This is a genomic window from Mycolicibacterium brisbanense (assembly GCF_001570425.1).
Lineage (GTDB): Bacteria > Actinomycetota > Actinomycetes > Mycobacteriales > Mycobacteriaceae > Mycobacterium > Mycobacterium brisbanense.
In genome coordinates this window covers 1-44,579 of the sequence record NZ_BCSX01000065.1, presented here as the reverse complement: position 1 = coordinate 44,579, position 44,579 = coordinate 1, and the positions used below count along the sequence as shown (strand labels likewise).

Sequence of the window (44,579 nt, the reverse complement as noted above, 5' to 3'; positions counted from 1 at the left end):
TTCCACATCTCGCTCAACGCCACCACCTGGATCGGCCGCATCGGCATGGTCGTACTCCCCGGCATCGTCTACTACATCGCCTACCGCTGGGCGGTATCCCTGCAACGCAGCGACCGCGCCGTCCTCGAACACGGCATCGAGACCGGCATCATCAAACGACTCCCCCACGGCGCCTACGTCGAACTGCACCAACCCCTGGGCCCCGTCGACGACCACGGCCACCCCATCCCCCTGGAATACCAGGGCGCCGCCCTGCCCAAGCGGATGAACAAACTCGGCTCCGGCGGCGCCCCCGGCACCGGCAGCTTCCTCTACGCCGACCCCGCCGTCGAACACGAAGCCCTCACCGAAGCCGCACACGCGTCTGAACAGAAGGCGCTCACGGCCCTCAAGGAGGCGCAGGACCGCATCCACGAAGACGGGGAGACCAACGGTCACCACTGACCGTCCCCATCCGGCTTCACACGCAATCGCCGCAATCTCCCCTCGGGAGGTTGCGGCGATTGCGTTTTCCCGGCGTGACCACGTGGTGCCAAGGCGTTTGAGCGTCTGAACCCCCCGGGGGGGTGGGCAGCACTCCCCTACCCCACCGCAACCGCCCCGGCAGTGCACGCGACCGCTACAGCGATCACGGGGCCGCGGGGTTCGGTGTGGCTGGCCAGCACCGCGCGGTCGACCGCGTTCGTGATGCCGCCGACGATGAACCCGGCGACCATATCGGCGGTGGCCTCCCCGGCTGCACCGGTGTCGAGGAGGAGCTGGCGCAGGTCGTCGATCAGGACGTTGCCCGAGGCTGCTTGGCGGCTGGCTGGTGCCCAGCCGTAGAACAGGGCGTCGTGCAGGGCCAGCTCGTCGAGGTAGGCGTTGACCACCGCGGTCGTCCATGACGCCAGCACATCCTGCAGACCAGGTGCATCCGCCCCCGAGCACGCCGTTTGGGCCTTGTCGCGGATCGCGGTGGTGAAGCGTTGTTCGACCGCGCCGATCAGGTCGTCCTTGGAGGCGAAGTGGTGATAGACCCTGCACACTCGCCACAGTCACGCCACAGCAAAGGTAGAGAGGCGGGCAAGCCGGATGTCGTGCGGCCGGGAAAGGGCCGGGTGAAACGAAGCTAGGCGGGGACGAGATCGTCGAGCTGACGCAGCGCGACGATGGGCAGGCCCACCATGCCGAGGGTGATCAAACCGGCGACGCCATAACAGATCCAGGCGCCGAGATCGCTCTCGGTGGCCATCAGATACGTCGCGATGCCGATGGCCGCCGTGGCAGCGCCGATCGCGGCGGCGATCGCCAATGTGTAACGCAACCACACCTGCTCGACGGCGGCCGCAGCTACGTCGTCGCCGCCGTAGCGACTCACCAGCAGCGGCGGCTGCGAGGTACGCCCCGGGGTCACCACCCGGCGCCCGGGCGTGTCCTGTGGCGGCCGGACAGCAGCGCGTGCGGGCTGGGGCTGTTGCCGATTGCCGGCCTGGGCCCTGGCGCGCAGCAGCAACGGCACGGCGCCGACGATGACCAGCGCCGATATGCCGATGACGGTGTAGAGCAGCCACGGCGTGCCTGCGGAGTCCGAACCTTGCGCATGGCTGCGGCCCAGGTCGACCAGCGCGACGATGGCGGCGACACCGGCCCCCAGCGCCGCGAGCCAGGCAGCCACGCAGGCACCCAGAAGGATGCGGTCGGTGCTGTCGAGGTCGTCGAGAGGTCCGGTCATCAGCAGGCCGTCTGCGCGGAGTTGTTGGCGTTGGAACTCAACACGGTTCCGTCGCTGGTGGTGATCGAGCAGTTCAGCCGGCTCACCAGGAACAGGCTGGAGGCCTCGACCGAGCCGACGTCGGAGTTGGAGATCGGCGTCATCGTGAAGGTCCACGGGATGTAGACGTTGCGCAGGGTGCGGCGGTTACCGTTCCCGTCCACGTAGGTGATGGTGATGATGTCTCCTGGTGCCTTGGTGCCGGTCACCGAATAGGTGACCTGTCGCGGCCCGGCGTGCGTCGTGGTCGGCGGCGCAGGCGCAGCGCTGCTGGTCGCAGGCGGGGGCGGGGCCTCCGGGCTCGGCTCAGGGGCCGGAGCGGGCGGCGGTGGCGGTGGCGCGGTGACCGTCACGGTTTCGGGCGGGGGCGGAGGCGGCGGCACTTCCGACGTCGGTGAGGGCGGCGGAGGAGGCGGCGGGGTCGTCGTGGTGATCTCGTCCTGCACGGGCGGTTTGGACACCGTGGTGCTGGTCGAGGGAGTCGCCAGGTTCGACGTGTGGTCGTCGCGGGTCACCAATACCGCGACCGAGGCCACCAGGGCAATGGCGGCGACGATCGCGGTGATGCCGACGACCCACGGCCACCGTGGCGGCGGACGGTCGTCCGCAAGCTCGGAGGCCGGGTCATAGTTGTCGTAGTCGTAGAGCGCGAGATCGGCGGGAACGTACGGCCCGCTGGTGAATTGCTCGGATTCCGGCGCGGAGTAGGCCTGCGAATAGGCCTCGGTCACTGACTCGCCGGTAGCCGGCCCGGCGTCGCCGGCGGCCTCTGCCGGCTCCTCGGGGGCGGCATGCTTCCCGGGTTGCTCATCCGGCACATCCGAGCCGGCGGCAACCGGCTCGGTGGGATTCGGCCCGCTCATCTACGCATATCCTTCTCGACTGCTTCACCACGCCCGCCGATGGCCGTAACGGTTCCGGCTGACGGTGCCCCGGCAAGATTACCCAACCGGGTGGCGGCAGTCAGAAAGGCAATGCCGATGACCGCAGAAGTTATCGCCCTCTTGTGACCTTGACCGGGTGTTACTGCCGCGGTGCGGTCAGTGCTTTTCCGGGCCCCAGTAGAACTCGAAGACCAGGCCGGCGGCCGTCGTCAGAACGAAGCAGACACCCGCGAAGATGAGCCACGGCAGCCACAGTGCGGCACCGACAGCCGCCGTCGAGAAGGACAGCGCGATCATGATGGGCCACCAGCTGTGCGGGGCGTAGAAGCCGAGTTCGCCTGCGCCGTCGCTGATCTCGGCATCCTCGTAGTCCTCGGGACGGGTGTCGAGGCGACGGGCCACGAACCGGAAGAAGGTTCCCGTGATCAGGGTCAGGCCGGTGGTCAGCACCAGGGCGGTGGTACCCGCCCACTCGACGCCACCGGTGGCGAACATCGCGGTGAGCACGCCGTACACCACGGCCGACAGCGCGAAGAAAGCGGTGAGGATCTCAAACAACCGAGCTTCAATATGCATGAGTCGTATCCCTACTTGCTCGCCTGCGGAACCTGCTCGCCGCGCCGGCTGTCGAACGGGTGGGTTGTGGTTGCCAGAGGGGCCTGATGGATCGCCTGCAGCGCTTCGGCGTTCGTCTTACCGGCGATGCGCGCATCCATGTAGGTCTTGAAGTCGTTGGGCTCCACCACGCGCACCTCGAAGTTCATCATCGAGTGGTAGGTGCCGCACATCTCGGTGCAGCGACCCACAAACGCGCCCGTCTGGTCGATCTTGCTGACCTGGAAGACGTAGTCCGAGTGGTTGGCCTCGGGGTTGGGCATCACGTCGCGCTTGAACAGGAACTCGGGAACCCAGAAGCCGTGGATGACGTCGGCGGAGTTGAGGATGAACTCGATGCGCTTGCCGACCGGCAGCACCAGCACCGGGATCTCGCTGGACGAACCCAGGGTCTCGACCTTGTCGAAGTTCAGATACGTGCGGTCCTCGGGGTTCAAGCCGCGCACCGCGCCGACCCGCTCCTCGCCGTGCTCGTCCTTGCCCTCCGGCTTGGACGTCATGGCGGCCTTGCGCGCCGGGTCCGCACCGTCGAAGTTGAACGTGCCGTCGGAGTAGGCGATCTTCTGGTAGCCGAACTTCCAGTTCCACTGGAAGGCGGTCACGTCGATGACCACCTCAGGGTTGGGGTCTTTGTGCAGCATGCGTTCCTGCACCACCACGGTGAAGTAGAACAGCACCGAGATGATCAGGAACGGGATGACCGTCAGGACCAGCTCCAGCGGCATGTTGTAGCCGAACTGGCGCGGAAGTTCCTTGTCGCCCTTCTTCTTCCGGTGGAAGGCGCTGGCCCAGAAGATCAGTGCCCACACGATGGCGCCAACGACGAACGATGCGATGACTGACCCGAGCCAGAGATCCCGGTTCAGTTTGCCTTCTGGCGTGATGCCGTTCGGCCAGCCCAGGCCCAGCACGTCCTGCCAACTGCAACCGCTCAGCAGTAGCGCCGTGCCACCCAGGACCATTGACAACGCCACCACCCGGAGCCCGCGAGGTGTCACGTTGGCGCCTCCTAGAAGTCGGTAAAACTAGACCGCGATCGGTCATCAACTCAGCGAATACTACGCAGCGTAGACCACGCCTGTACGCCGGAGCGAAGCGACCGCCGAATGTGTCGCCGGGCCGGGGCGGATGTCTTCGGGTGCTGCTCTGCGAAGCCTCCGCGATTAGGCATACTGGCCCGGTGTGCGGACTGCTGGCGCTGGTAACTGACCCTTCACTGGCCAAGCCGGGTGAGGCCGCCCCCGACGCCGGATCCCGGCTGGTCGACGCGGTGGCCGAGGCTGCCCACCTGATGCGTCATCGCGGCCCCGACGAGCCGGGAACGTGGTCGGACGCCGGCCCTGACGGGTCTGGCCCTGCGGTGGTGCTGGGCTTCAACCGGTTGTCGATCATCGACATCGCCCACAGCCACCAACCGCTGCGCTGGGGTCCCCCGGAGTCGCCCGACCGCTACGTGCTGGTGTTCAACGGCGAGATCTACAACTATCTCGAGCTCCGTGCGGAGCTCCGGGACACGCACGGTGCGGTATTTCACACCGACGGGGACGGCGAGGCCATCGTCGCGGCCTACCACTACTGGGGCACCGAGGCGCTGCACCGGCTGCGCGGCATGTTCGCCTTCGCATTGTGGGACACCCAGGAGCGGGAGATGTTCTGCGCCCGCGACCCGTTCGGCATCAAGCCGCTGTTCATGGCGACCGGCCCGGGCGGCACGGTCGTGGGCAGCGAGAAGAAGTGCCTGCTGGACTTGGCTCCCGCACTGGACCTCGACCTCGGGATCGACGAACGCGCCGTGCAGCACTACACCGTGCTGCAGTACGTGCCTGAACCCGAAACCCTCAACCGCGGTATCCGACGGCTCGAATCGGGCAGCTACGCGCGGATTCGGCCCGGCTCGCGGCCCGACGTGACCCGCTATTTCGAGCCGAAGTTTTCCGCCGTGCCGGTCATCGCCGGCGAGGAGCAGGCCCGCTACGACGAGATCACCGCGGCGCTGGAGGACTCGGTCGCCAAGCACATGCGGGCCGACGTGACAGTGGGCGCGTTCCTGTCGGGCGGCATCGACTCGACGGCCATCGCCGCGCTGGCGATGCGGCACAACCCGCGGCTGATCACGTTCACCACAGGTTTCGAGCGCGAAGGATTCTCGGAGGTCGACGTGGCCGTCGCATCCGCGGAAGCCATCGGCGCGCGTCACATCACCAAGGTGGTCAGCCAGGCCGAATTCGTCGAGGCACTGCCCGAGATCGTCTGGTATCTCGACGAACCGGTGGCCGACCCCGCCTTGGTGCCGCTGTTCTTCATCGCCCGCGAGGCCCGCAAGCACGTCAAGGTGGTGCTCTCCGGCGAGGGCGCCGACGAGTTGTTCGGCGGATACACGATTTACCGCGAGCCGCTGTCGCTCAGGCCGTTCGACTATCTCCCCCGCCCGGTCCGCAAGTCGCTGGGCAAGGCATCCAAGCCACTGCCGGAGGGCATGCGCGGCAAGAGCCTGCTGCACCGCGGCTCGCTGACCCTCGAAGAGCGCTACTACGGCAACGCCCGCAGCTTCTCCGACGACCAGCTGCGCGCCGTGTTACCCGGATTCCGCCCGGACTGGACCCACACCGACGTGACGAACGCGATCTATGCCCAGTCCGACAACTGGGATCCGGTGGCCCGCATGCAGCACATCGATCTGTTCACCTGGCTGCGCGGCGACATCCTGGTCAAGGCCGACAAGATGACCATGGCCAACTCGCTGGAGCTGCGCGTGCCGTTCCTCGACCCCGAAGTGTTCGCGGTGGCGTCGCGGCTGCCCGTCGACCAGAAGATCACCCGGTCGACCACCAAGTACGCGCTGCGCCGGGCGCTGGAGCCGATCATCCCCGCCCACGTGCTGCACCGCCCCAAGCTGGGTTTCCCGGTGCCGATCCGGCACTGGCTGCGGGCCGGCGAGCTGCTGGACTGGGCTTATGCGACAGTCGCCGCGTCGCAGGCCGGTGAGCTGATCGACCTGTCGGCGGTGCGCGTCATGCTCGACGAGCACCGCAGCGGGGTCAGCGATCACAGCCGCCGGTTGTGGACCGTGCTGATCTTCATGCTGTGGCACGCCATCTTCGTCGAGCACAGCGTGACGCCACAGATCAAGGAGCCGCACTACCCGGTCCAGCTGTAGCCGGCTCCATCCGGGCGGGTGCCCCCGGCGCTACGCGCCGAGGGCCGCACCGATCTCGGCGCCGGCGTCGGCGCCGTAGGCATCGGACAACCGCTGCACGGCCTCGTCGCGGTCCCACTCCCATTCCTGGGGTCCGGTGGCCTCGAGGACCAGCACGGCGACCAGCGAGGCCAGCTGAGCGGAGCGCTCCAGGCTCAGCCCGGCGCTGCGGCCCGTCAGGAAACCGGCCCGGAATGCGTCACCGATGCCGGTCGGGTCGGCCTGATGCTTCTCGGGCACGACGTCGACGTGCACGAACGTGCCGTCGGAGCTGACCAGGTCGACACCCTTGGCGCCGAGCGTGGTGACGCGCATGCCGATCTGGCCCATCACCTGGGCTTCACTCCAGCCGGACTTCTGCAGCAGCAGGTCCCACTCGTAGTCGTTGGTGAACAGGTAGGTGGCGCCGTTGATGAGCTTGCGGATCTCGTCGCCGGACAGCCGGGCCAGCTGCTGCGACGGGTCGGCGGCGAAGGCGAGCCCGAGCTTGCGGCACTCCTCGGTGTGCAGGAACATCGCGTCGGGGTCGTTGGCGCCGACGATGACGAGCTCGGGAGTGCCGACCCGCGACACCAGGTCGGCCAGCGAGATGTTGCGGGCCTCCGACATCGCGCCCGGGTAGAACGACGCGATCTGGGCCATGTCCTCGTCGGTGGTGCACACGAAGCGTGCGGTGTAGGCGCTCTCGGAGATCAGCACGCTGTCGCAGTCGACGTTGGCCGCTTCCAGCCAGGCCCGGTAGTCACCGAAATCCTGCCCGGCCGCACCGACCAGGGCCACGTCACCGCCGAGGGTGCCGATGGCGAAGGCCATGTTGCCCGCGACTCCCCCGCGATGCACCACCAAATCGTCGACCAGAAAGCTCAGCGACACCTTCTGCAGATGGTCTGCCAGCAGCTGTTCGGAGAATTTGCCGGGGAACCGCATCAGATGGTCGGTCGCAATGGAGCCGGTAACTGCGATGGTCACGAAGCGTCATCCTTAATTTCGTTAAGTCGTCTAGATAAGGCTACGCGCGCGCCCCCAGCACCGTCGTCGTACACGGTCGGGCCCCGTGGGGTGCGCTAACCTGCCTGTAGCTGTACGCCAGATCACCGTCGAGCGGTGATCCACAAAACATACCTGCGGGGAGCCCCATTTAATGACTGGTCCCTACCAGTACCCCGAATCCGTTCCGCCAGAGCCATATCCGGAGGACGCGTCGTCGGTCTACCCCGGGACGCTCCTGCCGCCGGTGCACTACCCGAGACGGCGGCGCTGGCCACGGATTCTCGCCGCCTTGCTCACACTGGCGGTGTTCGCCGCGGTCATCGCCGTGGTGATCGTGACCCGTAAGCCTGCGCAGCAGCCGGGCGTGGTGTCCGACGAGCAGGCCAAAGCGGCGATCCAGGAGTATCTGAACGCGCTGACCGACGGTGACGACGAAACCATCGCGCGGCACACGCTGTGCGGCCTCTACGACGCGGTCAAGGACCGCAAGGCCGATCTCGCGGTGGCCACGCTGGCCAGCGATGCGTTCCGCAAGCAGTTCGGCCGCGCCGACGTCACCAGCATCGACAAGATCGTGCCGTGGTCGGGCACCCAGGCCCAGGTGCTTTTCAGCATGAAAGTCACGCCGGCGCGGGGCCAGCAGGCACCCCGGGAGGACGCACAGGGTGTCGCGCAGCTGCTGGTCGCCAAGGACGCCAAAGACGGCGGGCACGACGAGGTACTCGTGTGCTCTTACGTGTTACGCACCGGTGGCCAGTACTGACGAGCAGTACTGGCCAGAGGCGGCGTCAGAACGAGATCAGTTGAAGGAATCGCCGCAGGCGCAGGAGCCGGTGGCGTTCGGGTTGTCGATCGTGAAGCCCTGCTTCTCGATGGTGTCGACGAAGTCGATGGTGGCGCCCTGGACATACGGTGCGCTCATCCGGTCGACGGTCAGCTTCACGCCGCCGAACTCGGAGGTCAGGTCACCGTCGAGGGTCCGGTCGTCGAAGAAAAGGTTGTAGCGCAGGCCCGCGCAGCCGCCCGGCTGGACCGCGATCCGCAGCGCCAGGTCGTCGCGACCCTCCTGGTCCAGCAGCGCCTTCGCCTTGGCGGCCGCGGCGTCGGACAGGATCACGCCGTGGGTCTGAACGGCCGATTCGTCCTGAACAGTCATTGCTCTCCCTAAGCATCCGTGGGCATCGCCTGATGCCGAAGTCTATGAGTCAACGGTACCTCCTTATAGCGCTATTCCCGACTCCTCACCGCGTCCGGGGCATGTGGCCGGGCGCCGGCCGGCGGGCAGTAACCTGACTTGCGTGAATCTGCTGGGCCGTAAGAAGCGTGAAGACGGCGAGAACGACGAGGCCAAGGGCGGCGCTGCTGAGGCCGGCGCCCAGGCGTCCGACACGACGGTCGGTGGCGGCACGGCGCCCAAAGGCCGGCCGACCCCCAAGCGCAGCGAGGCCGCCAAGAAGCGCGGGCCCGTCGCGCCCGCTCCGCAGACCGCTGCCGAGGCACGGCGCCGGCGGAAAGAGCTGCGTGGCCCGAAGCTCACCGGCGAGGAACGCAAGGCCGAAAAGCTGACGCGGCGCGCCGAGATGGCCGAGCGGCGGGAAAAGATGATGGCCGGCGACGACGCCTACCTGCTGCCCCGCGACAAGGGTCCGGTGCGGCGCTACGTCCGCAACATCGTGGACGCGCGGCGCAATCTGCTGGGCCTGTTCATGCCCGCGGCGCTGGTGATGATCATGTTCATGATGGCGTTGCCGAGCCTGCAGTTCCAGCAGATCATGTCCTACACGATGCTCGGCCTGGTGGTGGTCATGGCCATCGACGGTGTCTTGGTGGGCCGCAAGGTCAACCGGATGGTCGACGAGAAGTTCCCGGGCAACACCGAAAGCGGTTGGAAGCTCGGCTTCTACGCGGCCAGCCGGGCGTCGCAGATCCGTCGGATGCGGGCACCGCGTCCCGCGGTCAATCGCGGCGACAAGGTTTCTTGATGTCCGTCCAACCGGCCTGACGTCGGGTGCGCACCCTGGTGCTCGGCGGGATCCGGTCGGGCAAATCGCACTGGGCCGAGGCGGCGGTCGAGGCTGTCGCCGACGGCCCGGTGCGCTATCTGGCCACCGGCCCCGCGGCCGACACCGATCCGGCCTGGTCGGCGCGCGTCGCGGCGCACCGCAGCCGCCGCCCGGCGCACTGGAAAACCGTGGAGTGCGGCGCCGACCCTGACGACGTGGCCCGCCGCCTGGGCGCGCAACCGGGTGTCGCGACGCTGCTCGACGACGTCGGAAGCTGGCTGACCGCGACGATGGATTGCCGCGGCGCATGGTCGGGCACTCCGATCGATACCGATGTTGACAAGCTGATGGACGCCGTCGCCGCGTTCACCGCTCCCCTCGTTCTGGTCAGCCCCGAGGTCGGGCTGACCGTGGTGCCCGCCACCGAGGCCGGCCGCCGGTTCGCCGACGCGCTCGGCACGGTCAATCAGCGCCTGGCGGCGGTGTGCGACCGGGTGGTACTCGTCGTGGCCGGTCAGCCGGTCACAGTGAAGGAGCCGTCGTGACCGAACCCGATCCGATGTTCGCAGGCCTCACCGCGCCGGACGCGGCGGTGGCCGCAGATGCGCGGGCCCGGCAGAACCGCCTCACCAAACCTCCCGGATCGCTGGGCCGGTTGGAGGATCTGTCGGTGTGGGTCGCGTCGTGTCAGGGGGTGTGCCCGCCGCGGCAGTTCGTGCGGCCGCGCGTGGTGGTGTTCGCAGGTGATCACGGGGTGACCGCGGCAGGGGTCTCGGCGTTCCCGGCGGCGGTGACCGGCCAGATGATCGCCAACTTCGATGCCGGTGGCGCAGCCATCAACGTGCTGTCCGAGGTGGCGGGCGCGACGGTGCGAGTGGCCGACATCGCCGTCGACTGCGACGAGCCGCTCTCCCCCGCGATCGGTGCCCACAAGGTGCGCCGCGGGTCGGGCAACATCGCGACCGAGGACGCGCTCACGGCCGCCGAGGCAGCCGCAGCGCTCGCCGCCGGCGCCCGGATCGCCGACGAGGAGGTCGATTCGGGTGCCGATCTGCTCATCGCGGGCGACATGGGGATCGGAAACACCACCCCCGCAACAACTTTGATCGCGGCCGTGACGGGCACCGAGCCGGTGGCGGCGGTCGGTCGGGGCACCGGCATCGACGACGAAGGCTGGATGCGCAAGACCGCCGCAGTCCGCGACGCGCTGTACCGCGCCCGCAACGTGACCGGGGATCCCCTCGGTCTGCTACGGGTGTGCGGCGGCGCCGACCTGGCGGCGATGGCCGGTTTCTGCGCCCAGGCAGCGGTGCGGCGCACGCCGGTGCTGCTCGACGGCGTGGTGGTGACGGCCGCGGCGCTGCTGGCCGACCGGCTCGCCCCCGGCGCGCGGGCATGGTGGCAGGCCGGTCATCGGTCCACCGAACCGGCGCACGCCCTCGCCCTGGCCCACCTCGAGCTTGAGCCGATCGTCGATCTGCGCATGCGCCTCGGCGAAGGCACCGGAGCGGTCGTGGCGTTGCCGGTGGTGCGGGCCGCGGTGGCCGCATTGGCGTCGATGGCCACGTTCGACGAAGCGGGCATATCCGAAGAATCGTCGTGATCGGTTCTGTCGCTTCGGCTTTCGCGTTCGGCACGGTTCTGCCGGTGCGTTCGCGGTCCGGTTTGGGGCGCGGCTCGCTGACCGCACTGCCACTGGTGGGCCTGGCGCTGGGCGGGCTGGCCGCGGCGGTGGTGTGGGCCGGTACGCAGGCATTCGGCGCCGGACCGCTCGCAGGGGTGCTCGCGGTTGCTGCGCTGATCCTGGCCACCCGCGGGTTGCACATCGACGGGCTGGCCGACACCACCGACGGCCTGGGCTGTTATGGCCCGCCGGAACGCGCGCTGGCGGTGATGCGCGACGGCACGGCGGGCCCCTTCGGCGTCGCGGCGGTGGTGCTCACGATCGCCGTACAAGCCCTCACGTTCGCGCAGTTGAGCGCGGTGGCGGTGGTGATCGCGGTGACCACTGGGCGGGTGGCCGCGGTGACGGCCTGCCGGCGAGGCGTACCCGCCGCACCGGGCAGCTCGTTGGGAGCCGCGGTGGCGGGCAGCCAGCCGGTCGCCGTCGTCGTCGCGTGGGCGCTGGCGCTGGCCGCGTCGGCCGTCTGGGCCGGCCCGCGCCCGTGGCAGGGACCCGTGACCGTGCTCGTCGCCCTTTCGGTGTGCGCACTGCTGGTCGCCCACTGCGTGCGCCGGTTCGGTGGCGTCACCGGCGACGTGCTGGGCGCCGCAGTGGAGCTGACGACGACGCTCGTCGCCCTCGGCCTGGCGGTGCGCTAGTTCAGGCGCGCCATCCAGCCGTGCGTGTCGGCGAAGGTGCCGCGCTGGATGCCCGTCAGCGTGTCGCGCAGCGCCATGGTGATCTCACCGGGCTGTCCGTCGGCGATGGTGAACTCGCCCTCGCGATGCTTGACGTGCGACACCGGCGTGATCACCGCGGCGGTACCGCAGGCGAACACCTCGGTGATCTCGCCCGCAGCGGCCTTCTTCTGCCATTCTTCGACGTCGATCTTGCGTTCTTCGACGGCGAACCCGGCGTCGGTTGCCAACTGCAGCAACGATTCCCGCGTGATACCCGGCAGCAGCGAGCCCGACAGCTCCGGGGTGACCAGGCGCGCCGAACCGCCGCTGCCGAAGACGAAGAACAGGTTCATCCCGCCCATCTCTTCGACGTAGCGCCGTTCGATGGCGTCCAGCCACACCACCTGGTCGCAGCCGTTGTCGGCGGCCTGAGCCTGTGCCAGCAGCGAGGCCGCGTAGTTGCCGCCGAACTTGGCCGCGCCGGTGCCGCCCGGAGAGGCCCGCACGTACTCGTGCGACAGCCACACGCTGACCGGCTTGATGCCGCCCTTGAAGTACGCGCCGGCCGGCGAGCCGATGGCCAGGTAGCGGTACTCGTTGGCGGGCCGCACCCCCAGGCCGGGCTCGGTCGCGATGATGAACGGCCGCAGGTACAGCGACTCCTCACCACCCGCGGCGGGCACCCAGGCCTCGTCGACCGCGATCAGCTGGCGCAGCGACTCGATGAACAGTTCTTCGGGCAGTTCCGGGATGGCCAATCGCCGTGCCGAGGCCTGCAGCCGGGCCGCGTTGGCCTCGGGCCGGAACGACACGATGGAACCGTCGGCCCAGCGGTAGGCCTTCAGGCCTTCGAAGATCTCCTGCGCGTAGTGCAGCACGATGGCCGACGGGTCCAGCTCGATGGGGCCGTACGGGACCACCCGCGCGTTGTGCCAGCCGTCGGCCACGGTGTAGTCGATGGACACCATGTGATCGGTGTGGAACTTGCCGAATCCCGGGTTGGCCAGAATGGATTCGCGTACCGCATCGGTCGCTGGGTCCGCGTTGACCGAAACCGTGAACTCTGCAAGACCGCTTGTCATAAAGCGATTGTATCGCCGGTGGCTAGCGAGTATTCGCCGCCACGAACGGTGGCTTCACAACCTCGCACTCGACCGCCCGGCCACGCACGTCCACGGCGACGTGCTGACCGTCCGCGATGTCGTGGGCGGTATCGAGCAGGGCCAGCGCGATACCGACCTTCAACGTCGGTGAGAAAGTTCCCGACGTGGTGACACCGACCGGGGTCTCGCCGTCCAGCACGGTCATATCGGCCCGCAGCACACCGCGCCCCAGCGCTTTGAGTCCGCGCAGCACTCGGCGCGGCCCGGCCTGTTTCTCGGCCAGCAGGGCTTCGCGTCCCCAGAACGCGTCCTTCTTCCAGCCGATCGCCCAGCCACAGCGGGCCTGCAGCGGCGAGATCTCCGGTGACAGCTCGTGGCCGTGCAGGGGGTAGCCCATCTCGGTGCGCAGCGTGTCACGGGCACCGAGGCCTGCCGGTTCACCACCGGCGGCCTGCACGGCGGCCACCAACGCGTCGAACACCGCGCCCGCGCCGTCCCACGGCGGCAGCAGTTCGTAACCGTGTTCACCGGTGTAGCCGGTGCGGCAGACCCTGGTTCGCACGCCGTCGATGTCGGCGTCGGCGAAGGCCATATAGTCCATGTCGGTCGGCAGCCCCAGCCCGCCGAGCACGTCGGCGGATTTCGGCCCCTGCACTGCCAGCACCGCATAGGAGCGGTGCTCGTCGGTGATGGTCAGCCCGGCCGGGGCGTGGCGCTGCAGTTCGGCCACCACTGCGGCGGTGTTGGCGGCGTTGGGCACCAGGAAGATCTCGTCGTCGGACACGTAGTAGGCGATGAGATCGTCGATGACACCGCCAGACTCGTTGCAGCACAGCGTGTATTGCGCTTTGCCCGGCCCGATGCGGTTGAGGTCGTTGGTCAGCGCGGCGTTGACGTAGGCGGCGGCTCCCGGCCCGCTGACCAGTGCCTTACCGAGGTGGCTGACGTCGAAGAGGCCGACGGTGGTGCGGGTCGCGGTGTGTTCGGCGACCGTCCCGGCGTAGGACACCGGCATCGACCAGCCGCCGAACTCGGCGAAGCTGGCGCCGAGGGCGCGGTGGCGGTCTTCCAGCGGGCCGTGCAACAGGTCGTCAGTCACGGAGCTCACCCTAATCCGGCAGCTGAACTGCCACACTTGACTGGTGGTGGATTTCGATGCGCTGCAGGCCGCCGGCGTGGCCGACGCGCGCGACCGTGCGCCGCTCATCGAGTACCTCGACAGACTGGGGTTCACCGCCGAGGAGATGGTCGAGGCTGAACGCCGCGGCAGGCTGTTCGGCCTCGCGGGTGATGTCCTGCAATGGTCGGGACCACCGAAGTACAGCCTCGCCGATGCTGCCGCCGCGCTGGGGCTGCCGTTGGCCGACGTCGAACATGCGTGGGCGGCACTGGGCTTGACCGCCGCGGGCGCCGAGGTGCCCACGCTGAGCCAGGCCGATCTGGACGGGCTTCGGACGTGGGCCGAGATGCGCGCGCTGTTGGGTGACGTGGCTGCGACCGGATTGCTTCGGGTGATCGGCTCGAGCCTGGCCCGGATCTCCGAGGCCGAGTCATCCATGATCCGGGCCAGCAAGCCGGACATGCAGGTCGACATCTCGCACAACGAGCTGATCACCGCCCAGGCCTACCGCGCCGCCGCCGGGTTCATCCCGCGGATCGGCGCGCTGATGGATGCGGTGCACCGCCACCATTTGATGAGCGCCCGCACCTATTTCGAGCACGTGATCCGCGACGGGTCGTCAAGTGTGGTGTGCGGCATCGGGTTTGCCGATCTGTCCGACTTCACCGCGCTGACTCAGGCGCTCACCACCGACGAGCTCACCGCGCTGCTCAACGAGTTCAGCGGCGTCGGTGCCGACGTGGTCCATGCCGCGGGCGGTCGCGTGGTCAAGTTCATCGGCGACGCCATCATGTGGGTGGCTTCCGAACCTGAGCAGGTGGTGCAGGTCGCGGTGGAGCTGGTCGGGCATCCGCGGGCGCGGGAGGCGAACCTGCAGGTGCGGGCCGGCCTGGATTTCGGTCAGGTGCTGGCGATCAGCGGGGATTACTTCGGCAACCCGGTGAATCTGGCGGCACGGTTGGTGGCGTCGGCGGACCCGGGGCAGATCCTGGTCTCGACGCGCCTGCATGACGCGCTGCCCGACCGGCGGTTCGCGCCGCCCCAGTCGCTGACCTTGAAGGGTTTCGCCACGCCGGTGACGGCCTACCCGCTCGCCCGCATCTAGGGTGAACCGGGTGAGCAGCGCACCCGGCTACCAGACCCCCACCGTCACCGTCAGCTCGGCCGTGCCCCGCAGGGGTGTCGCCGACGCCGTCCTGATCGTTCCCGTCGTCACCGGAGATTCCGGGCCGACGGTGCTGGCTTCCGGGCCCTATCTGGACGACGACGCCGTCGCCGCCATCGAATCGGGCCTGCGGGCACTGGACGCCTCGGGCGCCGAAGGCCAGTCGCACCGGCTCGTGGTGGCCGGGCTGCCCGTCGCGAGCGTGCTCGCGGTGGGCCTGGGCAAGCCGCGCGACGAGTGGCCTGCCGATGTGATCCGGCGCGCCGCGGGTAGCGCCGCGCGGTCCCTCGACAAGGTCGACTCGGTGGTGACGACGCTCAGCGCAATCGATCTTCAGGCCACGGTCGAGGGCCTGATCCTGGGCGCCTACCGATTCAGTGAGTTCCGCAGCGCCAAGACCGCCCCCAAGGATCCGGGCCTGCGGAAGATCGTCGTGCTGGCCGCTGATACCAAAGCTGCGACCAAGAAGGACGCGGAGCGTGCGGTCGACGTGGCAGCGGCAGTGGCCACCGCGAGGGATTTCGTCAACACCCCGCCGAGCCATCTGTTCCCGGCCGAATTCGCCAAGCGGGCAAAGGATTTGGGCGAGGCCATCGGACTCGAAGTCGAGGTGCTCGACGACAAGGCCCTCACCAGGGCCGGGTACGGCGGCATCATCGGGGTCGGCAAGGGGTCCTCTCGCCCGCCGCGGCTGGTGCGGTTGACCCATCGTGGCGGCGGCCGGCCGCGCACCCGAGGAGCAGGATCAGCCGGCGCGAAGACCGTCGCACTGGTCGGCAAGGGCATCACGTTCGACACCGGCGGCATCTCGATCAAGCCGGCCGCGAACATGCACCACATGACTTCCGACATGGGTGGCGCCGCCGCCGTCATCGCGACGGTGGTGCTGGCGGCCCGGCAGAACCTGCCGATCGACGTGATCGCCACCGTCCCCATGGCCGAGAACATGCCGTCGGCGACCGCGCAGCGCCCGGGTGATGTCCTCACCCAGTACGGCGGCACCACGGTCGAGGTGCTCAACACCGACGCCGAGGGCCGGCTGATCCTCGCCGACGCCATCGTGCGGGCGTGCGAGGACAATCCGGATTATCTGATCGAGACGTCCACCTTGACCGGCGCGCAGACCATCGCGCTGGGGGCGCGCACACCGGGTGTGATGGGCAGCGACGAGTTCCGCGACCGGGTGGCGACGCTGTCGCAGGCCGTCGGCGAGAACGGCTGGGCCATGCCGTTGCCCGAGGAGCTCAAGGACGACCTCAAGTCCACGGTCGCCGACCTGGCCAACGTCAGCGGCTCGCGCTTCGCCGGAATGCTGGTCGCCGGAACCTATCTGCGCGAGTTCGTCGCCGACGGTGTTCAGTGGGCGCACATCGACGTCGCCGCGCCCGCCTACAACACCGGCAGCCCTTGGGGTTACACGCCCAAGGGCGGCACCGGCGTTCCGACCCGGACCATGTTCGCCGTCCTGGAGGACATAGCCGTGAACGGCTGATTCAGCCAGAGCCGTGAACGGCTAGTTCAGCCAGAGCCGTGAACGGCTAGCGCGCACCCGCCCGGGCCGCCCGGCGCAATGCCGAGGGCACCAGCCGCGACACGCCGTATGCCGCATAGGCTTCCGGCGTGACGGGGCGGATGGCCTTGTTCTTGCGCACCGCCGTGACGATGGCCTTGGCGACCTTCTCCGGCCCGTAACGGCGGGCGGCGAAGGCCTTCTTGGTCTTGGCGCGCAACTCGTCGGCCTGCCCCTGCTGGTCGGCGGGCAGGTCGAAGCGTGTGGTGTCGATGATGTTGGTGTCGATCACGCCGGGGCAGATCGTGGTGAGACCGATTCCCGCCGAACTCAATTCGGCCCGCAGGCAGTCGGAGAACATGAACACTGCGGCCTTGCTGGTGGAGTAGGCGTTGGCCGCCTGCGACGGCGAATACGCCGCCATCGATGCCACGTTGACGATGTGGCCGCCGGTGCCGCGTTCGACGAGCCTGCGGGCGAACGACCGGCAGCAGTTGACCACTCCGCCGAAGTTCACGTCCAGCACCCGGTCGAACTGCTCGGGCGGGGTGTCCAGGAACTTGCCGCCGTGCCCGATACCGGCGTTGTTGACCACGATGTCCGGTACGCCGTGCTCGGTGCACACCTGCTCGACGAAGCGCTCGACCGCGTCGGCATCGGCGACGTCGAGTGCGTAGGCATGGGCGACGCCGCCACGCTCGGCGATCTGGGCGGCGGTTTTCTTGGCGGCGGCCTCGTCGATGTCGCTGACCACCAGCTCGGCCCCCTCGGCGGCGAACGCCAGTGCGGTCGCCCGCCCGATGCCGCTGCCCGCACCCGTCACCGAAACCAGTGTGTCGCCGAAGGTTTCGCGTGGCCGGCCGACTTGTGCGCGCCGCAGGGCGCGGGCCGCGGGCGCTCCCTGCAGGTGCTCGACGAGTTCGTCGACGGCCGCCGCGATGGCCCGCGGATGCGAGAACGGCGCCCAGTGCCCGGCTTTGAGGTCGCGGCGCCACAGCCGCGGCACCCATCTGGCCTCGTCGTCGTAACCGTGCCCACGCACCACAGGGTCGTTGTCGTTGCAGATCAGCTGCACCGGAACCGCCACATAGTGGTCTCGCCGCATTCGAGTGAACGAGCGAATCGCGTTGGCGCGGTAGATCTTCAGCGAGTTGGCGGCGTCGATGTCGAGGTTCTCCGACTGGAACTTGGGGCCCGGTGTGTCGATCGCCTGCAGTCGCCGCGCCGCGCCGCGCCGCATCAGCGCAGGCGCGATCACCGGCACCGAGAACGGGATCCAGTAGCTGAACCGGGACGCGAGGTTGACCGCCTTGGCGAACTGGACGGGCCGGTACGGACGCGCCAACCGGCTGCGCACGAACGCTCCATAGTGGTCGGTGCTGGGTCCCGATACCGAGGTGAACGAGGCCACCCGCTCGGCCGATCCCGGTCGGCTCAGGTACTCCCACACGCCGACCGAACCCCAGTCGTGGGCGAGTACGTGGGCAGGCACGCCGGGGCTGAGCGCGTCGAGCACGGCCGAGAGGTCGTCGGCGAATCGTTCCATGGTGAAAGCAGCGACGCGTTTGGGGACATCGGAGGCGCCGGCGCCACGGTTGTCGTACCGCACGATGCGGTACCGGTCCCCCAGCTCGGCGACCACGCCATCCCACAACACATGGGAGTCGGGCCAGCCGTGGGCCATCACCAGCGTCGGCCGGTCCGGGTCGCCCTGTTCATAGACCGCGATGCGGGTCCCGTCGGCACTGTCGACGTAGCGCTGCATAGTCCACCCTCCGCGAGGTTGTCTCTGACCACTATCCGTTACGGACAGTATCCAATACCGACGGTATCGACTAGCTCGGCCCTAGCTTCCGTCCAGTTCCCGGCGCATGGCGCGTTGCCGTTCGATGCGACGACGCGCGTCGTAGTCGCGCATTCGCTGGGGGTAGCCGACCTTCTGCACGTCGTACACCGGGATCTGCAGACGATCGCCGAGTCGGCGGGCGCCGGCCTCGCCGCCCGTGCGCCGTCTGGTCCACTCGCCGTCGGCCGCGACGAGCACCACGGTGACATCGGTGACAGTGGTCCGTGGTTCGACGTAGGCCTCGACCCCGACGTGGTCGTTGACCCACTGGCGCAGGTATCCCAGATCGTCGGCGGCGTCACGACCGCCGCGGCCGGAAGTACGCGCGCGAACCTTGTCGAACAACCCCAACGGAACGATCTCCTCTACCTGTATTACCCAGTTCGATAGTGCCAGAGCCGCAGCCAACCCTGAGTGCGTGCGAATTGCTGCGCAGTGACAGGATGGTCCGGACAATCCACCTAGGTGCCGCACCCAGTGCACCCAGCTGTGGTAAGCCAGAGTTCGAGTCGTCACGAGTGACCGTCCGAGGGAGTCAATACATGGCCATCTCCGTCCAGATGCCCGCGCTAGGTGAGAGTGTCACTGAGGGGACCGTCACTCGCTGGCTTAAACAGGAGGGCGACACGGTCGAACTCGATGAGCCGCTGCTGGAGGTCTCGACCGACAAGGTCGACACCGAAATCCCGGCCCCGGCCGCTGGTGTGCTGACCAAGATCGTGGCCCAGGAGGACGACACCGTCGAGATCGGCGGCGAACTGGCCGTCATCGGTGAGGCCGGCGAAGCCGCGTCGGAGGCACCGGCCCCCCAGGCCGAACCCGAACCGGAGCCGGAACCCGAACCCGAACCTGAACCCGCCGCCGAGGCGTCCGAACCCGAGCCGGCTGCGCAGGCCCCGGCCGCGCAGGAGCCCGCGGCTCCGGCGTCGTCGGGTGCGGCGACCTCGGTGGTGATGCCCGAGCTGGGCGAGTCGGTCACCGAGGGCACCGTCACCCGCTGGCTGAAGAAGGTCGGCGACAGCGTGGGCGTCGACGAACCACTCGTCGAGGTCTCCACCGACAAGGTCGACACCGAGATCCCCTCCCCGGTCGCGGGCACCCTGCTCTCGATCAGCGCCGAGGAAGACGACGTCGTCTCCGTCGGCGGCGAACTCGCCAAGATCGGCGACGCCTCAGCCGCCGCACCGGCACCGGCCGCGCCGGCCCCCGAGCCTAAGCCGGAACCCAAGCCCGAACCGAAGCCGGAGCCCAAGGCCGCCCCGGCTCCCGAACCGAAACCGCAGCCCAAGCCGCAGCCGGCACCCGAGCCCAAGCCTGCCGCCCCGGCTCCTGCGGCGGCTGCGCCGGCTGCGGCCGGCTCTACCGATGGTTCGCCCTACGTGACACCGCTGGTGCGAAAGTTGGCCGCGGAGAACAACATCGACCTCGCCTCGGTGAAGGGCACGGGCGTCGGTGGCCGCATCCGCAAACAAGACGTCCTCGCCGCCGCGGAAGCCAAGAAGGCTCCCCCCGCCCCCGCACCAGCTGCTGCGGCCCCCGCCGCCCCCGCACCCGCGGCGGCGGCGCCCGCCCCGGCGTTGGCGCATCTGCGTGGCACCACCCAGAAGGCCAACCGCATCCGGCAGATCACGGCCAAGAAGACCCGCGAATCCCTGCAGGCCACAGCGCAATTGACGCAAACCCACGAGGTCGACATGACCAAGATCGTGGCGCTGCGGGCCCGCGCCAAGGCCGACTTCGCCGAGCGCGAAGGGGTCAACCTGACCTACCTGCCCTTCATCGCCCGCGCCGTCATCGATGCGCTGAAGATCCACCCGAACGTCAACGCCAGTTACAACGAGGACACCAAGGAGATCACCTACTACGACGCCGAACACCTCGGCTTCGCGGTCGACACCGACCAGGGTCTGCTCTCGCCGGTGATCCACAACGCCGGTGACCTGTCGCTCGGCGGGCTGGCGCGCGCCATCGCCGACATTGCCGCCCGCGCCCGCTCGGGCAACCTCAAACCCGACGAGCTGTCCGGCGGAACCTTCACCATCACCAACATCGGCAGCCAGGGCGCGTTGTTCGACACCCCGATCCTGGTGCCGCCGCAGGCGGCGATGCTGGGCACGGGCGCGATCGTCAAGCGTCCGCGGGTGATCTCCGATGCCTACGGCAACGAGTCCATCGGTGTGCGGTCGGTGTGCTACCTGCCGCTGACCTACGACCACCGGCTCATCGACGGTGCCGACGCCGGACGCTTCGTGACCACCATCAAGCGTCGGCTTGAGGACGGTGCTTTCGAGGCCGACCTGGGGCTCTGACCTAGGTGGGCACTGCTGTCGTTGCGATCGCGGGGTCCTCTGGTCTGATCGGCTCGGCACTGACGTCCGCGTTGCGTGCCGCCGACCATCGCGTACTGCGGATCGTGCGCCGCGCGCCGTCCAGTGCAGACGAGCTGTTCTGGAACCCGGACACGGGTGAGTTCGACGCGGGTGCGCTGCGCGGTGTCGACGCCGTGGTGAACCTGTGCGGAGTCAACGTCGGTCAGAAGCGGTGGTCGGGCGCGTTCAAGCAGAGCTTGCGCGACAGCCGCATCGGTCCGACCGAGGTGCTGGCCGCCGCAGTCGCCGACGCCGGCGTGCCGGTGCTGGTCAACGCCAGTGCGGTCGGCTACTACGGCAACACCCGTGATCAGGTCACCGACGAGTCGGCTCCGGCTGGCCGCGGCTTCCTGGCCCAGTTGTGTGAGGACTGGGAAGCCGCGACCGCGGCGGCCGCCGACGCCGGAGCCCGGGTGGTGTTGCTGCGCACCGGTTTGGTGCTGGCGCCCGCCGGCGGCTTGCTCGCCCGGTTGAAACCGCTGTTCTCGTTCGGACTCGGCGCGCGGCTGGGCAACGGCCGTCAGTATCTGCCGTGGATCAGCCTGGAGGACGAGATCCGCGCTCTGCTGTTCACCATGTGGACCGAATCCATGTCAGGGCCGGTCAACCTCACCGGCCCTGCGCCGGTGACCAACGCCGAGTTCACCGCAGCGCTGGGCCGGGCCGTCAACCGCCCGACGCCCATGATGGTGCCGGGTTTCGCGCTGCGGACCGTGCTGGGCGAATTCGCCGACGAGGGTCTGCTGGCCGGGCAGCGGGTGATTCCCGCGGCGCTGGAGCGGGCCGGTTTCGAGTTCCACCACCACACGGTGGGTGAAGCGCTCGCCTACGTCACCGCCCCTAAAGACCTGTGACGAACACGAGTAGCGTCAACCGTGTGACATCGATTCGCGCGGCTGATTCGGCCGTCGAGGTGCGCCGACTCGGCACCATCGACTACCTGTCGGCATGGCAGTTGCAGCGGGAGATCGCCGAAGCGAGGATCGCGGGCGGCCCCGACACCCTCCTGCTGCTTCAGCACCCAGCCGTCTACACCGCAGGCAAACGCACCGAACCGCACGAACGCCCGGTCGACGGTACGCCCGTCGTCGACACCGACCGCGGCGGCAAGATCACCTGGCACGGTCCCGGTCAGCTGGTGGGCTATCCCATCATCGGGCTGACGGAGCCCCTCGACGTGGTGAATTTCGTTCGGCGCCTTGAGGAAGCACTCATCGCGGTGTGCGGTCAGTTCGGCCTCACCACCGGCCGGGTGGCCGGTCGCTCCGGAGTCTGGGTCCCCGCCGACACCCGCGGTCCGGCCCGCAAGGTGGGCGCCATCGGCATCAGGGTGGCCCAAGGGACGACGCTGCACGGGTTCGCGCTGAACTGCGACTGCGACCTGTCGGCGTTCTCGTCGATCATCCCGTGCGGCATCGCCGACGCGGGCGTGACATCGCTGACCGAAGAGCTGGGTCACCACGTCGGGGTCGACGATGTGATGGACCGGGTGACCGAAGCGGTGTGTGACGCGCTGGACGGCCGGCTGGAAGTCGCCCTGAACGTAGGATGAACCAGTGACTGTTGTGCCAGAGGGCCGGAAGCTTCTCCGCCTCGAAGTCCGTAATGCGCAGACCCCGATCGAGCGCAAGCCGCCGTGGATCAAGACCCGCGCCAAGATGGGCCCCGAGTACACCGAACTCAAGGGCCTGGTGCGCCGCGAAGGTCTGCACACGGTGTGCGAGGAAGCGGGCTGCCCCAACATCTTCGAATGCTGGGAGGACCGCGAGGCCACCTTCCTCATCGGCGGCGAGCAGTGCACCCGCCGTTGCGACTTCTGCCAGATCGACACCGGCAAGCCCGCCGAACTCGACCGTGACGAACCGCGCCGGGTCGCCGAGAGCGTGCAGGCGATGGGCCTGCGCTACTCGACCGTCACCGGCGTCGCCCGCGACGATCTGCCCGACGGCGGAGCCTGGCTCTACGCCGAGACGGTCCGCCAGATCAAGGCGCTCAACCCGAACACCGGCGTCGAGCTGCTCATCCCGGACTTCAACGGCATCGCCGAACAGTTGGCCGAAGTCTTCGATTCCCGTCCGGAAGTGTTGGCGCACAACGTCGAAACGGTGCCGCGCATCTTCAAGCGGATCCGTCCCGCGTTCCGCTACCAGCGCAGCCTCGACGTGATCACCGCCGCCCGCGACGCAGGCCTGGTCACCAAGTCCAATCTGATCCTGGGTATGGGCGAGACCATCGAGGAAATCCACACCGCGCTGCGCGACCTGCACGCTGCCGGCTGCGACATCGTCACCATCACGCAGTACCTGCGGCCGTCGCCGCGGCATCATCCGGTCGAGCGCTGGGTGCATCCCGACGAGTTCGCCGCGCTGTCGACCTACGCCGAGGAGCTCGGTTTCGCCGGCGTGCTCGCCGGTCCGCTCGTGCGTTCGTCCTACCGCGCGGGCCAGCTCTACGCACAGGCCGCGCAGCGACGTTTCGCATAGGTGGACGGGCGGCGCCGTCGCCGCCAACCCCCCGTATCCTGATCCAATGGCGAAATCCCGCAATGCCGCGGAAACCAAGGCGGCAAAGGCCGAGGCGAAGGCCGCCCGCAAGGCGGCCTCCAAGCAGCGTCGCAGCCAGCTGTGGCAGGCCTTCCAGATCCAGCGTAAAGAGGACAAGCGGCTGCTGCTGTACATGATCGGCGCGTTCGTGCTGATCGTGGCGGTGGCAGTGGCGGCGGGCATCCTCCTCGGCGGCATCAGCATGTACACGCTGCCGGTGCTCGGCATCGTGCTCGGCTTGCTGGTGGCGTTCATCATCTTCGGCCGCCGCGCGCAGAAGTCGGTGTACCGCAAGGCCGAAGGCCAGACCGGCGCGGCGGCCTGGGCACTGGAGAACCTGCGAGGCAAGTGGCGGGTGACCCCGGCCGTCGCGGCGACCGGACACTTCGATGCCGTGCACCGCGTGATCGGCAGGCCCGGGGTGATCTTCGTCGGCGAGGGCTCACCTTCGCGCGTCAAACCCCTACTGGCACAGGAAAAGAAGCGCACCGCCCGGCTGGTCGGCGAGGTCCCGATCTACGACATCGTGGTCGGCAACGGCGAGGGCGAGGTGCCCCTGGCCAAGCTCGAGCGGCACCTCTCGAAGCTGCCCGCCAACATCACCGTCAAGCAGATGGACTCGCTGGAGTCGCGGCTGGTCGCGTTGGGTTCCAAGGCCGGTCCGGGCGCGGTGCCCAAGGGCCCGTTGCCTGCGTCTGCGAAGATGCGTGGCGTGCAGCGCAGCGCCCGCAGACGCTGACCTAGCTTCCCGCCGAGTGTGAACAAGATCGCGAGATTTCTCGAAAATCTCGCGATCTTCTTCACTTTCGGGCCCGGACTACCGCCGCAGCACAGCGGTGAACGTCACCCGGTCGTGCAGGCCACGCAGATCACTGTCGGTCACCAACGGCGGGATGACCAGGGCGATCAGCAGCACCCGGGCCAGGGCCCGCCCCAGCCCGACCTTGTCCCGACCGTCGGTGCCCGCCACCACGAGACCCAGCGCCAGCTGGCCCGGAGTGAACGAGAACAGTCGGACCGCCACGGTGCCCAGCACGATCCACACCACCATCACCGCCGTCGACAGCGTCGCCAGCGAGATGAGGCCGAAGGCCAACGCCAGGCCGGCCAGCCCGTAGGCCACGAGCCAGTCGACGCACAGTGCGCCCACGCGCCTGCCGGTCCTTGCCAGCGAACCGGGGCCGGATTCGGGGAGGCCCAGGCGTTCTCCGGGGTACTTCGTGGCGCCGTCGGACTTGCCGTCGGAACCGTCACCGGAATCAAAAGGTCCGGGACCTGACAACCAACTCCCCATCGTGCGGGCCATGCTGTCAGGATAGGCGGGCCCGCATTGTTACCTGAGCTCACCATCAGGGGCGATTGCGTAACCTCAGCGCAACATGCGCTTGATGATCGCGCAACATCGTGTCCTTAGCGTCAACCCGCGGGTTACCAGTAAAGGAGAACACTCAGTGGCAGAAAAGACGTCCGACGACATCTTCAAGCTGATCAAGGACGAAAACGTCGAGTACGTCGACATTCGCTTCTGCGATCTGCCCGGCGTCGTCCAGCACTTCTCGATCCCGGCGACGGCGTTCGACGAGAGCGTGTTCGAAGACGGCCTCGCGTTCGACGGCTCCTCGGTGCGCGGCTTCCAGTCGATCCACGAATCCGACATGATGCTGCTGCCCGACCCTGACACCGCGCGCATCGACCCGTTCCGCGCCGCCAAGACGCTGAACCTCAACTTCTTCGTGCACGATCCCTTCACCCGCGAGGCCTACTCGCGCGACCCCCGCAACGTCGCCCGCAAGGCCGAGAACTACCTCGCCAGCACCGGCATCGCCGACACCGCCTTCTTCGGGGCCGAGGCCGAGTTCTACATCTTCGACTCGGTGGCCTTCGACTCGAAGATGAACGGCACCTTCTACGAGGTCGACTCCGAGTCGGGCTGGTGGAACAGCGGCGAGCCGCTCGAGGCCGACGGCAGCGCCAACCGTGGTTACAAGGTTCGCCCCAAGGGCGGCTACTTCCCCGTCGCGCCGTACGACCACTACGTCGACCTGCGCGACGAGATGTCGACCAACCTGATCAACGCCGGGTTCACCCTGGAGCGCGGTCACCACGAGGTCGGCACCGCAGGCCAGGCCGAGATCAACTACAAGTTCAACACGCTGCTGCACGCGGCTGACGACGTGCTGCTGTTCAAGTACATCATCAAGAACACCGCGTGGCAGAACGGCAAGACCGTCACCTTCATGCCGAAGCCGCTCTTCGGTGACAACGGGTCGGGCATGCACGCCCACCAGTCGTTGTGGAAGGACGGCCAGCCGCTGTTCCACGACGAGTCCGGTTACGCCGGCCTGTCCGACCTGGCACGGCACTACATCGGCGGCATCCTGCACCACGCCCCGTCGCTGCTGGCGTTCACCAACCCCACGGTGAACTCCTACAAGCGCCTGGTGCCCGGCTACGAGGCCCCGATCAACCTGGTCTACAGCCAGCGCAACCGCTCGGCCTGTGTCCGTATCCCGATCACCGGCAACAACCCCAAGGCCAAGCGCCTTGAGTTCCGCTGCCCGGACAGCTCGGGTAACCCGTACCTGGCGTTCGCGGCCATGCTGATGGCCGGTATCGACGGCATCAAGAAGAAGATCGAGCCGCTCGCCCCGGTCGACAAGGACCTCTACGAGCTGCCGCCGGACGAGGCCGCCAACATCCCGCAGGCGCCGACCTCGCTGGCCGCGGTGATCGACCGCCTCGAAGAGGACCACGAGTACCTCACCGAGGGTGGCGTGTTCACCGAGGACCTGATCGAGACCTGGATCTCCTACAAGCGGGAGAACGAGATCATGCCGATCCAGATCCGCCCTCACCCGTACGAGTTCGCGCTCTACTACGACGTCTAATTTTCACCGCGAGCAGACGCCAACACCCCCAATTTCCCAGGATTTTGGGGGTGTTCGCGTCTGCTCAGCGGCATTCCGCACAATGGATCGGTGCGAGTTCTGGTGCAACGGGTGACGTCGGCGAGTGTGACGGTCGACGGTGAAGTCGTCGGTGAGATCGAGCCGGCCACACAAGGGCTGCTCGCCTTGGTCGGTGTCACCCACGACGACGACGCCGCCAAGGCCCGCAGGATGGCCGAAAAGCTTTGGCAATTGCGGATTCTCGACGATGAACGGTCGGCATCGGACGTGGCCGCGCCGATTCTCGTGGTCAGCCAGTTCACGTTGTATGCCAACACCGACAAGGGCCGACGGCCCTCGTGGAACGCCGCGGCGCCGAGGCCGGTCGCCGAACCGCTTGTGATCGAATTCACCGAGGCGCTCACGGCGCTGGGCGCGACTGTGCGAACAGGGGTTTTCGGTGCGGATATGCAGGTGCATCTTGTCAATGACGGACCGGTAACGGTGCTTTTGGAGCTGTGAGCTTCCAGCCGGTAACAGCGTATGGTCTCTGCATGACGACCAACCTGGACACCCGACTGAATACCGTCTCCCCCGCGGTAATCAGCCTGTTCCGCATAGTGTTCGGCCTTCTGTACACCATCCACGGCGCGCAGAAGCTGTTCGCGTGGCCGGTCGGTATGCCGGACGACGCGGGCAACCTCGTGGGCTCGGCGGTGCCAGTGGGCACGTGGCCCTACTGGTACGGCGGCCTCCTCGAATTCGTTCTGGGCCTGCTGATCCTGACCGGTCTGTTCACCCGCATCGCGGCGTTCGTCGCCTCCGGCGAGATGGCCTTCGCGTACTTCACCCAGCATCAGCCAAAGGGCCTGTTGCCCATCCAGAACGGTGGCGAGCTCGCGGTGCTGTATTGCTTCGGCTTCTTCCTGCTGGTGTTCATCGGCGGAGGCGCCTACGCGTTGGATGCCGTACGCAGAAGGCGCTAGTCGAGCGCCAGATCCTTACGGAAGCGCTTCAGCCCGTCGATCTTCTCGGCAAGCGTGCAGTCGAGGCCGGTGTAGAACGCCCACGGCATCGTCAGGATGTGGGTGATCCCACCGGCCTCGGCGCGCTCGTAGTCGGCAATCTTCACGGCGTCGGTCAATGCCGTGATGACGGTGAAATCGTCCATGGCCAAACCGGATTCGGCTCGCAGTTCCCGTAATCGAGCCACCGAGGCCAGGGCGCGCTCGGTGGAGACCAGGTCGCCGATCCAGCCGTCGTTGCGCGCGGCCCGGCGCAGCGCCACCTCGCTGAGCCCGCCGACGTAGATCGGGATGTGCGGCGGCGACGGTTCCATCTCCAGCCGCGGCGTCGTGTAGAACTCGCCCGAGAACTCGGTCCAGCCCGGCGCCCAGAGTTCCCGCATCAGCGTCAGCATCTCGTCGGTGCGCTTGCCGCGGCGCTCGAAAGGCTGTCCGACCAAGTCGAATTCGTCGCGGCACCAGCCCACACCGACGCCCAGCTCGAGTCGCCCACCTGCCAGAAATGCCGCGGTACCAATGGCTTTCGCCGCCGCGTAGGGATCGCGCATGGCGGGTATGTAGACCGTGGTCACGAATTTCAGCCGTGTGGTCGCCTGCGCCAGAGCGCCGACCAGCACCCACGGGTCGGGCCAGTGGGTGAACGGCTGCCAACGGCGCTTGCCGTCACGCGTGTACGGATACGGCGTGGACAACGACTCGAGGTTGACGATGTGATCGGGAATTCCCATCCCGTCGTAGCCGAGTTCGTCTGCGGCCTTGGCGATCTCGACAAGCTCGGAGGTGTCGAGAAAGCCGGTCGCCACATAGAACCTCATCCGGCGTCGCGCGCCCACGCCGGGGTGATGAAGACACCTTCGGCCTCCACGGTGACCCCGTCGGCGTCGATCAGCCGACCGCGCGCGAAGGTCTTCACACCCTCGATGCGGTCCACGGAAGCCTCGGCACGCAGCGGTCCCAGCGGGGTGCCGCGAAGGTAGCGGCAGGTGATGGTTCCGGTGTAGCGGGGTTGCGACAGTGCGCCGCTGGCGACTTCACCGAGAACGTGGTCGAGCACCAGGGCGCAGATGCCTCCGTGCACCCATCCCAGCGGGCCCTCATAGGCCGCGCCCAGGGTGAACTCGCTCCAACACGTGCCGTCGTCGTTGTGGTGGATGGTCAACGGCGGAGCGACGGCGTTGCGTAGGCCGACCACCGGGTTGGCCCACACCACGGGGCGGCCCGTCTCGCCGTGGATCATCGCCATGGGCCCGTCGCGCTGCTCGCGACGCAGCGATGCGGTGACCGCCTCGATCGCGGTGGTGGCCTCGGCGATGGCGTCCGCATCGACACCGGTCCGGATGCTGGCATCGAGCAGTCCTCGCACGGCCTGCGTCAACGGCCCGTAGAGCGCCTGCAGCCGGTCGTGCTCGTCGGCGGTGACGATGTCGAACGTGGGGTTCATAGACATCCTTACTAACACCACCGTGGTGCCGGCCGTGTCGCGGGGCCGTGATTACCCGCCGAAAACCTTGCGGACGACCGTCTTGGCCCGCCGCGTCACCCTCAGATAGTTGTCCAGGAACTCTCCGCCGTCGTCGCTGCCCCAGCCGGCCGCGAGTGCGACGGCGTTGAGCTGCCTGCCGGGCCCGGGCAGTTGATCGGTCGGCTTACCCCGCACCAGCACCAGGGCATTGCGAGCCCGTGTCGCGGTGAGCCAGGCTTGCCGGAGCAGGTCGACGTCGGCTTCGGACACCAGCTCGGCGGCACCGATCGCGTCGAGTGCCTGCAGAGTCGAAGTGCTGTGCAGCGCAGGCACTTTGTGCGCGTAGCGGAGCTGCAGCAGCTGCACGGTCCACTCGATGTCGGCCAGCCCGCCGCGGCCGAGCTTGGTATGGGTGTTGGGGTCGGCACCGCGGGGCAGCCGTTCGGCATCGACCCGGGCCTTGATGCGCCGGATCTCCTGCACCGCCTCTGCCGATACCCCACCTTCGGGATACCGCGTCTTGTCGGCCATCAGCTCGAACCGTTCGCCGAGTTCGAGGTCACCCGCCACGCGATGCGCCCGCAGCAACGCCTGGATCTCCCAGGGCTGGGCCCACTGCTCGTAGTACACCTCGTAGGAGGCCAGCGTGCGTACCAGGGGTCCGTTACGCCCCTCCGGGCGCAGCCCGATGTCCACCTCGAGCGGCGGGTCGGCACTGGGGATCCCCAGCAGCGCGCGCACCTGTTCGGCAATGCTCACCGACCACTTGACGGCCACCGATTCGGCGGTGTCCCCCACCGGTTCGCAGACGAACATCACGTCGGCATCCGAGCCGTATCCGAGTTCGCGGCCGCCGAGCCGGCCCATACCGATCACCGCGATGCGAGCGGGCACGCCGGATTCGGGTGTGTTTGCTCGGATCACCGCGTCCAGCGCGGCCTGCAGCACCGCGACCCAGATGGAGGTCAGTGCGTTGCAGACGTCGGTCACGCCGAGCAGGCCGAGCACATCGGCCGACGCGATCCGCGCCAACTCGCGGCGGCGCAGGGCACGTGCGGCGGCGATACCGCGCACCGGGTCGGCGTGGCGGCCCGCCGAGGCCACGAGCGCGCCCGCGACGCTGTCCGGGTCGCCCTCAAGCAGTTTCGGTCCCGACGGTCCGTCGGCGTAGAGCTGGATCACCTCGGGGGCCCGCATGAGCAGTTCGGGTATGTAGGCCGAGGTGCCGAGCACCTGCATCAGCCGTTTGGCGACCGCGCCTTCGTCGCGCAGCGTCGAGAGGTACCAGCGCTGCTCGGCGAGCTCCTCGCTGATCCTGCGGTAGGCCAGCAGCCCGGCGTCGGGATCCGGGGTGTCCGAAAGCCAGTCCAGAAGGGTCGGCAGCAGCACCTGCTGCACCCGGCCGCGTCGTCCGTTCTGTCCGGTGAGCGCCGCCAGATGGGTCAGCGCGCTCTGCGGTCCTTCGTAACCCAGTGCGGCGAGCTGACGTTCGGCCGCTTTGGTGCTCATCCCGGCGCCGATGCCCAGTGCGGGCTGGCCGACGGATTCCAGCAGCGGCTGGTAGAACAGCTTGGCGTGCAGCCGCGATACCCGCATGCTCTGGCGCTTGAGCTCCTCACGCAATACGCCCTGGGCGTCGTGGGTGCCGTCGGGACGCACGTGCGCGGCGCGGGCCAGCCAGCGGTAGGCCTCGTCATCGCTGTCGTCGGGCAGCATGTGGGTGCGTTTGAGCCGCTGCAGCTGCAGCCGGTGCTCCAAAAGGCGCAGGAACTCGTACGACGCGGTCATGTTGGCGGCGTCGTCGCGTCCGATGTAGCCGCCTGCGCCCAGCACGGTCAGGGCGTCGACGGTGGACTTCACGTGCAGTGACTCGTCGTTGCGGCCGTGCACCAATTGCAGTAGCTGCACGGCGAATTCGACGTCGCGCAGGCCGCCCGTGCCCAGCTTGAGTTCGCGGGCCCGCACTCCGGCGGGGACCAACTCCTCGACCCGGCGTCGCATGGCCTGCACCTCGGGCACGAAATCCGCTCGCTCGCACGCGGTCCACACCATCGGCATCAGCGCTTCGGCGTACGCCTTGCCCAGCTCGGGGTCACCCGCGGCCGGCCGGGCCTTCAGCAGGGCCTGGAACTCCCAGGTCTTGGCCCAGCGCTGGTAATAGGCGATGTGCGAGTCCAAGGTGCGCACCAGCTGACCCTGCTTGCCCTCGGGCCGCAGCGCCGCGTCGACCTCGAAAAAGGCGTCCGCGGCGAATCGCATCGTCTCGCCGGCCACGCGGGTCGCCATCGTCAGGTTGGGGTCCTCGCTGTCGTCGCCCACGAAGATGATGTCCACGTCACTGACGTAATTCAGTTCGCGCGCACCGCATTTGCCCATCGCGATGATGGCCAGCCGCGGTGTCGGGCCCGCGCCGCACACCACCCGGGTCGCCACGGTCAGAGCGGCAGCGAGCGCGGCGTCGGCCAGATCTGACAGGTGTGCGCCGACGGTGATGAACGGCAGCACCGGCTCGTTCTCCACCGTCGAGGCGACGTCCACGGCGGCCAGCACCAGCAGCCGGTCCCGGTACAGGTCGCGCAGTGGCGGTACGGCTGAGCTTGCGCCCCTTGAGATTTCGGCGTTCTCCGCGGCGGCGGTGAATACCTCGCGCAGATCCTGGGCACTGGGAAGTTCGACGTCGCCTGCCAGCAGCCGCCACGACTGCGGATGTGCCACCAGGTGATCGCCCAGTGCCACCGAGGACCCCAGCACACCGAACAGCCGGCCTCGTAACGCGCGGTCGGTGAGCAGTTCGGCGTTCAGCTCGCCCCAGCCGGCGCCGAGCGCGTCGGCCAGCCGGACCATCGCCGGCAGCGCGATGTCGGCATCCGGGGCGCGCGACAGCGACCACAACAGTTCGACGTGTGCGTCGGTGTTCCAGCCAAGCCGATCCAGCTGTGCCGGCGCCTGCGGCTGCACCAGCCCCAGCCTTCCGACACTGGGCAGCTTGGGGCGTTCGGTAGCGGGTTTGGCCACGTCCTGAACGTTACAGCGACAGATACGTCTTGAGCTCGTAGGGCGTGACGTTGCTGCGGTAGACCTCCCACTCCGCACGCTTGTTGCGCAGGAAGTAGTCGAATACGTGCTCCCCCAACGCTTCCGCGACCAGTTCGGAGTTCTCCATGGCCTCAAGGGCGTTGCCGAGGCTGGAAGGCAGCTCCCGGTAGCCCATGGCGCGGCGTTCCTCGGGGGTCAGGCTCCACACGTTGTCCTCGGCCTGCGGTCCCAGCACGTATCCCTTTTCGATGCCGCGCAGCCCGGCGGCGAGCAGCACCGCGAACGCCAGGTAGGGGTTGCACGCCGAGTCGGGGCTGCGCACCTCGATGCGCCGCGACGAGGCCTTGCGCGGGGTGTACATCGGCACCCGCACGAGTGCCGAACGGTTCGCCGCACCCCAGGACGCCGCCGTGGGCGCCTCGTAGCCGTGCACCAGCCGCTTGTAGGAGTTCACCCACTGGTTGGTCACGGCGCTGATCTCGCTGGCGTGTTCGAGAATGCCCGCGATGAACGACTTGGCCACATCGGAGAGCTGCAGCGGGTCGTCCGGGCTGTGGAAGGCGTTGGTCTCACCTTCGAACAGGCTCATGTGCGTGTGCATGGCCGAGCCGGGATGCTCTTTGAACGGCTTGGGCATGAACGACGCACGCACGCCGTCGGCCAGCGCCACCTCTTTGACCACGTAGCGGAACGTCATCACGTTGTCCGCCATGGACAGGGCGTCGGCGTAGCGCAGGTCGATCTCCTGCTGGCCCGGCGCGCCCTCGTGGTGGCTGAACTCCACCGAGATGCCCATCTGCTCCAGGGCGTCGATGGCGTGGCGCCGGAAGTTGGGCGCGGCATCGTGCACGGCCTGGTCGAAATAGCCGCCGTTGTCGGCGGGGATCGGCACGCTGCCGTCGTTCTCGCCCGGCATCAGGAGGAAGAATTCGATCTCGGGGTGGACGTAGCAGGAGAACCCGAGGTCGCTGGCCTTGGCCAGCTGGCGGCGCAGCACGTGGCGGGAGTCAGCCCACGACGGTGAGCCGTCGGGCATGGTGATGTCGCAGAACATGCGTGCCGAGTAGTGCTGCCCGTTGCTGGTGGTCCACGGCAGCACCTGGAACGTGGATGGGTCGGGCCGGGCAACCGTGTCCGATTCATAGACCCGGGCGAATCCTTCGATCGAGGAACCGTCGAATCCGATGCCTTCCTCGAACGCGCCCTCCAGCTCGGCGGGCGCGATGGCCACCGACTTGAGGTATCCGAGGACGTCGGTGAACCACAGCCGGACGAACCGGATGTCGCGTTCCTCCAGCGTGCGCAGCACGAATTCCTTCTGGCGGTCCATGACCGCAGCGTAGGCACCGGCTGTTAAATCTGTGTTACGGCGTCAAAACGGTTGAGCGGAGCGGGACGTGATTCAGTGATGCGATGAGTGCCGACTCGCCATCGCATCCGGGACCGTCGCTGGGAACCGTGCAGGAGTTGCGGAGCCTGGCCGCGGCACTGCGCGGGGTCGATGCGGCGACCGCGGCTGCCGAGTGGGGCGACGACGCCGCGCTGAGGGTGGCGGCCCGGACCGCCGCAGGCGAGTTGGCTTCGCTGCCGCACATCGCGCTCACCGACGGCGGCGACTGGGCGGCGTTCGCGCTGGTGCTGCTCAGCGCCTTGACCAGCTGGGCGTTGCCGACGGTGTTCGCCGCGGCGTGCGGCCGCGAACCCCGGCTGCGTGGGTTGCTGTCGCGCGAGATGGTGCCCTACCGCGCGAGCTGACCCGCCCCGGTCAGCACTGCAGCCCGTTGGGCGGCGACACCTGATCGACGAAGAACCGCAGCACTGACGTGTCCACGCAGGCGTTGCCGTTGAACACCACGGTGTGCTGAGAACCGTTGAACGTCACCAGCGCCGCGTCCAGCTGCCGTGCCAGATCGACGCCTGCCTGGTACGGCGTCGCGGGGTCCCCGGTGGTCGACACGACGACGATCCGGCCCGGCCCGGGGCCGTGCACCGCATGCGGGGTCGAGGTCGGCGGCACGGGCCACAGAGCGCAGATGTCCCGCGGGGCGTAGCCGGTGAACTGCCCGTAGGACATGAACGGCGCCACTGCCCGGATGCGCCGGTCGGCGTCGGCCCACACCGCCGGGTCGGTCGGGTATTGCGCGTCCACACAGCGGATGGCGGTGAACGCGTCCTGCAGGTTGGCGTAATGGCCGGCGCTGTCGCGGTGCTGGTAGTCGTCGGCGAGCAGCAACAGGTCGCCGGGGTCGGTGCCGCGCTGCAGTCCGAGCAGACCGCTGGTGAGGTAGAGCCAGTACCGCGCCGAGTAGAGCGCGTTCCCGGTGCCGGTGGTGGCGTCCTGATAGCTCAGGCCACGGGGATCCGACGTCGCCGCGGGCTGCTGAACCAGCGGGTCGACGAGTTGGTGGTAGCGGGCCACGAACTGGGTCGGGTCGGTGCCCAGCGGACAGCCGGGCGATTGCGCGCAGTCGGCGGCGTATGCGTCGAAAGCCTTTTGGAATCCGGCCATCTGGCGGATGTTCTTGGTGACCGGGTCCAGGCTGGAATCGACGGCGCCGTCGAGCACCATGGTGCGCACCCGGTCGCCGAACCGTTCCGCGTACGCCGCGCCCAGTTGGGTCCCGTAGGAGAACCCGAGGTAGTTGATCTGCTGCTCGCCGAGCGCCGCGCGCACGGCATCCATGTCGAGCACCGTTGACGCCGTGCCGATGTTGGCCAGGAACGGCGCCCCCATGCGGTCGAGGCACTGCTGGGCCAATTGCCGGTACAGGTCCTCGATGTGGGCCACGCCGGCGGGGCTGTAGTCCGCCATCGGTTCGCGCCGGTAGGCGTCGAACTCGGCGTCGGTGCGGCAGCGCAGCTGCGGGGTCGAGTGCCCCACACCGCGTGGGTCGAAGCCGACCAGATCGAACCGGCGACCGATGTCGGTATCGGCCAGCGCCGCACCCATTCCCGCGACCGTGTCGACGGCGGAGGCGCCCGGGCCTCCCGGGTTGACCATCAGCGTGCCGATCTTCTCGCCGCTGGCGGGAACCCGGATGACAGCCAATTGTGCTTGGGCGCCTTGGGGATTCGCCGCGTCGTTCCAGTCGACCGGCACGGTGACGGTGCCGCACTGCGCGGTCGGGATCGACGACGCGTCGACCCACGATGCGCAGCTTCCCCACACCGGCGGCTGACCGTACGGCGTCTCGGCCGCGCCCTCCGGGGTCGCATTGGCGACGGGGCAAGCCATCGCGAGCATCACTGCCAGCCCTGCTCCCACCCACCGCACGGCTGACATGTTCGCACACCGCAGATCCGCGAACCGCGGCAGACACCGACCGGAGATCGGTCGGCAACCGGACGGTGACCTAACGGTCCACCAAATCAGCAGCGCGAATCCGGCGGGGGCAGCTTCACGTCGATCAGATATGTCGCGGCGATGTCGTCGACGCACTTGTTGCCCTGGAACACCACGGTGTGCTGGGTGCCCTCGAAGGTCAGCAGGCCGCCACCGAGTTGCTGGGCAAGATCCACCCCAGCCTGGTACGGCGTGGCCGGATCGTTGGTGGTCGAAACCACAAGCACCGGAGGCAATCCCGCGACGGAGATCTTGTGCGGGGTGCTCGTCGGCTTCACCGGCCAGAATGCACAGGTGCCCAGTGGGGCATGCCCGGTGAATTCGCCGTAGCTCATGAACGGCGCGACCTCGCGCAGCCTGCGGTCCTGCTCGACGACTTTGGCCCGGTCGGTGATCGCCGGCTCGTCGACGCAGTTGACCGCGACCCGCGAATCGGTCGAATTGTTGTAGTGGCCCTTGGCATCCCGGCCCATGTACAGGTCAGCGAGCGCAAGCATGAGATCTCCGTTGCCGTTCTTGATGCCTGTGAGCGCATCGGTGAGATGGCGCCACAGGTTCGGCGAGTAGAGCGGCAGGATGGTGCCGACGATGGCGTCGCTGTAACCGAGTCCGCGCGGATCCTTGGTCTTCGCCGGGTTCTGGACCAGCGGGTACACCAGGCTCTTGTAGACGTCGGTGGCCTTGGCGGGATCGGTGCCCAGCGGGCAGTCCGGGCTCTTGGCGCAGTCGGCGGCGTAGTCGTCGAAAGCCTTCTGGAACGCTGCGGCCTGGCGGATGTCGGCCTCGAACGGATCCGCGTTGGGGTCGACCGCGCCGTCGAGGATCATGGCGCGCACCCGCTGCGGGAACTGCTCGGCGTATTCCGAGCCGATCCGGGTTCCGTACGAGTAGCCCAGGTAGGTCAGCTTGTCGTCGCCGAGCGTGGCACGGATCGCGTCGAGATCCTTGGCGACGTTGTTGGTTCCGACGTTGGCCAGGAAGTCGACGCCCATCTTGTCGACGCAACGCTGGACGAACGCCTTGGTCTCGTTTTCCAGGTGGGCCACACCTTCGGGGGTGTAATCCACCGTCGGGTCGGCGCGCAGCCGATCGTTGTCCTCATCGGAGTTGCACCACAGCGCCGGGTTGGACAGGTTCACCCCGCGCGGGTCGAACCCCACCAGGTCGAAGCGCTCCCGCACCGACTGGGGCAGGCTCGGCACCAGGGACACCGCCGATTCGACGCCGGATTCGCCGGGGCCGCCGGGATTGATCACCAGGGAGCCGATCTTCTGGCCGGTCGCCGGGAACCTGATCATGGCGATCTGCAGCACGTCACCGTCGGGCTTGCTGTAATCGACCGGCACCGACAAGCGTCCGCATTCGGCCCCCGCCGGGATGTTGACGTTGTCCCCCGACCCCGCCGAGCACGGCAGCCACTGCACGGGCGTGCCCGGCCTGGGCATCGCGACCCGGGCTCGGCCGTCGATCACCTGGGTACAGCCGGCGACCGCCAGTACCGCGACCGCCAGCAGGGCACCGACGGAGAACCTGAGCTTCATGGCACCACATGCTGCCATGACGGGATATCGTCGCAGGCCGGGCCTACTGGTCGACAACTCGCAGCGCTACTTTGCCGCCTGCACCAGCTCGTCGAGCGCCACGGCGAAGTCATCGGCCATGTCCCACAGATCGGGCAGCAATTCAGGGCAGGCCACGATGCCGACATCGAGAGAGCCGGTCAGCGACATCACCGTGATGTTGAGCCCGGAGCCATGGAAGATCGGCCCCAGCGGATACATGGCCTTGACCTCCGAGCCCAGGAAATACAGCGGCACCTGCGGGCCCGGCACATTGGAGACGACGAGGTTGTGCACGGGCTTGGCGCCCGAGAGCCGGCTGGCGGCATAGACCCGCATGGCCACGCCGAACACGGCAGGCGCGGCGAACTGCGTCCAGTCCTGCAGCAGTGTCGCACCGATCGCCGAACTATGTTGTTTGGCAACGGAATTCGCTGCGGCGATGGCACGCAGCCGCTCGACCGGGTCTTCGATCTGGGTCTCCAGCTTGGCGAACATGCCCGAGACCTGGTTGCGACCAGGCCGGTCGGAACGGTCGTGAACCGATACGGGCACCATCGCCACCAGCGAACTGTCCGGCAACTCGCCGCGGTCGGCGAGGAACGTGCGCAGCACCCCGGACACCAGTGCCATCACGACGTCGTTGACCTTGACGTCGAAATGGTTTTTCACCAGCTTGATGTCCTCGAGGTCGAGCTGGGTGAAGGCGATGTTGCGATGGCCGGTGATGTTGGCGTTGAACGGGGTCTTGGGCGCGGCGAAGGGCGCCGCCATGGTGAGCCCGGCGCGGGCCCGTTTGACGGTGTCGACCACCGACGACACCGTGGTGGGCAGCACGTTGGCCAGCTTCAGGGGCCGGGTCACGAACTTCAGCGCACCGCTGAGGGCGATCTCCAGTTCTGACGCGTCGCCCACACCTGCCACCGGCTCCGGCGCGGGTGCGTCGGGTTCTGTGCTGCACAGCTGCGACATGAGGTTCGCCCCGGTCACGCCGTCCACACCGGAGTGGTGCACCTTGGTCATCACCGCGATCCGGCCGCCGGCGTGCGCGTCGGTGCCTGCCACGTTCTCGATGACCCACATCTCCCACAGCGGCCGGCTGCGGTCCAGCGACAGCGACGCGATGTGCCCGCAGATCTCGGACAGTTCGATTCGCCCGCCCGGCGCCGGTAGCCCGATGCGGTGCAGATGCCGGTCGACGTCAAAGTCCTTGTCTTCCACCCACACCGGATGGTCGAGGTTCAGCCGGCTGTCGGCGAGCTTCTCCCGGAACTGCGGCATCGCCTTGATACGCAAGGCAAGTGCGTCGCGCAGCCGGTCGAACGTGTAACCGCCCGGCATGGTCGAGGTGTCGAGTTCGAGGATGGAGCACACGTGCATCGGCTGGGCGGCCGTTTCGAGGTAGAGGAAGCTGGCGTCGAGTCCGCTGAGCCGTTGCATGCCGCTGATCGTATGTCCGCCCGGCTCGACTGTGAGCAAATCCACTCAGGCGCGCCTTTTACCTTCGCCGACGCGGGTGGCAGACTGACAAACGTCAGACGAACCCGGGGACCGCAGAGCGGCCTCGAGGCTTCGAACCGACCATCACAAGGGACAATGATGTCTGAACAAGCTGTATACGGTGCTGCCGACGCTGCCGGAGAAAAGCCCCGCACCAAAGTCCGCACCATCACGCTCCAGAAGTGGAAGAACGAAGGCCACAAATGGGCGATGCTCACCTGTTACGACTACTCCAGCGCGCGGGTCTTCGACGAGGCGGGCATTCCGGTGCTGCTGGTCGGCGATTCCGCGGCAAATGTGGTGTACGGATATGACACCACCCTGCCCATCTCCATCGACGAACTGATCCCGTTGGCCCGCGCTGTGGTCAAGGGTGCACCGCATGCGTTGGTGGTCGCCGACCTGCCGTTCGGCAGCTACGAGAGCAGCCCGGCGCAGGCACTGGCAACCGCGACGCGGTTCATGAAGGAGACCGGCGCCCAGGCCGTGAAGCTGGAGGGCGGCGAGCGGGTGGCCGAGCAGATCGCGACGCTGACCCAGGCCGGCATTCCGGTGGTGGCGCACATCGGGTTCACGCCGCAGAGTGTCAACGGGCTTGGCGGATTCCGGGTGCAGGGCCGCGGCGATGCGGGCGATCAGACCATTCACGACGCGATCGCGGTGGCCGAGGCCGGGGCGATCGCGGTGGTGCTGGAGATGGTGCCCGCCGAACTCGCCACCCAGATCACCGGCAAGCTGACCATTCCCACGGTCGGCATCGGCGCGGGGCCCAACTGCGACGCCCAGGTGCTGGTGTGGCAGGACATGGCGGGGCTCACCACCGGCAAGACCGCCAAGTTCGTCAAGCGATTCGGCGACGTGGGCGGCGAACTACACCGTGCCGCAACACAATACGCGAATGACGTGGCGGCCGGGGTGTTCCCGGCCGACGAGCACAGCTTCTGATTCGCGCTCAGGCGAACTCGGCTCGGCGCTTGGCCAGGAAGGCATCCACGCCTTCCTGCCCGTCGGCCGAGTCCGCCCGCGCGGCGATGAATCGGCCCTCGGCCTCCATCTGCTCCTCCAGGCTGTTCTTCAGCGAGGACAGCAACAGCGTTTTGACCACCCCGGTGGAGCCGGCCGAGCCGGAGGCCATCTGCTCGGCGACGGCAGTCGCCCGGTCGGCCAGATCGGCATCGGCGACAACTTCGGTCACCAAACCCCAGTCCTGTGCCTGCGCCGCCGACAGCGTGCGGTTGGTCAGCATGAGTTCTTGCGCCCGGCGGACGCCGACCAGCCGCGGCAGGTAGTACGACGCGCTGCCGTCCGGGCTCAGTCCAACTTTGGTGTAGGCCATGGTGAACGACGCCGATTCGGCCGCCAGAACCAGGTCTCCGGTCACCGCGATGCTGAAACCCGCGCCTGCCGCGGTGCCGTTGACAGCGGTGATCAGCGCGGCATCCATCCGCGCGAAAGTCGAGATGGCGCGGTGCAGGTCGTCGGCGACGCCCTTGATGAAGCGGCCCCGCGACGGTGCGGTGGCGAAAGCCTTCAGATCCCCTCCGGCACAGAAGAACCGGCCGGCGCCGGTCAGCACCACCGCCTTGATGCCGGCGCGGTCGCAGCGTCGTGCCGCGTCGGCCAGCTCGCGAGTCATGTTGTCGTTCATGCCATTTGCCGCGTCCGGGCGGTTCAGCGTGATGCGGACGATGGCACCCGACTGCTCGAAGGTGATGGCGTCGTAGGAGGACTCGGTCACGGACGGTGACTCTATCGGGCCGGGGCCTGCACCCCGAGCCGGGCCGCTGTGCACTCGACCAGCGCCGTGTTGTCGCCTGTGAAGCCCAGCACCCGCAATGCCCCGGCGCCGATCACCCACGGCTGCCCGGCCTGCGCCACGCCGTCGTCGGAACGGCTGTTGATCGTCGACTCGACCAGCCGGAACGGCAGGTCGGCGGCGTCGGCCGGACCGTCGCATTCGGCGATCACCGCGGCCGACAAACTCCGGTACAGCTCACGCAGTTCGGCGCGACGGCGCCGGAACGGCTCGAACCGGTCGCTCCGCAACTCGGGCAGCAGGTACAGCGCGCCCAGGTTCCAGCGACCGCCGCACAGCTGCATGGCGTCGGCGACCACCAGCGTGTGCAGCCGCGGCGCCGCCGGTCCCGGCTCCCCCAGCAGATCTGCGGCCAGCTGCAACGGCTCGTCCACGGTGCCGGTCAGCAGCGCGTCGAGGATGTCGTCCTTGGTGGCGAAATGGTGGTAGAGCGAGGCCTGCCGCACCCCGACCGCATCGGCGATCCGGCGGGTCGACGTGCTGCCGTAGCCGTGGTTGGTGAACAGTTCCGCCGCCGCGTCGAGGATCTCCTCGCGCGCAGTCCGGCCAGGCCGCCGCGGCTGCTCGAGCCGAGGGCGGCCACGTCCGGAGCCGCCGAAGGCCGCGGTGCTCATCGGCACATTGTGGCACCGGACGTCCCCTGGTCCCGCAAACGCAGCGCGCTTCGGCGCAAACGCGCCAATATGGCAGGCTTATGGCATCCGATTCCGGTGCACAGCGAAGGTGAATATGGCGCCCAAGAAACCGACCCGGCACACCGAGGTCGAGCGGAAGTTCGAGGTCACCGAGTCCACCGTCGCCCCGTCGTTCGCGGGGTTGGCGGCCATCGCGCGGGTCGAGCGGGCGCCCGAACAACTGCTTGACGCCGTGTATTTCGACACGCCGAACCGGGACCTCGCCGCCCACCGCATCACGCTGCGGCGCCGGACCGGGGGCACCGACGCGGGTTGGCATCTGAAGCTGCCCGCAGGCCCGGACGCTCGCACCGAGGTGCATTCCCCGCTCGGGCTTTCCGACGACACGATCCCCGAGGAGCTGCGCGACATCGTGCTCGCGATCGTCCGGGACAAGCCATTGTCGCCGGTCGCGCGGATCACGAACCGGCGCAACATCGATGTGCTCTACGGGCAGGACGGCACGCCGCTGGCCGAGTTCTGCGATGACCAGGTGACCGCCTCGGCAGAGGGCGGTGACGAACAGCAGTGGCGCGAATGGGAACTCGAGCTGCTTGCGCAGCCCACGCCCGAGCTGATGGACCGGCTGGCCAATCGTCTGTTCGACGCGGGAGCGACGCCGGCGGGTCACGGCTCGAAGCTCGCCCGGGTCTTGGACACCGCAGGCGATGCCGCTGCGGCGCCGGCTGCTCCGGCGGACCCGATCCATCGCGCCATCGCCGAGCAGATCGACCAGCTGCTGGTGTGGGATCGCGCGGTCCGCGCCGACACCTACGATTCGGTGCACCAGATGCGGGTGACGACCCGCAAGATCCGCAGCCTGCTACAGGAATCCAAGGACGCGTTCGGCCTCGCCGACGACGGCTGGATCCTCGATGAGCTGCGCACGCTGGCCGCGGTGCTGGGCGTCGCCCGCGACGCCGAAGTGTTGGCCGAGCGGTATCAACGTGCCCTCGACGCGCTGCCTGCCGGTCTCGTGCGGGGCCCGGTGCGCGAGCGGCTGGTGGACGGCGCCAAACGCCGGTACGCCGCGGGGTGGAAGCGCGCGCTGCTGGCGATGCGCTCACAGCGGTACTTCCATCTGCTCGACGCCCTGGAGCAGCTCGTGGTCGCCGAGCCATCCACCGAGGCCGGCAAAGAGCGCGCACCGCTGACCATCGACTCGGCCTACAAGCGAGTTCGTAAGGCAGCCAAGGCAGCTGCCGACGCCGCCGACCCCGAGCACGACGACCACGACGAGGCACTGCACCGCATTCGCAAGGGCGCCAAACGGCTTCGCTACACGGCGGCGGCAACCGGAGACGCCAAGGTTTCGGAGCGCGCCAAGACCATCCAGACGCTGCTGGGCGACCATCAGGACAGCGTGGTCAGCCGCACCCACCTCAGCGCGCAGGCCGAGGCCGCGCACACCGCCGGCGAGGACACTTTCACCTACGGGCTGCTGTACCAACTGGAGGACGATGTCGCGCAGCAGTCTCGCGCGCAGCTCGACGATGCGCTCAAGCGGCTCGACAAGGCGGTCCACAAGAGCCACTAGTGGGCGAACGAGTTGGCCGGTAAGCCGGATTCTGTTCCCCACTCCGGAGAGTGGGGCGGCGACCATCCATCTGGACACACCGTTGCCGGGTGCCTCAAGCGGCCTACCCGCAGGCTCGGGCGAGCAACCCTCAAACGCCTGCGCGGCCGCAACCAGGTTGCGGCCTTCTTGGCCTTGCTTCGGGTGGGGTTTGCCTAGCCACCCCGGTCACCCGGGATGCTGGTGCGCTCTTACCGCACCGTTTCACCCTTACCGTTACCGGCGGTCTGTTTTCTGTGGCACTTTCCCGCGAGTCACCTCGGATTGCCGTTAGCAATCACCCTGCTCTGTGAAGTCCGGACTTTCCTCGAATTTCTCCGCGGTCGCCTGGCCAACTCGTTCGCGCAGATCACCGTACCCTCAAACGCATGCCGCGGGTACCACCGGCCCGTTATCTGCAGCGGGCAAAAGACCTGGCCGACGCGCGTTACGCCGATCCGATCACCGTCGACGACCTTGCCGCGGCCGCGGGTCTGTCCCGAGCACATTTCTCGCGGATGTTCAGCCGCACCTTCGGCGAGTCACCGCAGGCCTATCTGCGGTCCGGTCGGCTCGAACGGGCGGCGGCGTTGTTGCGCAACACCGACCGCTCGGTTGCCGACATCTGCGTGATGGTCGGGCTGCAGAGCGTCGGGTCGTTCACCAGCAGTTTCGCCCGGGTCTACGGCAAGCCGCCCGCGGCTTATCGGGCAAGCCTGCCGCCGGCTCTGCTGCGCGCCCCTGTGCCCAGTTGCATCCTCGCGCGGGACACCCGGCGGGTGCCGAAGGGTCGGGGCAATACAGCACACGGGAAGAAGACGGACGACGATCGGCGCCCGTAGCGTCTGGCCCATGATGAAAATCGCATGCACGCACTTGTGGGTTCACGATCAAGAAGTCGCACTGAAATTCTGGACCGAGCAGGTCGGTATGGAGTTGCGCGAAGATGTTTCGTTTCCGGAGGAGATGGGCGCCTTCCGGTGGCTCACGGTCGGCCCTCCCGGGCAGGACGATGTGAGCATCGTGCTGATGGCGGTCCCCGGCGAGCCGCTGATGGATGAAGCCACGCACAATCAGGTTCTGGATCTGACGGCCAAGGGCTTCGCCGGGACGGTCTTCCTCACCACCGACGACTGTCAGGCCAGCTACGAAGAGTTGACCGCTCGCGGTGTCGAGTTCACCGAGCCGCCTAATCAGATGCCGTACGGCATTGACTCCGGGTTCCGCGATCCGTCCGGCAACAGCGTCCGGCTGACACAACGCACCGACTAGGCCGCGCGGGGGCAGCGTGCGAGTGTGATCGCGACGTGTAGTTCGGTCACGCTGTCGTAGATTTCGACCGGGCCGGGTGGTGGCGGGGCGGTCGAGCGGTAGCGCGCTGCGGTGGGGGTCACGAATTCGGCGGTGTGAACCCCGTTTTCGTCATGAGTGGTCACGCTCCAGCCGGGTGATTCTTTGACGTAGTTGCAGCGCTCGCACAGCCCGAGGCCGTTGAGTGCACTGGTCGGGCCGCCACCCGCGTGCGGTCGGGCGTGATCATGGTGGCGGATCGGCGCATCACAGTACGGGGTGCGGCAGGTTTGATCGCGCAACCCGATGAACCGGGCCAGCGCCTTGGGAAACAGCCGCGACCGCGACTCCATCGCCACCAACGCCCCCGACTTCGGATGGCGATACAGCCGCCGCAGCGTCGCCCCCGACCGCTTATCGCCCACCGCGGCCCGCACGAGGTTGCGGGCCACCGCCGCGGGCATCGGCCCGTAGCCCTCGAGCACCGCGGGGTGCTCGTCGTCACCGAGCAGGGTCTGATCGGACATGACGAGATTCACCGCCACCGGTTCGGCAACCTCGGCGGGGCGGCCGGTGACCCGCTCGACGAGCGTGTCAGCCATCACCTGACCGCGGGTGCGGCCGTCACAGGTGGTGTCCGCCGCGGTTTTCAACGACGCGTACACCCCGACACCCTGCTGCACGGGTACCACCACGGTGACCCGCGTCATGGCATCCGGTGCCGGCCGGATGGTCACCGTGCGGTCCTCGGCGGCCGTGGCGGCCCGGTCCACGATGGCCTGCGGGTCGAGGCGGTAGGCGATCGTCTTGGCTTCGGCCTCGATGCGCGCGTCGCCCATGCCGTCGAGCCGGGTGAGGTCGGCACACATCTCGGCATCCAGCACCCGCCGGTCCTCGATGCTCAGCCACGCCGATTCCCGCACGATCAACGTCGCGCGCCATTCGGAGAGCGCCCCGGACTCCAACGCGGCCAGGGTATGGGGCATCTCGT

At 68.2% G+C, this 44,579-nt stretch carries 43 protein-coding genes, 1 other RNA gene and 1 pseudogene; 22 read left to right on the top strand and 23 right to left on the bottom strand.

Annotated elements, in window-relative coordinates; all coding sequences use genetic code 11:
- A pseudogene (locus RMCB_RS35510) lies at positions 1 to 444 on the top strand (cytochrome b); the annotation flags it as partial.
- 137 nt (positions 445 to 581) lie between these two features.
- On the opposite strand, the gene RMCB_RS35505 reads toward RMCB_RS35510, so the two are convergent.
- The 5 genes from RMCB_RS35505 to ctaC all read right to left on the bottom strand — a co-directional run bounded on the left by RMCB_RS35505 (position 582) and on the right by ctaC (position 4,250).
- On the bottom strand, positions 582 to 1,028 hold the full coding sequence (locus tag RMCB_RS35505) for a TetR/AcrR family transcriptional regulator (RefSeq protein WP_062832506.1): 447 nt from the start codon (positions 1,026 to 1,028) through the stop codon (positions 582 to 584).
- An 83-nt stretch (positions 1,029 to 1,111) separates the two neighbouring features.
- Positions 1,112 to 1,714: a DUF2561 family protein gene (locus RMCB_RS35500; protein WP_062832505.1), complete on the bottom strand. Its 603-nt coding sequence runs from the start codon at positions 1,712 to 1,714 to the stop codon at positions 1,112 to 1,114.
- A complete protein-coding gene (locus RMCB_RS35495) occupies positions 1,714 to 2,616 on the bottom strand; it encodes an MmpS family transport accessory protein (RefSeq protein ID WP_062832504.1) in 903 nt (300 codons plus the stop codon). The genes RMCB_RS35500 and RMCB_RS35495 overlap by 1 nt, the downstream gene beginning before the upstream one ends.
- A 177-nt stretch (positions 2,617 to 2,793) precedes the next feature.
- Complete coding sequence (locus RMCB_RS35490; RefSeq protein ID WP_029373780.1) at positions 2,794 to 3,213, bottom strand: cytochrome c oxidase subunit 4; 420 nt, start codon at positions 3,211 to 3,213, stop codon at positions 2,794 to 2,796.
- A gap of 11 nt (positions 3,214 to 3,224) precedes the next feature.
- Complete coding sequence (gene ctaC, locus RMCB_RS35485) at positions 3,225 to 4,250, bottom strand: aa3-type cytochrome oxidase subunit II (RefSeq protein WP_029373781.1); 1,026 nt, start codon at positions 4,248 to 4,250, stop codon at positions 3,225 to 3,227.
- Between the two features lie 182 nt (positions 4,251 to 4,432).
- Between ctaC and asnB the strand changes: the two genes are divergently transcribed.
- On the top strand, positions 4,433 to 6,409 hold the full coding sequence (gene asnB / locus RMCB_RS35480) for an asparagine synthase (glutamine-hydrolyzing) (protein ID WP_062832503.1): 1,977 nt from the start codon (positions 4,433 to 4,435) through the stop codon (positions 6,407 to 6,409).
- Between the two features lie 30 nt (positions 6,410 to 6,439).
- Here the strand turns inward: asnB and RMCB_RS35475 are convergent, their stop codons facing one another.
- The gene (locus RMCB_RS35475) at positions 6,440 to 7,417 is read right to left on the bottom strand and encodes a carbohydrate kinase family protein (protein WP_062832502.1); all 978 of its coding nucleotides are present in this window, start codon (positions 7,415 to 7,417) and stop codon (positions 6,440 to 6,442) included.
- Between the two features lie 172 nt (positions 7,418 to 7,589).
- Here RMCB_RS35475 and RMCB_RS35470 point away from each other — a divergent pair, with 172 nt between their 5' ends.
- Positions 7,590 to 8,201, top strand: coding sequence for an Rv0361 family membrane protein (locus RMCB_RS35470; RefSeq protein ID WP_062832501.1), 612 nt, complete (start codon positions 7,590 to 7,592; stop codon positions 8,199 to 8,201).
- 36 nt (positions 8,202 to 8,237) lie between these two features.
- Here the strand turns inward: RMCB_RS35470 and RMCB_RS35465 are convergent, their stop codons facing one another.
- Positions 8,238 to 8,594 (bottom strand): HesB/IscA family protein, encoded by a 357-nt coding sequence (locus RMCB_RS35465; protein ID WP_029373785.1) that lies wholly within the window; start codon positions 8,592 to 8,594, stop codon positions 8,238 to 8,240.
- Positions 8,595 to 8,736: 142 nt separating this feature from the next.
- On the opposite strand from RMCB_RS35465, the gene RMCB_RS35460 reads away from it, so the two are divergent.
- Genes RMCB_RS35460 through RMCB_RS35445 form a run of 4 tightly spaced genes read left to right on the top strand, consistent with a single transcriptional unit; the run spans position 8,737 to position 11,763 of the window.
- Positions 8,737 to 9,420, top strand: coding sequence for a DUF3043 domain-containing protein (locus RMCB_RS35460; RefSeq protein WP_029373786.1), 684 nt, complete (start codon positions 8,737 to 8,739; stop codon positions 9,418 to 9,420).
- Positions 9,421 to 9,446: 26 nt separating this feature from the next.
- Positions 9,447 to 9,986 (top strand): bifunctional adenosylcobinamide kinase/adenosylcobinamide-phosphate guanylyltransferase, encoded by a 540-nt coding sequence (locus RMCB_RS35455; protein ID WP_062832500.1) that lies wholly within the window; start codon positions 9,447 to 9,449, stop codon positions 9,984 to 9,986.
- A gap of 14 nt (positions 9,987 to 10,000) precedes the next feature.
- Positions 10,001 to 11,044, top strand: a complete 1,044-nt coding sequence (gene cobT / locus RMCB_RS35450) for a nicotinate-nucleotide--dimethylbenzimidazole phosphoribosyltransferase (protein WP_109784534.1) — start codon at positions 10,001 to 10,003, stop codon at positions 11,042 to 11,044.
- Positions 11,041 to 11,763 (top strand): adenosylcobinamide-GDP ribazoletransferase, encoded by a 723-nt coding sequence (locus RMCB_RS35445; protein ID WP_062832499.1) that lies wholly within the window; start codon positions 11,041 to 11,043, stop codon positions 11,761 to 11,763. The genes cobT and RMCB_RS35445 overlap by 4 nt, the downstream gene beginning before the upstream one ends.
- Here RMCB_RS35445 and RMCB_RS35440 read toward each other — a convergent pair.
- Both RMCB_RS35440 and gcvT read right to left on the bottom strand, forming a co-directional pair.
- A complete protein-coding gene (locus RMCB_RS35440) occupies positions 11,760 to 12,866 on the bottom strand; it encodes a branched-chain amino acid aminotransferase (RefSeq protein WP_029373790.1) in 1,107 nt (368 codons plus the stop codon). The two genes, RMCB_RS35445 and RMCB_RS35440, sit on opposite strands and share 4 nt — an antisense overlap.
- 22 nt (positions 12,867 to 12,888) lie before the next feature.
- Positions 12,889 to 13,986: a glycine cleavage system aminomethyltransferase GcvT gene (gcvT, locus tag RMCB_RS35435; RefSeq protein ID WP_062832498.1), complete on the bottom strand. Its 1,098-nt coding sequence runs from the start codon at positions 13,984 to 13,986 to the stop codon at positions 12,889 to 12,891.
- 43 nt (positions 13,987 to 14,029) lie between these two features.
- Here gcvT and RMCB_RS35430 point away from each other — a divergent pair, with 43 nt between their 5' ends.
- Together RMCB_RS35430 and RMCB_RS35425 are read left to right on the top strand one after the other, a co-directional pair.
- A complete protein-coding gene (locus RMCB_RS35430; protein ID WP_062832497.1) occupies positions 14,030 to 15,112 on the top strand; it encodes an adenylate/guanylate cyclase domain-containing protein in 1,083 nt (360 codons plus the stop codon).
- 10 nt (positions 15,113 to 15,122) lie between these two features.
- Positions 15,123 to 16,664, top strand: a complete 1,542-nt coding sequence (locus RMCB_RS35425; RefSeq protein WP_062832511.1) for a leucyl aminopeptidase — start codon at positions 15,123 to 15,125, stop codon at positions 16,662 to 16,664.
- 46 nt (positions 16,665 to 16,710) lie between these two features.
- Here the strand turns inward: RMCB_RS35425 and RMCB_RS35420 are convergent, their stop codons facing one another.
- Together RMCB_RS35420 and RMCB_RS35415 are read right to left on the bottom strand one after the other, a co-directional pair.
- The gene (locus RMCB_RS35420; protein WP_062832496.1) at positions 16,711 to 18,447 is read right to left on the bottom strand and encodes an SDR family oxidoreductase; all 1,737 of its coding nucleotides are present in this window, start codon (positions 18,445 to 18,447) and stop codon (positions 16,711 to 16,713) included.
- An 81-nt stretch (positions 18,448 to 18,528) separates the two neighbouring features.
- Positions 18,529 to 18,879: a hypothetical protein gene (locus tag RMCB_RS35415; protein WP_062832495.1), complete on the bottom strand. Its 351-nt coding sequence runs from the start codon at positions 18,877 to 18,879 to the stop codon at positions 18,529 to 18,531.
- Positions 18,880 to 19,070: 191 nt separating this feature from the next.
- On the opposite strand from RMCB_RS35415, the gene sucB reads away from it, so the two are divergent.
- The 5 genes from sucB to RMCB_RS35390 are packed head-to-tail and all read left to right on the top strand — an operon-like array spanning position 19,071 to position 24,179.
- Positions 19,071 to 20,837, top strand: a complete 1,767-nt coding sequence (gene sucB, locus RMCB_RS35410; RefSeq protein ID WP_062832494.1) for a 2-oxoglutarate dehydrogenase, E2 component, dihydrolipoamide succinyltransferase — start codon at positions 19,071 to 19,073, stop codon at positions 20,835 to 20,837.
- A 5-nt stretch (positions 20,838 to 20,842) separates the two neighbouring features.
- Positions 20,843 to 21,751 (top strand): TIGR01777 family oxidoreductase, encoded by a 909-nt coding sequence (locus RMCB_RS35405; protein ID WP_062832493.1) that lies wholly within the window; start codon positions 20,843 to 20,845, stop codon positions 21,749 to 21,751.
- A gap of 23 nt (positions 21,752 to 21,774) precedes the next feature.
- A complete protein-coding gene (lipB, locus tag RMCB_RS35400) occupies positions 21,775 to 22,449 on the top strand; it encodes a lipoyl(octanoyl) transferase LipB (protein ID WP_062832510.1) in 675 nt (224 codons plus the stop codon).
- A 4-nt stretch (positions 22,450 to 22,453) separates the two neighbouring features.
- Positions 22,454 to 23,380 (top strand): lipoyl synthase, encoded by a 927-nt coding sequence (lipA, locus tag RMCB_RS35395; protein WP_062832492.1) that lies wholly within the window; start codon positions 22,454 to 22,456, stop codon positions 23,378 to 23,380.
- Between the two features lie 46 nt (positions 23,381 to 23,426).
- The gene (locus RMCB_RS35390) at positions 23,427 to 24,179 is read left to right on the top strand and encodes a DUF4191 domain-containing protein (protein WP_062832491.1); all 753 of its coding nucleotides are present in this window, start codon (positions 23,427 to 23,429) and stop codon (positions 24,177 to 24,179) included.
- A 78-nt stretch (positions 24,180 to 24,257) separates the two neighbouring features.
- Here the strand turns inward: RMCB_RS35390 and RMCB_RS35385 are convergent, their stop codons facing one another.
- On the bottom strand, positions 24,258 to 24,746 hold the full coding sequence (locus RMCB_RS35385; protein ID WP_062832490.1) for an RDD family protein: 489 nt from the start codon (positions 24,744 to 24,746) through the stop codon (positions 24,258 to 24,260).
- A gap of 145 nt (positions 24,747 to 24,891) precedes the next feature.
- Here RMCB_RS35385 and glnA point away from each other — a divergent pair, with 145 nt between their 5' ends.
- The 3 genes from glnA to RMCB_RS35370 all read left to right on the top strand — a co-directional run bounded on the left by glnA (position 24,892) and on the right by RMCB_RS35370 (position 27,314).
- Positions 24,892 to 26,328, top strand: coding sequence for a type I glutamate--ammonia ligase (gene glnA, locus RMCB_RS35380; protein WP_029373676.1), 1,437 nt, complete (start codon positions 24,892 to 24,894; stop codon positions 26,326 to 26,328).
- A 90-nt stretch (positions 26,329 to 26,418) separates the two neighbouring features.
- The gene (gene dtd / locus RMCB_RS35375) at positions 26,419 to 26,850 is read left to right on the top strand and encodes a D-aminoacyl-tRNA deacylase (protein ID WP_062832489.1); all 432 of its coding nucleotides are present in this window, start codon (positions 26,419 to 26,421) and stop codon (positions 26,848 to 26,850) included.
- 32 nt (positions 26,851 to 26,882) lie between these two features.
- The gene (locus RMCB_RS35370; protein ID WP_062832488.1) at positions 26,883 to 27,314 is read left to right on the top strand and encodes a DoxX family protein; all 432 of its coding nucleotides are present in this window, start codon (positions 26,883 to 26,885) and stop codon (positions 27,312 to 27,314) included.
- Here the strand turns inward: RMCB_RS35370 and RMCB_RS35365 are convergent.
- From RMCB_RS35365 to RMCB_RS35350, 4 genes are read right to left on the bottom strand one after another with little or no spacing between them, the layout of a single operon-like run.
- A complete protein-coding gene (locus RMCB_RS35365) occupies positions 27,311 to 28,168 on the bottom strand; it encodes a TIGR03619 family F420-dependent LLM class oxidoreductase (RefSeq protein WP_062832509.1) in 858 nt (285 codons plus the stop codon). The two genes, RMCB_RS35370 and RMCB_RS35365, sit on opposite strands and share 4 nt — an antisense overlap.
- Positions 28,165 to 28,794: a hotdog domain-containing protein gene (locus tag RMCB_RS35360; RefSeq protein ID WP_029373680.1), complete on the bottom strand. Its 630-nt coding sequence runs from the start codon at positions 28,792 to 28,794 to the stop codon at positions 28,165 to 28,167. Before RMCB_RS35360 ends, RMCB_RS35365 begins: the two co-directional genes overlap by 4 nt.
- 51 nt (positions 28,795 to 28,845) lie before the next feature.
- The gene (locus tag RMCB_RS35355; protein WP_062832487.1) at positions 28,846 to 31,830 is read right to left on the bottom strand and encodes a bifunctional [glutamine synthetase] adenylyltransferase/[glutamine synthetase]-adenylyl-L-tyrosine phosphorylase; all 2,985 of its coding nucleotides are present in this window, start codon (positions 31,828 to 31,830) and stop codon (positions 28,846 to 28,848) included.
- A gap of 10 nt (positions 31,831 to 31,840) precedes the next feature.
- Positions 31,841 to 33,181 carry a glutamine synthetase family protein gene (locus RMCB_RS35350; protein ID WP_029373682.1) on the bottom strand — a complete coding sequence of 447 codons (1,341 nt, stop codon included), beginning with the start codon at positions 33,179 to 33,181 and terminating at the stop codon, positions 31,841 to 31,843.
- A gap of 83 nt (positions 33,182 to 33,264) precedes the next feature.
- On the opposite strand from RMCB_RS35350, the gene RMCB_RS36780 reads away from it, so the two are divergent.
- A complete protein-coding gene (locus tag RMCB_RS36780) occupies positions 33,265 to 33,606 on the top strand; it encodes a hypothetical protein (RefSeq protein ID WP_062832486.1) in 342 nt (113 codons plus the stop codon).
- A gap of 10 nt (positions 33,607 to 33,616) precedes the next feature.
- Here the strand turns inward: RMCB_RS36780 and RMCB_RS35340 are convergent, their stop codons facing one another.
- The 3 genes from RMCB_RS35340 to RMCB_RS35330 all read right to left on the bottom strand — a co-directional run bounded on the left by RMCB_RS35340 (position 33,617) and on the right by RMCB_RS35330 (position 38,193).
- The gene (locus RMCB_RS35340; RefSeq protein ID WP_062832485.1) at positions 33,617 to 35,134 is read right to left on the bottom strand and encodes an alpha/beta hydrolase; all 1,518 of its coding nucleotides are present in this window, start codon (positions 35,132 to 35,134) and stop codon (positions 33,617 to 33,619) included.
- Positions 35,135 to 35,220: 86 nt separating this feature from the next.
- Positions 35,221 to 36,735: an alpha/beta hydrolase gene (locus RMCB_RS35335; RefSeq protein WP_081661752.1), complete on the bottom strand. Its 1,515-nt coding sequence runs from the start codon at positions 36,733 to 36,735 to the stop codon at positions 35,221 to 35,223.
- A 66-nt stretch (positions 36,736 to 36,801) separates the two neighbouring features.
- Complete coding sequence (locus RMCB_RS35330) at positions 36,802 to 38,193, bottom strand: WS/DGAT/MGAT family O-acyltransferase (protein WP_062832508.1); 1,392 nt, start codon at positions 38,191 to 38,193, stop codon at positions 36,802 to 36,804.
- 159 nt (positions 38,194 to 38,352) lie between these two features.
- Between RMCB_RS35330 and panB the strand changes: the two genes are divergently transcribed.
- A complete protein-coding gene (gene panB / locus RMCB_RS35325) occupies positions 38,353 to 39,198 on the top strand; it encodes a 3-methyl-2-oxobutanoate hydroxymethyltransferase (protein WP_029373687.1) in 846 nt (281 codons plus the stop codon).
- Between the two features lie 7 nt (positions 39,199 to 39,205).
- Here panB and RMCB_RS35320 read toward each other — a convergent pair whose 3' ends face one another.
- Both RMCB_RS35320 and RMCB_RS35315 read right to left on the bottom strand, forming a co-directional pair.
- Complete coding sequence (locus tag RMCB_RS35320; RefSeq protein WP_062832484.1) at positions 39,206 to 39,991, bottom strand: enoyl-CoA hydratase/isomerase family protein; 786 nt, start codon at positions 39,989 to 39,991, stop codon at positions 39,206 to 39,208.
- Between the two features lie 11 nt (positions 39,992 to 40,002).
- Positions 40,003 to 40,683: a TetR/AcrR family transcriptional regulator gene (locus tag RMCB_RS35315; protein WP_029373689.1), complete on the bottom strand. Its 681-nt coding sequence runs from the start codon at positions 40,681 to 40,683 to the stop codon at positions 40,003 to 40,005.
- Positions 40,684 to 40,798: 115 nt separating this feature from the next.
- Between RMCB_RS35315 and RMCB_RS35310 the strand changes: the two genes are divergently transcribed.
- Positions 40,799 to 42,280 (top strand): CYTH and CHAD domain-containing protein, encoded by a 1,482-nt coding sequence (locus RMCB_RS35310; RefSeq protein WP_062832483.1) that lies wholly within the window; start codon positions 40,799 to 40,801, stop codon positions 42,278 to 42,280.
- 4 nt (positions 42,281 to 42,284) lie between these two features.
- On the opposite strand, the gene rnpB is transcribed toward RMCB_RS35310, so the two are convergent.
- An RNA gene (rnpB, locus tag RMCB_RS35305) (RNase P RNA component class A) lies at positions 42,285 to 42,658 on the bottom strand.
- A 29-nt stretch (positions 42,659 to 42,687) separates the two neighbouring features.
- Here rnpB and RMCB_RS35300 point away from each other — a divergent pair.
- Positions 42,688 to 43,140 carry a helix-turn-helix transcriptional regulator gene (locus RMCB_RS35300; RefSeq protein ID WP_062832507.1) on the top strand — a complete coding sequence of 151 codons (453 nt, stop codon included), beginning with the start codon at positions 42,688 to 42,690 and terminating at the stop codon, positions 43,138 to 43,140.
- A 10-nt stretch (positions 43,141 to 43,150) separates the two neighbouring features.
- Positions 43,151 to 43,570, top strand: coding sequence for a VOC family protein (locus RMCB_RS35295; protein ID WP_029373700.1), 420 nt, complete (start codon positions 43,151 to 43,153; stop codon positions 43,568 to 43,570).
- Here RMCB_RS35295 and RMCB_RS35290 read toward each other — a convergent pair.
- On the bottom strand, positions 43,567 to 44,579 hold a 1,013-nt coding region (locus RMCB_RS35290), incomplete at its 5' end, for an HNH endonuclease (RefSeq protein ID WP_062832482.1). The genes RMCB_RS35295 and RMCB_RS35290 overlap by 4 nt on opposite strands.

Bases quoted from the DNA above. Each gene is read 5' to 3' on its own strand.
- RMCB_RS35500 (WP_062832505.1), bottom strand. From the start codon at position 1,714: ATGACCGGACCTCTCGACGACCTCGACAGCACCGACCGCATCCTTCTG.
- RMCB_RS35495 (WP_062832504.1), bottom strand. From the start codon at position 2,616: ATGAGCGGGCCGAATCCCACCGAGCCGGTTGCCGCCGGCTCGGATGTG.
- RMCB_RS35490 (WP_029373780.1), bottom strand. From the start codon at position 3,213: ATGCATATTGAAGCTCGGTTGTTTGAGATCCTCACCGCTTTCTTCGCG.
- RMCB_RS35470 (WP_062832501.1), top strand. From the start codon at position 7,590: ATGACTGGTCCCTACCAGTACCCCGAATCCGTTCCGCCAGAGCCATAT.
- RMCB_RS35465 (WP_029373785.1), bottom strand. From the start codon at position 8,594: ATGACTGTTCAGGACGAATCGGCCGTTCAGACCCACGGCGTGATCCTG.
- cobT (WP_109784534.1), top strand. From the start codon at position 10,001: ATGTTCGCAGGCCTCACCGCGCCGGACGCGGCGGTGGCCGCAGATGCG.
- RMCB_RS35440 (WP_029373790.1), bottom strand. From the start codon at position 12,866: ATGACAAGCGGTCTTGCAGAGTTCACGGTTTCGGTCAACGCGGACCCA.
- RMCB_RS35420 (WP_062832496.1), bottom strand. From the start codon at position 18,447: ATGCAGCGCTACGTCGACAGTGCCGACGGGACCCGCATCGCGGTCTAT.
- sucB (WP_062832494.1), top strand. From the start codon at position 19,071: ATGGCCATCTCCGTCCAGATGCCCGCGCTAGGTGAGAGTGTCACTGAG.
- RMCB_RS35390 (WP_062832491.1), top strand. From the start codon at position 23,427: ATGGCGAAATCCCGCAATGCCGCGGAAACCAAGGCGGCAAAGGCCGAG.
- RMCB_RS35385 (WP_062832490.1), bottom strand. From the start codon at position 24,746: ATGGCCCGCACGATGGGGAGTTGGTTGTCAGGTCCCGGACCTTTTGAT.
- RMCB_RS35370 (WP_062832488.1), top strand. From the start codon at position 26,883: ATGACGACCAACCTGGACACCCGACTGAATACCGTCTCCCCCGCGGTA.
- RMCB_RS35365 (WP_062832509.1), bottom strand. From the start codon at position 28,168: ATGAGGTTCTATGTGGCGACCGGCTTTCTCGACACCTCCGAGCTTGTC.
- RMCB_RS35360 (WP_029373680.1), bottom strand. From the start codon at position 28,794: ATGAACCCCACGTTCGACATCGTCACCGCCGACGAGCACGACCGGCTG.
- RMCB_RS35350 (WP_029373682.1), bottom strand. From the start codon at position 33,181: ATGGACCGCCAGAAGGAATTCGTGCTGCGCACGCTGGAGGAACGCGAC.
- RMCB_RS36780 (WP_062832486.1), top strand. From the start codon at position 33,265: ATGAGTGCCGACTCGCCATCGCATCCGGGACCGTCGCTGGGAACCGTG.
- RMCB_RS35340 (WP_062832485.1), bottom strand. From the start codon at position 35,134: ATGTCAGCCGTGCGGTGGGTGGGAGCAGGGCTGGCAGTGATGCTCGCG.
- RMCB_RS35335 (WP_081661752.1), bottom strand. From the start codon at position 36,735: ATGAAGCTCAGGTTCTCCGTCGGTGCCCTGCTGGCGGTCGCGGTACTG.
- RMCB_RS35330 (WP_062832508.1), bottom strand. From the start codon at position 38,193: ATGCAACGGCTCAGCGGACTCGACGCCAGCTTCCTCTACCTCGAAACG.
- panB (WP_029373687.1), top strand. From the start codon at position 38,353: ATGTCTGAACAAGCTGTATACGGTGCTGCCGACGCTGCCGGAGAAAAG.
- RMCB_RS35315 (WP_029373689.1), bottom strand. From the start codon at position 40,683: ATGAGCACCGCGGCCTTCGGCGGCTCCGGACGTGGCCGCCCTCGGCTC.
- RMCB_RS35310 (WP_062832483.1), top strand. From the start codon at position 40,799: ATGGCGCCCAAGAAACCGACCCGGCACACCGAGGTCGAGCGGAAGTTC.
- RMCB_RS35300 (WP_062832507.1), top strand. From the start codon at position 42,688: ATGCCGCGGGTACCACCGGCCCGTTATCTGCAGCGGGCAAAAGACCTG.
- RMCB_RS35295 (WP_029373700.1), top strand. From the start codon at position 43,151: ATGATGAAAATCGCATGCACGCACTTGTGGGTTCACGATCAAGAAGTC.